Here is a 55,196-nt window from a genome sequence, read left to right as displayed (position 1 = left end):
GTTCTCGGCCACCCGGATCTGCTCGGCACGGCTGGCCGCGTGCGGCATGCCCGATCCGCCGTTGGAGCTCCAGGTGGACGGGTGGAACTGCAGGCCGCCGTAGTAGCCGTTGCCGGTGTTGATGCTCCAGTTACCGCCGGACTCGCAAGCAGCCACGGCGTCCCAGTTGACGCTGTCAGCGTTCGCGGTTCCGGTCGCCAGCACCATCGGCGCCACAGCGAACGCCCCGACGATTGCGGCCAGACCAAAGGTCTTACGGATGTTCTTCAACTTCGATCCTTTCGCCAATTCGCGCGCCACCAGCGCCCGTGCGGTCATGCGCGGACTTGTTGCCTGGACTCAGGCGGGTTTGGATGGGTCGAGCCTTCTCGGTCGGGCACGACAGGGTAGGCATGCGATCACCTCGCCGGATCTGAAGACCCGACGGCTACCGAAGGCGATCCGCCTCCCGTAGCCCCACACACGCAGATACGTGGTTTTGAATTATGTGTTTCGTAATGAACTGCCACGAACGGTACAAACCGATTAGCGCAATGTCATGTCAGTGAAGAACGTGTCGCGAACAGATCACGGAACAATCACGTCGACCATTTACGATGGTCCACGCAGGTCAGCTGCCGATTTCCGCAGTTCTGCAGATCGGGGCGCAGCCACCTCGGCGTGAGCCGAATCACACTCACATTGTGAACTGTGACACCCGAAATCGGGCATTGGCGCAGCACCCACCATCGATCTCCGGCAGTCGAGCAATGAAATCGCCGAGTGCGAAGCATCCGCCAATCTCGCAGCCGGGTCAGGTCGCCGCTGGTCAAAGCGTCTGCCATACAGTGATTTTGGGAGAGCCGAGAAGGAAGCCGGGACAGGGACGAGCGGGCTCCAGCCGGTAGGTTGATGCCCCGCCGAACGGGATGGTGTCCTCACCTTCGGCGACGAGCGTGAAGGCACCTTCACGCTCGTGCCGGGCCGGCAGGCGGCCAGCGAACAAACGTTGCCAGCCCGACGCAACCACTCGCGGAACCACCGGGAGCTGCCGGGACAGGCAGCCGAGACCCGAGTAGCAAAGCTGACATCGAATGCGATCACCTTGGCGCTTCTGCGTACCTGAAATCGTCGCAACTCGTTGCACCGCACCACATTTGACATGCTCGACCGCGTGCGGCGGGACGCGGCGCGACTATTCAGTCCCGCGTATCACGATTTGATCCGAGAGGAAACTCCGCGACGCTCATTGAATTGTCATGGTGTACTAATTCCGGGTCGCTCGCCATTTAATTTGCCAAACTAATCCCGGCGGGGCCTAAACCAATCTCGGCGGGGTCACGGACTCAAGATCGGCCACCGTGTTGACGTTCGCCAACGCGGCCTGCACGGGCATCACGATCCGCTGAGTGTCGACCGAATCCACCAGGGCGCGCATACTGCGCTCGCCGGCGTCCACGAGTCCGGCAACGGTGGTGAACAGCGCGGTGCGGTAGATGCCGGCCAGGTAGTGGTCACGGCCGTCCCACGGAATGACCACGTCGGCGCCCAACCGCTCAGCAGGTGAGGTCAGTGTCTCGATCAACTCGGTGGTCAGCTCCGGCATGTCCACAGCGCAGACGAACGCGTGCTCGATGCCGGCCTCTGCGGCAGCCCGCAATCCACGCCCGGTCGCGAGCAACGGGCCTATGCCACGGGCCTCGTCGCGAAGGATGACCGCGGGCAACTCTGGCAGCGACTGACCGGGTGCGGCGACGACGTAGACAGGATCACAGCGGGTGCCCACGACTGACACCACCCGCTCGGCCAGTGTGGCAGGGCCTGCGGGGCCGTCGACGACCAACGAGGCCTTGTCGCGGCCCATCCGTCGGGACGCCCCGCCCGCCAGCACCACGGCGGCCAACGGCAGGGACGACATCACACCGGTGACGTTAGCGCAATACGCCGACGGTCAGCCGGTCCGGCACTGTCAGCCAAACACAATCAGTCGACGGTCCAGGTGTCCTTGCCACGAAGCAGGGACTGCAGTGCCGCTGTGTCATGGGCTTGAGCTTCGCGCGCCATCACGAGCTGCTGACGAGCTGCATCGTCGTAGGTGGGCTTGCTGATCTGCCGGAAGATGCCCATCACCATGTGGTCGAGGTTCTGCTCGGACAACCGCGACAACGCAAACGCGTACGCAGGATCCTGCAAGCTCGCATCGTGGACCACGATTTCGTCGACCGACGCATCGGCGGTCTTGACGACCTCCAGCCCGTATCCGGCTTTGACCACGCAGTACTCGCCATCGGCGCCGAACGTGATCGGCTCGCCGTGGCTGAGATGGATCAACCGCTCCTCGGAACCTTCTTTTCGCAGCGCGTCGAAAGAGCCGTCGTTGAAGATCGGGCAGTCCTGCATGATCTCGACAAGTGCGGCACCGCGATGCTGAGCGGCAGCACGCAGCACCTCGCTCAGGCCCTTGCGATCGGAATCCAGGGCACGGCCGACGAACGTCGCCTCGGCACCCAGCGCCAGTGACACCGGGTTGAACGGGTAGTCCAGCGACCCCATCGGGGTCGACTTGGTGACCTTTCCGACTTCGGAAGTGGGCGAGTACTGGCCTTTGGTCAACCCGTAGATTCGGTTGTTGAACAGCAGAATCGTGAGGTTGATGTTGCGCCGCAGCGCGTGGATGAGGTGATTGCCGCCGATCGACAGCGCGTCACCGTCACCAGTGACCACCCACACCGAAAGGTCCTCACGAGCCAGCGCCAGCCCGGTCGCGATTGTCGGCGCACGGCCGTGAATCGAGTGAAAGCCGTAAGTCTGGAGGTAGTAGGGGAATCGACTCGAGCAGCCGATGCCACTGACGAACGCGATGTTCTCCCGACGCAGACCCAGTTCGGGCAAGAAATTGCGAATGGTGTTGAGAATGACGTAGTCACCGCAGCCGGGGCACCAGCGGACCTCCTGATCACTGGAAAAGTCCTTGGCCTTCTGCGGCTCATCGGTGGTCGGAACCAAACCGGTCTTGGTCAGCCCTAACGGATTCATCTCAGATCGCCGCCGATCAGCTGGGTTGATGCGCGATCCGCTGCGCTTCTCGCTGTCGTCATACGCTCGCTCCCACACCAGGTACGTCGGGGGCCGCCTCTATGGTGGCCGCCGCCAGTCGGGCGAACTCGGCCTTCTCGAATTCCTTCTCGCTCAGCGTTCCGTCGAGCGCGGAATCGATGATTGCCTCGACCTCGTCGGCCAGAAACGCCATACCCTCCACCTTGGTCACCGACTGAATGTCGACCAGGTACTTCCCGCGCAGCAACAGAGCCAGTTGGCCGAGGTTCATCTCCGGTAGCACCACCGTGGAGTATCCATTCAGCACCTCGCCCAGATTGGCCGGGAAGGGATTGAGGTTGCGCAGCTGGGCGTGGGCCACCTTGACGCCCCTGCGCCGGGCTCGCCGGCAGGCCTCGCCGATCGGGCCGTAGCTGCTGCCCCAACCGAGCATCAGTAGGTCGGCGTCGCCGCCGGGATTGTCCACCTCGAGGTCGGGAACCTTGATGCCGGCCACTTTCTCCTGGCGCAACCGAACCATCAAATCGTGGTTCTTCGGCTCGTAGGAGATGTTGCCCGAGCCGTTGGCAGCTTCGAGGCCACCGATCCGGTGCTCAAGCCCGGGTGTTCCCGGAATCGCGAACTGACGGGCCAGGGTATCGGGGTCACGCGCGTAGGGTGCGTACGGCTCACCAGATTTGGCGAACGTGTGCTCAATCGGCGCGTAGGTGGTGACGTCCGGGATCGCCCACGGCTCCGACCCGTTGGCGATCGCGCCGTCGGACAGAATGACCACCGGTGTGTGATAGGCGATCGCCATGCGTGCGGCCTCGACGGAGATGTCAAAGCAGTCCGACGGCGAACACGGCGCCAGCACCGCCACGGGTGACTCACCGTTACGCCCGTAGAGCACCTGAAGAAGGTCGGCCTGCTCGGTTTTGGTCGGCAGGCCGGTCGACGGCCCGCCACGCTGTACGTCGATGACGACCAGCGGCAGCTCAGTCATCACCGCCAGCCCCATGGCCTCGGACTTCAACGAGATGCCGGGCCCTGAGGTACTGGTGATGCCCAACGCTCCACCGTACGACGCACCGATCGCCGCGCCGATTCCGGCAATTTCGTCCTCCGCCTGGAAGGTCAGCACGTTGAAGTTCTTGTGTTTGGACAGCTCGTGCAAAATGTCCGACGCCGGGGTGATCGGGTAGGTGCCCAGCACGATCTGGAGGTTGCCGAGGTGCCCGGCCGTGACCAGGCCGTAGGCCAGTGCGGTGTTGCCGGAGATCTGCCGATATTCGCCGGTATCGAGCCTGGCCGGCGACACCTCGTAGGTGGTGCCGAAGGCTTCGGTGGTCTCGCCGTAGTTCCAGCCCGCTTTGAGGGCAAGCACGTTGGCCTCGGCGATGCCGGGCTTGCGAGAGAACTTCTCGCGGATGAACGACTCGCTGTGTTCGAGCTCGCGACCGTACATCCACGACAGCAGACCCAGGGCGAACATGTTCTTGGCGCGCTGGCCGTCCTTCTTCGACGAGCCGATGGGCTCGACCGCGCCGAGCGTGAGTGTGGTCATCGGAACCGGCTGCACGACGTAGTCCGACAGCTCGTCGCTCTCCAACGGATTGGCGCCATAACCGACCTTGGCCAGGTTCCGCTTGGTGAACTCGTCGGAATTGGCGATGATCAGGCCGCCCCGGGGCAGGTCGGAGACGTTGGCCTTCAGTGCGGCCGGGTTCATCACCACCAGTACGTCGGGCCGGTCCCCCGCGGTGAGAATGTCGTAGTCGGCGATCTGAATCTGGAACGACGACACGCCGGGCAGCGTGCCCTGCGGCGCGCGTATCTCGGCGGGGTAATTGGGTTGCGTCGCAAGGTCGTTGCCGAACAGCGCGGCTTCGGAAGTGAACCGGTCACCGGTGAGTTGCATACCGTCACCGGAGTCACCGGCGAATCGGATGACGACCTTCTCCAGCTTCTGCCGGGGTCGTCCGGCGAGGCTGCCGTTGTCTCCCACTCCGATGCCCTTCGTGTCCTGGTCACGCTGCCCCAGGCGATGCCGACCGCCTGGCGGCCGCCGCGGCGCGCGCCCGGCAGACGTTCTCCCAAAACTTGGCGTGACTGCCGGTATCGATTATTGCACTCCTCTTAGGAGCTACCGGCCCGGACAGGCGAGTGCGACGTTGGTGACCGCGAACCAAACGCCGAGTTCAGAGCCTCGCAACCTGCCGCGGTGAGACAATAATGTGGTATTCGTCACGTTGGGGGCCGATACGTTTTCTAAGAACCGACTACCGGTCAATAGCTGCCAGCTAGCGCTGTTGTCCCAACGCGCGCACTCCCGGCCGCGACCGCACTAATGGCGACCCTGGGACGGGCGCTGCGCGGCGCTCATGCCACCGCAGCCGCAACAACAGCAGGCCGCGGTGTGCACGCCATCCTGCCGACAGCGGGTCGCGCCAGACGGGCATGGCCGTCGACGTTTCGGGATCCCGGTCCATACCGAGAATTATCGCGCGGTTGATCAACGTCAGCCAGACAATGTCAGGTGCGTCACCATGTCGAAAACATCACAGCTCGGTGAACAACCCTCAGTTGACGCAAGGGATACCGCCGCTGTCGATGGGCGCTCCCTCATCCGGGCTGGGCCCGCTGCCGGACGGGTCGCTGTCGTTGACCGGGGCGGGTTCGTCGACGGCCGGGTTCGGCGGCGGGTCGAACGCGGCGGCCACTTCAGCCTTGATCGCCGCGGGATCAACGATGTTCACGTCCTGTCCGTTGATGGTCTGGTAGTCCACGACGGGTAGCGTGCGGAATTCGACGTCACCCCCAGCCAACGACGCCAACTTCTGGAACTGGCTCTCACCCCACCCCTTGGACAACACGAGGTTGCGGCGGGCGACGTCCATGACACGGGTGAACTCGCCCACGTCGGTCAGAGAGCCGGAGTCCTCCAATCGCCGCATCACCGACACCAGGAAGGCTTGCTGGCGGTGGGTGCGATCCAGGTCTCCGTTCTCCAGACCATGCCGTTGCCGGACGAACGCAAGGGCCTGTTCGGCGTTGAGTTCTTGATGGCCCGCGGGAAAGTCGGCGCCGGAGTACTCGTCGTAGACGGCGTGGTTGAGACAGACGTCCACACCGCCCAGGCTTTGGGTCAAGTCGTAGAAGCCGACCAGATTGATCTCGGCGAAGTAGTCGATCGGCACCCCGGTGAGATCGCGCACGGCACGGATGATCGCGGCCCGCCCGGCCTCGCGCCCTTGTGTCTCCAGCTGGCGTTGATCAGTCACACCCTGGGCGACCAACCGTTGCTCGGTGGCGGCTTTGGCGAGCCCGTAGGCCTCCTTGATCTTGATGTGGCTGTAGCCGGGTATACCGCTGACGGCCACGTAGTCGTCGCGCGGAATGGAGAAGGCAACGACCCTCCCGTCAGCGCTGACTCGAACCAAGATCAGCGTGTTGGCGTTGTAGCCGCCGGAGTCTGAATCGCCGGCATGGAGTTTGTCGAGAACTTCCGCCGGCAGCGGGTTTCCGTCCTGATCCCTTCGCGAGTCCAGCCCGATGAGCAGGATGTTCATTGCGCCGCCGGTCGATTTCGGATCGTTCGCGCTCAGTGCCGAGGAGATGGTCAGACCGCTCAGCACACCGTGAGTCACCAAGAACCCGACACCGGTCAGGACAACCGCGGCTGCGGCCGCCAATGCCAGCAACACCCGAAGAACCCAGTGCGCCGGCCGCGGACTTGCGCGTTGCGCACGGTGGCGGGGGGCCGGGCGTTCCGGCGGCGCCGATTCCATGCCCCCGAGTCTGCCCGCCGCCGCCGCTGAGCGGCACAAAACTGCGATGCGCGGCGGCGCGGTTGCCCAACTGGACCGCCCCCCTGCATCGTCGAACCCGTCGCGCGCCGTCGTCCACCTCGGCGCCTCCGATACCGGCGAGTCAGAGGATGTAGAGCATCTCCTGATAGGTCGGCAACGGCCACAGGTCGTCGGCCACAACCCCTTCCAGCGTGTCAGCGGCACTGCGCACAGCTTCCATCAACGGCAGCAAGCTCTGTGCGTGCGCGGCCTCCTCCGCAGCGCTGTCACCACCATGGGCCCCAAGAGCCTCCTTGAGTGCCGCCAGCCCGACGGTCAGTTCGGAGATCGGCGTGGAGACAGCCTCCAACATCATGGAGTCCGGCTCCATACCCGCCGCCTTGAGCGTGGCGACATTGGACGCAAGCTCAGTTTGGTAGCGCATCGCCGCAGGCAGGATCACCGTCGAACCGATTTCCAGCGTCAGCTTGGCCTCCACCCCGACGGTGAGGGCGTACGTCTCGTAACGGACCTCTGCACGACTTTGGAGCTCCCGCTCGGTGAACACGCCGTACTTTTCGAACACCGCGATAGCTTCCGGTGTCCCCAGCTGCGGAATGGCATCCAACGTGGTCTTGAGATTCGGCAGTCCGCGCTCGGCGGCCTCGATCTGCCAGTTCTCCGAGTAACCGTCACCGTTGAACACCACCGCGCCGTGCTCGGTGATGATCTCGGTGAGCAACTGCTGTACGGCCATGTCGAAGTCCTCGCCCTCGCCTACCGCCTTCTCCAGAGCCGAGGCCATGTAGTCCAGCGAGTCGGCCATGATCGTGTTGAGGACGATCATGGGCACGTTGATGGTCTGCCCGGAGCCCGGCGCGCGGAACTCGAAGCGGTTACCGGTGAAGGCGAACGGGCTGGTTCGGTTACGGTCGCCCGGATCGGTCGGCAAGATCGGCAACGTATCGACACCGATTATCATGCTGCCCTTGCCCTTTGAGGATGTCGCCGCCCCCTTGGCAATCTGCTCGAAAACGTCGGCGAGCTGGTCGCCGAGGAAGATCGAGATGATCGCGGGCGGGGCCTCGTTGGCGCCAAGGCGGTGATCGTTGGTGGCCGAGGCCACCGACACCCGCAGCAGGCCGGCGAACTTGTGCACCGCACGGATCACCGCGGCACAGAAAACCAGGAACTGCGCGTTCTCGTGCGGCGTGTCGCCGGGCACAAGCAGGCTGCCCAACCGCGCGTTGCCCATCGAGAAGTTGACGTGCTTGCCCGACCCATTGACGCGGGCGAAGGGCTTCTCGTGGAACAGGCACTCCATGCCGTGCTTCTTGGCGATGGTCTTGAACGTCGTCATCAGCAGCTGTTGATGGTCGGCGGCGATATTGGCGTGCTCAAACATCGGCGCGATCTCGAACTGCCCGGGCGCGACCTCGTTGTGGCGGGTCTTGGCCGGGATACCGAGCTTGAACAGCTCACGCTCGGTGTCCATCATGAAGCCCAGCACGCGCTCGGGGATGGCACCGAAGTAGTGGTCATCGAACTCCTGCCCCTTGGGCGGCTTGGTGCCGAAGAGGGTGCGGCCCGCGTTGATCAGGTCGGGACGGGCCAGGAAGAAGTGCCGGTCGACCAGGAAGTACTCCTGCTCAGGACCGCAGAACGACACGACGTGGTCGAAGTTCTCGTGGCCGAACAACTTCAGGATTCGCTCGGCCTGAGCCCCCATGGCCTGCTGGCTGCGCAGCAGGGGCGTCTTGTAGTCCAGCGCCTCACCGGTCATCGAGACGAACACCGTCGGGATGCACAGCGTGTTGCCGTTCGGGTTCTCCAGGATGTAGGCCGGGCTGGTGACGTCCCAAGCGGTGTAGCCGCGGGCCTCGAAGGTGCTGCGCAGACCGCCCGAGGGGAAGCTGGAGGCGTCGGGCTCACCCTGAATCAGGGTCTTGCCTGCAAATTCTGCCAGCGTCTGGCCATCACCGACGGGCTCGAGAAAGCTGTCGTGCTTCTCGGCTGTCAGCCCGGTCATCGGGTAGAAGACGTGCGCATAGTGGGTCGCACCTTTGGACAGCGCCCAGTCCTTCATGACCGAAGCGACCGAGTCGGCGACCGCGGGGTCCAGTTTGGCGCCCTTCTCGATCGTCCCGACGACGGACTTGAACGCCGACTTGGGCAACCTCAGCCGCATCTCGGCGAGGCCGAAGACGTTGGCGCCAAAGATCTCGCCGGGCGCCTCGGCGGGGTCGAAGCTGATCGCTGGAGGCACGTACGCCTCGACATTGTTGATCGCTTGCAGGCGTACCACATTTCCGCTCAATGGAGTTCCTATCACTGCTGGTGTCCGCAGCTTGCTCGGCGGACTCTTGACCGGCCAACAGTAGAAAGGTCGCGTTCCGGGACTGTTACGCCCGCGTCACCGGGACGATGCGGTTCCGCGGGGTCGTCGTCGGACCGCCGCAGCACCAGATTCTGTGCCACGTTCTCCGCAACGGAAAACTCGAGCCACTCCGGCGCGTCGTCTCGCGAGGTATTCGTGTGTGGGCCCTGACATCGCGACCCGCGGCCTACCCTGAGAACATGTCAGCGCGCAGCAGCCCCAACCGAGACATCGACGCGGACATCGATGAACACCAGTTGACCGTCACCGACCGCGAGTACGAGGCCGCCGGCGTCAAAGCGGTCATGGTGTCGCTGCAGCGCAGCTTCGAATCCATGGGTGCGCTGCGCACCATCGCGGCGCTGACCAAGCTCAACCAGCGGCACGGTTTCGACTGCCCGGGCTGCGCGTGGCCGGAGGAGCACGGCGGCCGCAAGGTGGCCGAGTTCTGTGAGAACGGTGCCAAAGCCGTCGCCGAGGAAGCCACCAAACGCGTGGTAACCCCCGAGTTCTTCGCGCGGCACACTATCGCCGAACTCCAAGCGCGGCCGGAATTCTGGCTCTCCCAGCAGGGTCGCCTCACCGAGCCGATGGTGCTGCGCCCCGGTGACGATCACTACCGGCCGATCGCGTGGGACGACGCCTTCGCGTTGATCGCCGATGAACTGCGCGCACTCGACAGCCCGAATCAGGCCGTGTTCTACACCTCGGGGCGCACCAGTAACGAAGCGGCCTTCCTCTATCAGCTACTTGTCCGCAGCTTCGGAACCAACAACCTGCCCGACTGTTCGAACATGTGCCATGAATCCTCTGGTACCGCACTGGTCGACGCGATCGGCATCGGCAAAGGTTCGGTCACCGTGGAGGATCTCATCCTGGCCGATCTGATCGTCGTCGCCGGACAGAATCCCGGCACCAACCATCCCCGGATGTTGTCCATCCTGGAGAAGGCAAAAGACAACGGCGCCAAGATCATCGCTGTCAACCCGCTTCCGGAGGCCGGGTTGATCCGCTTCAAGGATCCACAGAAATTGCACGGCGTGATCAGCGACGGAGTGCCGATCGCCGACGAATTCGTACAGATCCGTCTCGGCGGCGACATGGCGCTCTTCGCCGGCGTGGGCAAGTTGCTGCTGGACGCCCAGGACGAGGCCGGTCCACGCGCCCAGATCGTCGACGCCGACTTCGTCGCCACGCACACCACCGGGTTCGAGGACTATGCAGCCCAGACGCGCAGCGTCGACCTCGACACGGTGCTCGAGGCAACCGGCATCGACCGCAGGCAACTCGGTCGGGTAGCCGACTTGATGGCCACATCAGAGCGCATCATCGTGTGCTGGGCGATGGGGCTGACCCAGCAGAAGCACGCTGTGCCAAGCATCGCCGAGATCACCAACGTGTTGCTCATGCGCGGCATGATCGGCAAGTCGGGCGCCGGGCTGTGCCCGGTGCGCGGGCACTCCAACGTCCAGGGCGATCGCACCATGGGGATCTGGGAGCAGATGCCCGAACCCTTCCTGGCCGCACTGGACGACCGGTTCGGCATCGTCAGCCCCCGACAACACGGCTACGACACGGTCGCCGCAATCCGGGCGATGCGCGACGACAAGGTCAAGGTGTTCATGGCCATGGGCGGTAACTTCGCATCTGCATCCCCGGACACCGCCGTCACCGAAGCAGCGTTGCGTAATTGTTCACTGACGGTGCAGGTTTCGACCAAACTCAACCGAAGCCATCTAGTGCACGGCAGCACCGCGCTGATCCTGCCATCGCTGGGCCGCACCGACCGCGACATCCAGGCCGGCGGCAAGCAGCAGGTGTCGGTGGAGGATTCGATGTCGATGGTTCACCTGTCGCGCGGTAGTCTGCACCCGCCGAGCGACGAGGTGCGCAGCGAAGTCTCGATCATCTGCCAGCTGGCGGCCGTGCTATTCGGCCCGGACCACCAGGTGCCGTGGGAAACATTCAACGGTGACTACGACACCATCCGGGACGCGATCGCCGCGGTGGTTCCCGACTGCGCCGACTACAACGCCAAGGTGCGCGCTCCAGACGGCTTCCAGCTCCCTCATCCTCCGCGTGACTCGCGCGAATTCCCCACCGCGACCGGCAAAGCCAACTTCGCAGTGAATCCGCTCGAGTGGGTTCCGGTGCCGCCGGGGCGGCTGGTGCTGCAGACGCTTCGCAGCCACGACCAGTACAACACCACGATCTACGGGCTCGACGACCGCTACCGCGGAGTCCGGGGCGGGCGTCGGGTGGTGTTCGTCAATCCGGCAGACCTCGCGGCATTCGGCTTCTCCGATGGCGACCGGGTCGATCTGGTGTCAGAGTTCAGCGGTGCCGACGGCCGACTGCAGGAGCGGCGCGCCACGGACTTCGCGGTGGTGCCCTACTCGACACCGCCCGGGAACGCGGCCGCCTATTACCCGGAGACCAATCCCCTTGTCCCCCTGGATCATACTGCGGCCAGGTCCAACACCCCGGTGTCAAAGGCCATCGTCATCAGGCTGGAGCCGGCAGCCCGACGAGACGGTCGAATACAGGAAGCAAGTACCTGATGGGGAGGGTGACGTCACGCAGGAGGGTGCGGCATGTGACGGCCGGCGATGCGGTCGCCCGGCCCGAAACGCTGGCCGTGGAGGAACCGCTGGAGATTCGCGTCAACGGCACACCGCTCACCGTCACGATGCGCACCCCCGGCGCCGATGTCGAACTGGCGCAGGGGTTCCTGCTCACCGAAGGGATTATCTCCCGGCGTGACGACATCGTGTCGGTGCGATACTGCCGCGGCGCCACATTACCTACGACCGATTCGACAAACTCCGACCCTCCGGAGGACGGCCCGGGTCTTTCGCGTAACTCCTACAACGTTCTCGACGTGACGCTCAGCGCTGAAGTGCCGGTTCCAGACGTCGACCCCACCCGCAACTTCTATACGACATCGTCATGCGGGGTATGCGGGAAGGCTTCGTTGGAGGCTGTGCGGTTGATCAGCAAGCACTGCCCCGGTGATGATCCGTCGACGATCAACGCGGAGACATTGTCAGCACTACCTGTAAAACTGCGTGATGGGCAGAAGGTGTTCGCAGCTACGGGCGGACTGCACGGCGCCGCCCTGTTCGCATGCGACGGGACCGCACTGGTGGTACGCGAGGACATCGGCAGGCACAACGCCGTCGACAAGGTCGTCGGCTGGGCACTGGAACGGCGGCGGATGCCGTTGAGCGGCACGGTCCTGCTGGTCAGCGGACGCGCATCCTTCGAGCTCACCCAGAAAGCCGTGATGGCCGGCATCCCGGTGCTGGCCGCGGTGTCGGCGCCATCCTCCCTGGCCGTTGATCTGGCCAGCCAGTCCGGCCTCACGCTGGTGGCGTTCCTGCGCGGCGACTCGATGAACATCTACAACAGATCGGACCGGATCCAGCGCTGAACCGGCGTCCCGGGATGCCCATCACCGTTTTTGCGGCTGCGCGGGCTCGCACTGCCTAGGGTTGGCCCATGCCCGCCGAGCGCCCCGCCAGGTCGCCCATCGCCGGGATCCTGCAGATGCGCCCGGCGCCGCGCCGGTGGCCGCTGGCCTTGCGTGTTGCGGTCAGCACCGCGATACCGATCCTGATCGGCTGGGCCGCCGGAGACATCGGCGCCGGCCTCATCGCGAGCCTGGGCGCGTTCACCGCGGACTACGGCACCGACCGGCCCTATCTGAGTCGTGGCGCCCAGTCTGCGGTAGTGGCGGTGGCGCTTGCCGCTGCCGTGACGGTAGGCGCCTGGGCAGCCGGGACCACCTGGCTGGCGGTGCTCGCGGTGTCCGCGGTCGCCGTCGTCGCGGTCTGGCTGTGCTCGGCGCTGTCGGTCGGCCCTCCGGGCGCCTACATGTTCGTTCTGGTATGCGCTGCGGGCATCGGTTTCTCGGCCTCGCACCTGGCGCCGCTACAGATCGGGCTCCTGGTGCTCGCCGGCGGCGCCGTGGCGTGGGTCGCTCAGATGAGCGCCGCGTTGATCGCCCCACGCGGTCCGGAGACGGCCGCCGTCGCGGCCGCCGGCGAGGCCGTCGCCGGCTACCTCGAACTCGCCGGGATACGCGAGGCGGACGCTGCACGACACGGGGCGGCGGCGGCACTGTCCCGGGCATGGGTCGCGCTCGTCGACCAGCAGCCGCGCCGGGCCGGCCGCGGGGTGTTGCACCGGCTCAGAGAAGCCAACCACGCATTGCATGTGCTGTTCACCGACACGATGTTCGCGGTGGGCGCGGGTAGGCCGGTCCCCAGCGGGGCCGCGACCACCGCCCGTGCAGTCGGGGCCCTGACCGCAGACCCCGCCGTGGTCGCCGACCGCGACTCCGATCGCCCGCCGCTGCCCCCGCCGCCGGCCCGGGCGCTCCTGGCTCAGGCGGTCAGACCCGGCGCGCACACCCGGCAGGTGATGATGCGGGTAGCGGTGGCCGTGCCGCTGGCCGGCGCGTTCTCGGCGCTGTTGGGCTTCAGCCACGTGTACTGGGCGATGGCCGCCGCAGTCCTGATGCTGCACCAGGGAGCTCACCGACGCGCCACCTTCCAACGGGCAGCCGAACGCCTCGTCGGCACGTCGGTGGGGCTGGGATTGGCGGCGGTCATCCTCAGCGTGCACCCGCAAGGGCTGTGGCTGGTGCTCGTCGTTTCACTGCTGCAATTCGCTATCGAACTGACCATCGTCCGCAACTATGCACTGGCCACGGTGTTCATCACCGCCATCGCGTTGACCATCGCCACCGGCACGCACCGCGTGGACGTCCTTGCACTGCTGGTGGACCGCGGCGTGCAGACCGCGCTGGGGTGCGGTGTCGGCATCGCGGTCTACCTGTTCGCCGCGACCCGCCAGGAAGCCCGCCGATTAGACCACGCGGTCGCCGACACGTTGGACAACACGGTCACGGCGACCGCGTTCCTGGCGCGCGGGGACGCGACGTCGCTGGCCGCCCGCGGCGCCCGTCGGGAACTTCAGGAGAGCGTCTTCCGACTCAACGACGCCGAGGAAGCCGCCGGCAGCGGTTCGCGTCGGGACCGGGTGGTGGCCGCCCGCCTCACTCCGGTCGCCAGCGCTGCCGAACAACTCGGCTATGCGACCGTCACCGCGTGTTGGGCGGCCGAACGGGACCCCGCAAGCGTATTCAGATCCGCCGACGCCGACTCCTACCTGGCGTCGTTGACCGGGCTCGCGCAATCGCTGCGCACTGGAGCCGCGCCCAGGAGAATCGAACGCCTCGACGGACTGCCGGCTTTCGCCGCGCCCGAGGTGGCGGTGCTGACCGAGGCGCTGCGGGACCGCGCGCGCGGCAACCTCCCGCGGTGACAGCTGTGCCCGTTTCGGCGGCTACGCGCTCTTTTCGCGGCGCTCGCCGCGTGACGGCTTGCGCGGCAAGATCGTCGGCAGGACGTTGCCTTCCACGGTCTCCCTGGTGACGACAACCTTGGCGACATCGTCCCGGCCGGGGATGTCGTACATCACCGGCAGCAGAACTTCCTCCATGATTGCCCGCAGGCCACGTGCACCGGTGCCGCGGTGGATCGCCTGATCGGCAATGGCCTCCAGCGCTTCGCCGGCGAACTCCAGTTCGACACCGTCCATGTCAAACAGCCGGGTGTACTGCTTGACCAACGCGTTCTTCGGCTCCGACAGGATGGTGACCAGAGATGCCTTGTCCAGGTTGGTCACCGAGGCCACGACGGGGAGCCGTCCGATGAATTCGGGGATGAGCCCGAACTTGATCAGGTCTTCTGGCATGACCTCGGCGAAGTGGTCCTGGGTGTCGATGTCGGCCTTGGAATGGACCTCGGCACCGAAGCCCAAACCGCGTTTGCCGACCCGGTCGGAGACGATCTTCTCCAGACCTGCGAACGCACCCGCCACGATAAACAGCACGTTGGTGGTGTCGATCTGGATGAACTCCTGGTGGGGGTGCTTGCGGCCGCCCTGCGGGGGCACCGACGCCTGCGTGCCTTCGAGGATCTTGAGCAGCGCCTGCTGGACGCCCTCGCCGGAGACGTCGCGGGTGATCGAGGGGTTCTCGCTCTTGCGGGCGATCTTGTCGACCTCATCGATGTAGATGATGCCGGTTTCGGCGCGCTTCACGTCGTAGTCGGCGGCCTGGATCAGCTTGAGCAGAATGTTCTCGACGTCTTCACCGACATAGCCGGCCTCGGTCAGCGCGGTGGCGTCGGCGATGGCGAACGGGACGTTGAGCATCTTGGCCAGGGTCTGGGCAAGGTAGGTCTTGCCGCAGCCGGTAGGACCGAGCATCAGGATGTTGGACTTGGCCAACTCGACGGCCTCAGCACGCGAGTCGCGCATCTTCTCGCCGGCCTGAATGCGCTTGTAGTGGTTGTAGACGGCGACCGCCAGCGTCCGCTTGGCAGTATCTTGGCCGATCACGTAGCCCTCGAGAAAGTCCCGGATCTCGGAGGGCTTGGGCAGCTCGTCGAGCTTCACCTCGTCAGCGTCGGCGAGCTCTTCTTCGATGATCTCGTTGCACAGGTCGATGCACTCGTCGCAGATGTAGACACCTGGACCCGCAATGAGTTTCTTCACCTGTTTTTGACTCTTGCCGCAGAACGAGCACTTCAGCAGGTCACCGCCGTCTCCAATGCGTGCCATGGTGCTGGTGTCCTACTTCCTGTTGGCAGTCGATGGTCAATCGGTCCGGAGGGGCCATCGGGCACCCCGATGGGTAGTCGTCTCCGACGCTACCCGCTTGTTCCGGCTGGGTGCGACCGATAAAGCCGAATAGCGTCGGTGGTATTCACGTGTGGTCGGGCCAACATATCGCCTGATCCGTTCCCGATAGCTGCGGAACACGCCGCCGTGTCTCCGGCGTGTCGCCGCCGTGACCGCTCCGAGCCGTCCCAACCAACGTACCCGCGTCGCGCAGTAGACGCTCGGCCGCAGGTCCACCCATTACAGTGACCCGTCCGGCCTCATCGGGTCCGGCCCTATCGGCGTCGCGGGCCCGGCCCCACCGGACCTGGACCACCCGGGCCCGGACCCACCGAACCTGGACCCACCGGACCCGGACCCACCGGACCCGGACCCACCGGACCCGGACCCACCGGACCCGGGCCCACCGGACCAAGAGGACCGAGGAACGGGTTGGGGCTCAGGTAGACGCCCACGTCGTAGTACAGACACTGGTTTGCGTAGATATCCCAATACATCCCTGCGGGGCATGCCACCTCGTCGGCGTGACTCACCGCCGGTGATGGCATCGCCGCCAGCAGCGGGACTGTCGCTGAAACAGAAAACGCGACGATTGCCGCGCTACGGCTCATCCCCACCCACATCGCCGTCCCCCTGTCATCGTGTCCGCCTCGGCATTGACGCGAACGCCACGGCTGAGGTTCACAGCCTGCCACGCGCAAGGGTCCTGACACCGTCGTTCGGCCCCGCGTGACGGCATTCAAGCCTGCCGCCGAGTCCGCTGTCGGTAGTCTCCGGCCATGACCGCACTCGCCGACGCGTTCGCTCTGGCCTCACAGGAGAGCGGTCTGGCCGTCGTGTCGACCCTGCGCGCGGACCAAACCATCCAATCGTCGTTGATCAATGCCGGGCTGCTACCCCACCCCGCGACGGCGCAACCAGCACTGGGTTTCGTCACCTACGGCAAAGTCAAACTTGCCAACCTTCGGGCGCGGCCCCAAGTCGCGGTGACCTTCCGGCGGGGGTGGCAGTGGGCCACCGTCGAGGGATACACCGAACTTGCCGGCCCGGACGATCCACAACCCTGGCTCGGGTCCGAAGCGCTGCCCAGGTTGCTGCGGGACATTTTCACCGCCGCCGGCGGGACCCACGACGACTGGGACGAGTACGACCGGACGATGCACGATCAGCGCCGAACCGCGGTACTCATCAACCCCACAAGGATCTACACCAACGGCGGCTGACGAGCTCTGACCGCCCTAGATTGACAGGCTCTGAGCGCGGTCGATCAGCCGGTCTGCGCCGATACCTTGCGGTACTCCAACACCGTGTCGATGATTCCGTAATCCTTGGCCTGCTCAGCGGTCAGGATCTTGTCCCGATCGGTGTCGGTGCGGATGACCTCGGGATCCTTGCCGGTATGCCGACCGAGCGTGACCTCCATCAGGGTGCGCATCCGCTCGATCTCCGCGGCCTGAATTTCCAGATCGGAGAACTGGCCCTGGATGACGCCGCCCAATGAGGGCTGATGGATCAGGATGCGGGCGTTGGGCAGCGCCAGCCGCTTGCCGGGTGTGCCCGCGGCGAGCAGGACCGCGGCAGCAGAGGCGGCCTGGCCAAGACACACGGTCTGGATGTCGGCGCGCACGTACTGCATGGTGTCGTAGATCGCCATCAGCGAGGTGAACGAGCCACCGGGCGAGTTGATGTACATCGTGATGTCACGGTCGGGGTCCATCGACTCCAGCACCAGAAGCTGGGCCATGATGTCGTTCGCCGACGCGTCATCGACCTGCACGCCGAGGAAGATGATGCGTTCCTCGAACAGCTTGTTGTACGGGTTGGACTCCTTGACGCCGAAGCTCGAATGCTCGATGAACGACGGGAGGATGTAGCGGGCCTGAGGTTGCAGTCGGGCGTCGGTGGCTGGGATCTGCTCGGTCATGACACAACTCCGTTGACGTTTGTGCTGGTGATGATGTGGTCAACGAAGCCGTACTCGAGGGCTTCCTGAGCCGTGAACCAGCGGTCGCGGTCGGAGTCGGCCTCGATTCGCTCCATCGTCTGACCCGTGAACTCGGCGTTGAGGCGGAACATCTCTTTCTTGATCACCGCGAACTGCTCAGCCTGGATCGCGATGTCGGTAGCACCGCCGGTGATACCGCCGAGTGGTTGGTGCATCAGGATGCGGGCGTGCGGTAGCGCGTAACGCTTGCCCTTGGTGCCCGCTGCCAACAGGAATTCGCCCATCGAGGCGGCCATGCCCATCGCGTAGGTCGCCACATCGCACGGAGCGAGCACCATGGTGTCGTAGATCGCCATCCCGGCGCTGATCGAGCCGCCGGGCGAGTTGATATAGAGGTGGATGTCCGTCGTCGGATCTTCGGCCGACAACAAGAGGATTTGGGCGCACAGCCGGTTGGCGATGTCGTCGTCAACCTGGGAACCCAGGAAGATGATCCGCTCGGACAGCAACCGCTCATATACCGAGTCGACAAGGTTGAGGCCCGGTGAGGCGCCACGCATGTCAGTCACGACTGGATACCTGCTTTCTTTACATACTCTCGATGCGCTGACCGTCTTAGGTAATGACACTAACCAACCGGCGCCGTCGGGGAGTCCCCAGACGTGGCCCGTTCGCTCAGAGCGTCACTTGATATCGCCGGCCCCGGCTGCCGCGGTGGCGTCGTCAAGATCGTCGACATCGGTCTCTCCACCGCTCTCATCAGCACCCTCGGCCGGCTCAGCACCCTCGGCCGGCTCTGCCGAGGGACCGAAGAACTCGGTGGTGTCGATTTCCGCGCCATCGGTATCAGTGACGGTGGCGCCATGCACGACTGCGGCCACGGTCAGGCCACGACGGACGTCGGCGAACATCGCCGGCAACTGGTTGTTCTGCTGCAGCATCTGCAGCAGCTGCTGGGGCTCCAGGCCGTACTGACGAGACATCAGCACCAGTCGCTCGGACAGATCGTTCTGGCCGACCTGGATGTCGAGCTTGTCGGCGATCGCGTCCATCAGGAGCTGCGTCTTGACGGCCTTCTCTGCATTGGCGCGGTTGTCGGCGTCGAATTCCTCGCGGCTGCTGCCCTGCTCGGTGAGCGTTTCTTCGAACTTCGCCTCGTCGTGCTCGAAACCGTGGATGGCGTTGTGCAGCGCGTCGTCGACCTGGGCCTGCACCACCTTATCGGGCAACGGGACCTCGACCTGCTCGAGCAACTCCTCGATCGCCTTGTCGCGCACCTGCTCGGCCTGCTGGACCCGCTTCAACCGGGCGACCTGCTCGCTGAGACTGCTGCGCAGTTCCTCGACGGTGTCGAATTCACTTGCCAGCTGAGCGAATTCGTCGTCCACCTCGGGCAGCTCCCGGGCCTTGATCGACTTGACGGTGACGCTCACCTGCGCCTCCTGGCCGGAGTACTCACCGGCTACCAGGTTGGAGGTGAAGACCCGGGTCTCCTCGGCTTTGAGACCGATGATCGCCTCATCGAGTCCCTCGATCAGCTGACCCGAGCCGATTTCGTGGGACAGGCCTTCGGTGGCGGCCTCGGGGACGTCCTCCCCGTCGACGGTCGCCGACAGGTCGATAGACACGAAATCGCCGTCCTCGGCCGCGCGCTCGACACCGGTCAGGGTGCCGAACCGCTTCTGCAGACCCTCGAGCTCGGTATCGACCTCGTCATCGCTGATGCTGATCGGGTCGACGCTGATCTTCAGCGCCGCGAGGTCGGGCAGGTCGATCTCGGGGCGGATGTCGACCTCGGCGGTGAACACCAACTCCTCGTTGTCCTCGAGCTTGGTGATCTCGATCTCGGGCTCGCCGATGGGCTGCAGAGACGACGACGTGACCGCCTCGCTGTAGCGCCCGGGCAACGCGTCGTTGACGACCTGCTGGAGTACCGAGCCGCGACCGACACGGGCCTCCAGCAGCTTGCGCGGAGCCTTGCCGGGACGGAAGCCCGGCAGCCGGATCTGCTTGGCCAGCTGCTTGAACGCGCGGTCGATATCGGGTTCGAGTTCGGCGAAAGGCACCTCTACGTTGATGCGAACCCGGGTTGGGCTCAACTTCTCGACGGTGCTCTTCACGTTCGTACTCCTCGATTGCAGTTGGGGTGGGTATCGCTGTTGGTGGGCCAGTGGTCGGGGTGACAGGATTTGAACCTGCGGCCTTCCGCTCCCAAAGCGGATGCGCTACCAAGCTGCGCTACACCCCGGTCGTCGCCGTGTCACGCAAGCTCGCAGCGCCGGACCACCGGCGATACTACGGCTTGACCGCCACCGGCTTGACCACCGCCTGACCCCATCGGACTTCAGGGGGGCTCAACTGGATTTGGGTCAGGCGCGGCCGGTAGAGTCTGCTCAGCTCATGCAGCGCATGCGGGCGTAGCTCAATGGTAGAGCCCTAGTCTTCCAAACTAGCTACGCGGGTTCGATTCCCGTCGCCCGCTCCACCATTCGCCCGTTCTACCGTCGCCTGGCTCCACCATCGCCCGTTCCGCGATCGCCCGCTGCGCTGAGCCAGACGGGTTTTCGGAACGGGAAACGGTTCCCTTCATGAGAGTAAGCAAAGTCCGCAATGAATCAGGGCCGGGAAAATCGCCTCGTGAATTTGTCGGTCAATACGATTTCTCATCCATGGCCATAAAGACAAACATGCAGATCACAAGCACGGCCATAAGTATGGTCACAGTCATCTATTTCTCCAGTGCTATGCACCCAAATTCTTAGCGGGCGAATTCAAAGCTAATTTGGGCCGGTGTTCCGGTCAATTACAGACCGGCGTCACTTCCGCGCCAACAAGGTCACCAGAGCGCTGATGCCGTCAGACCGCGGCGGGCGGCCGCCGACGATCTGTCCGGTCGTGCCGTGGGGCGCTGCTCCTTGACCCGAAGCCCTCGGTTGCCGTCGGTACGCTGAGAGCCATGGAAGGCGCACTGCTCATCCTCATCCTGTTGGTCGTCGCGGCCATCGGCTTCGCCGTGTACGCGTCAGCGAAGGCGTCGGGCCGGCGAAGCGCAGCCTCGCTGGCCGACGCCAAGGCCGACGCCCGCCGCATCATCGAACGCCTCGGCGGCCAGGTGTTCGCCCTTTCGGGAACCGACGACGCCTCGAATCAGGCACTCGCCGACGCATCCGAGCGCTACACCGCGGCGTCTTCGCAAATCGACCAGGCCACCACCGCGCGGCAGGCCGGACTGGCCAAAGAGAGCGCGTTGGAAGGGCTTTACTACGTCCGGGCGGCACGAACGGTGATGGGGATGGACCCGGGGCCGGAGCTGGAATCGCTATCCGGGCAGCGCACCGCGGGCACGGTCACCGAGGACCGCAAGATCGCCTTCGAAGGCCGCGAGATCGAGGCCTCCCCAATGCCGTCAGAACGCACCCCGAACTACTACCCGGGTGGCCGCGTCGCCGGCCGGCCCGTGCCCGCCGGCTGGTACTCCGAGCCGTGGTGGAAGCCCGCATTGGTCGCGGGTGCCTGGGGCGTGGGTTCGGCGCTGCTGTTCAGCACGATGTTCTCCGGCATGGCGGGGGTGGGCTACGGCGCGCAGGGCTTTGAGAGCGGCTACGGCGACGGCTACGCCGACGGCATGGCGGCCGGTCAAGGCGGCGGCTTCGACGGCAGTGGAGAAGCCGGCGGATGGGACGGCGGCGGCGATTTCGGCGGCGGCGATTTCGGCGGCGACTTCGGCGGGTTCGACTTCTAACGCCGCCGTCGGGTCAAAGGCGGCTCTGCAGGCGCGCCGACACCCCCGCCTCCTGCAGATCGAGTCGCTCGAGCATCATCCGCACCGCGTCGTCGTCAAGACGTCCGGCGTCACGTTCATATATGAGCGCCGCCCGCTGCGCGGACAACACGTCGCGGTACAGCCGGGTGAATGTCACCGCGCGCAATGTGTGGGCCCCGCGATCGGGTAGCTCGTCTACGTCCTGGTACTGCCGCACAATCGTGTGCCGGATCTCGGCGAGCGCCTTGAGGTCCAGGCCGGCAGGGGGGTCGGCCTGGAACTCGGCGAGCACCTCGTCAGCGGCTTCGTGCGCCACCTGTTTGGCCTTGTGGGTCTCCACATGAACCAACGCGCGCTCACGCTCGGATGACAGATCCAGGCGCCGAATCAACAGCGGCAGGGTCGTGCCTTGCAACAACAGGGTGCCGAGGGTGACCACGAACGCGATCGCCTGAATCGTGGCGCGCTCCGGGAACGGTTCCCCAGCAGCCGTCGTCGCCGGAATGGCGGCGGCGGCGGCCAACGTCACCACACCGCGCATCCCCGTCCAGGAGACCACGACGTTCTCCTGCCAGCTCATCGTGCGGCGCGGTGAGGTTTGCCACTTGCGCCCTGTCCCCGGCTGCCGCCGAACGCCTGGCGCTCCCGATGCCTCGCTATCCGGGGCCGGGATGCTCAACCTCTTCTCAGCCGGGCGCGACAGCGATTCACCGCCGAACATCGTGAAGACCGACACCGTCCGGACCACAAACACGATCAACAGCACCACCGCCGAAGACACCGCGACCTGGGTCAGTGAACCGTGCGCATCGTTGAGATCCTCCAGTACGGACGTCAGGTTCAAGCCGATGTAGGCGAAGACGAACGCCTCCAGCAGCACGTCCACTGAGCTCCATACGTACCGCTCCTGGAGCCGGGTCTGATAGCCGGCCTCCAACGTCCCGCTGCCCACCACGAAACCGGCCGCCACCACCGCCAGCACGCCAGAGGCGTGGATCTGATCAGCCAGCAGGAACGCCCCGAAGGGCACCATCAACCCCTGCACCGTCTCCAGGGCAGGGTTGTCCAGCTTTCTGCGGATCCACAGCGTCAAATAACCCAGGGCGGTACCCACCAGCGGACCGAGCACAGCACTGTAGCCGAACAGCAGGAAAGGATCCTCGATGAACGGGTGCTTTCCGGTGACATGCGCCACCGCCACGGTGAACAGTGTCAGGGCTGCGGCATCGTTGATCAGGCTCTCGCCGGTCAGGATCGACATGACCCGCTTGGGCAGGCCGAGCTTGCGACCCACCGCCACGGCCGTGACGGCGTCGGGTGGCGCGACGATCGCGCCGAGGACCAATGCGGTGCCGAAGGTGAGGGGCATGACCAACAGAAACGAGGACGCCGTCGCGACGGTGAACGCGGTGACCACGACAAGTCCGAGGCCTAGACCCAGGATCGGTTTGATGTTGCGCAGAAACGTCGGAAACGAGAAGTTCAGTGCGGCCGAGTACAGCAGCGGCGGCAGCACCACCGACAGCAGGATATGCGAGTCCAACTCCGGCGCCTTGAAACCGGGGACAAACGACACGGCGATGCCGACGACGACGATGGTCAGCGCCGGCACAAGTCCGCGCCGATGCGCGATCGCGGTGACGATGATGGCGCCGACGACTACCAGGATCAGTTCCACGCAGCAGATTGTCCACGGCCCGGCTGTGGTAATCCCGTGAGGACTGGGCTCACGCCGCCCTTCAGGTCGAACCGCGCCGTCCCCAGCACCGGCTCACCGGGTCAGCTCTGACACGTGGGGCACCAGAAAAGGTTGCGTCCTTCCAGCACTGAGCTGCGGATTTCGGATCTGCACACCCGGCACGGATCGCCCGCGCGCCGGTACACGTAGGTGCGCGGTCGGTGTGACCGGTATGACGGCGCGCCGTGGTCGTGCTCGGGCCGCACGACCACGATCTTGCCTGTCCGCACGCCGACCTTCATGAGTGCGACGAGGTCGACCCACATTGCATCGAATCCCTCGGCGGTGATCGCCGTGCCGGCACGAAGCGGGTCGATGCGGTGGCGAAAGAGCAGTTCGCTGCGGTACACGTTTCCCACACCGGCGATGACGCCCTGATCCATGAGCAGCGCCCCGATGGTCCTTCGGGACTTCGCGATTCGGCGCCACGCCAGTGACGGGTCGGCATCAGCGCGCAGCGGATCGGGGCCCAGCTTGGCGACCACGTCGGCGATCTCCGGTGTCTCGATCACCTCGCAGACGGTCGGACCGCGCAGGTCGGTGCCGTGGTCGGTGCCGAGCATCCGCATCCGCACCTGCCCGACGGGAAGCGGCTGTTCCCCGTCCTCGGGCAGGGACCACTCGGTGAACGTTCCGTACAGACCCAGATGCACGTGCACCGCGCGGCCGCCGTCGTAGTGGTGAAACAGGTGCTTGCCCCAGGCGGTGGCCTTCTTCAGAGTGCGGCCGCTCACGGTGGCGGCACCATCGGAGAATCTGCCCTGCGGGCTCGAGACGATCACCGGCGCCCGGCCGAAGCGACGCTGGTGCTGCCGGGCCAATCGGTGCAGAGTATGGCCCTCAGGCATCGAGTCGAACGGCCTAGGCGCGGGGTACCGGCGGCGCGACGTGGGTGCGCTCGTACTCGGCCAGGATGTCGACGCGGCGTTGATGCCGCGGAGCTTCTGACCACGGGGTAGCCAGGAACGCGTCGACGATGGCCAGCGCGTCGGCGGTGGTGTGCATGCGGCCGCCGATCCCGATCAGTTGCGCGTTGTTGTGCTGGCGGGCCAGCGAGGCTGTCTCCGTGCTCCAGCCCAACGCGCAACGGGCCCCTGGAACCTTGTTGGCCGCGATCTGCTCGCCGTTGCCAGAGCCGCCGAGCACGATGCCCAGGCTCCCCGGGTCAGCGACCGTCTTTTCCGCGGCCGCGATGCAGAACGCCGGATAGTCGTCTTCGGCGTCGTAGTTGAAGGCACCACAGTCGACCGGATCGTGCCCAGTCGCCTTCAGATGCTCGATGATGGCCTGCTTGAGCTCGTATCCGGCGTGGTCGGCCCCGAGGTAGACGCGCATTCGGACACACTACCGTCGCCCAGCATTGGCGAACGCGCGCGTTTGCTCGGTGACACGCCGCGACATCTGGCATTTATGTCACGTTCACCGAGCGTTCGTTGCACTGATGCAGATCCCGATGTGCCCGAAGTGACATATGGTTTTTCAGTGAAAGGTTTGGTGATGGCATATGGCAGATTCGTCGCGCGCGTACAACAGCGTCTGGCAGCTCAGGGCCGACGCCTGGTGTCGTCTTGAAGACGCTGCGGATCAGCTGACCCGCGCAGCGGCTGCCGGGAAACCCACAGCCGCGCAACTTGCCATCTGCGAGGAATTACTGGCCAGGCTGACGCCGTTCGAGCCTTTATGGGCGTATCCGGGAGCACCGCGGTTCGCAAAGCTCGATCGACTGTTCGCCACCGCCCGCTACGACAAATTTGCCCACGCGGTGGCCCAAATCAACCGCGCGCTGTCCACCGAGGTATATCGCCGCGGCGGTATCGATATTGCGGACCTCGACAACCACGATGTTCTTGCCCAGGATCAGCCCCAGTTGGAAGTTCAACCGGTGGCGTACACCCACGAGCGGCCGTACTTCGAGGTTCTGGCTGTCGAAGCCCTGAACGACGAGCAGAAACGCACAGTGCGGGCAGCAGTGCAGCGCTGGCGCCGACCCGATGACGAATTCACATACGACCTGGTTTTGGTGTCCAGCGTGGCCGAGGCGCTTGTCGCTGCCCGGCTCAACGTGAACTTGCAGGCAGTCGTCATAGGGCGACGGTTTACCGCCAAATCCGCCCGCGACTTGTCGGCGCTCGCCGATTTCGTCGACACGGGCGTATCGGAAAGACTCGAGGACGGCGCGGCACCTGGCGAGTGGGCCGAAGTCCTCGCGGCGGCTCTGACCGACCTCAGGCCCGAGCTGGACCTCTACCTGATGACCGAGTTAGAGGTTGAGAAAACAGCCGGCCGGACAGACACGAACTTCCGGCGCGTTTTCCACGCCAGGGAAGGCTTCCTCGAACTGCACCTCAGCATCCTGTACGGAGTCGCAGCCCGATATCAGTCCCCGTTCTTCAGCGCGCTCAAGCAATACAGTCATCGCCCGACCGGAGTTTTTCACGCGCTGCCCATCTCGCAGGGCAAGTCCATTGTGAACTCGCATTGGATCCAAGACATGGTCGGTTTCTATGGACTGGACGTCTTCATGGCGGAAACGTCGGCCACCACCGGTGGACTGGATTCTCTGCTGGAGCCGACCGGACCATTGCGGGAGGCCCAAGATCTGGCCGCCAAGACATTCGGCTCCAAACAGACCTTTTTCGTCACCAACGGCACGTCGACGGCCAACAAGATCGTCACGCAGGCACTGGTTGCGCCCGGCGAAATCGTGCTGTTGGACCGCAACTGTCACCAGTCGCATCACTACGGAATGATGATGGCCGGCGCCAATGTGATCTACCTGGAGGCATACCCGCTCACCGAATACACCTTGTATGGTGCGGTTCCGCTGCGCGAGATCAAGTCAAAACTGTTGGCGCTCAAACGTGCCGGAAAACTCGACCGCGTCAAAATGATGTCGCTGACCAACTGCACCTTCGACGGCATCGTCTACGACGTCGAACGAGTCATGCAGGAGTGTCTGGCGATCAAACCCGACCTGGTATTTCTCTGGGACGAGGCCTGGTTTGCGTTCGCGCGTTTCCACCCGGTGTACCGGACCCGCACAGCGATGGCGGCAGCACGCGCGCTGCGAAAACAATTGGCCGACAAGGACTATGCCAAGGCCTATGAAGAGCAATTGGCACAAGATACCGAACACCCGCCGAGCGACGAAGACCTGCTGAATCGCCGGCTCCTGCCCGACCCGGCCAAGGCGCGTGTTCGCGTTTACGCAACCCAGTCGACGCACAAGACGCTGACATCGCTGCGGCAGGGTTCGATGATCCACGTCTTCGACCAGGATTTCGAACAGAAAGCCGCCGAGCCGTTCCACGAGGCCTACATGGCCCATACGTCAACCTCTCCGAATTACCAGATCCTGGCCTCGATGGACCTCGGGCGCCGTCAGGCCGCACTCGAAGGTTATGAGCTGGTTTCTCGCCAGATAGAGAACGCCATGCAGCTGCGCGACGCGATCGACAACCATCCACTGCTCAGCAAGTACGCGACCTGCCTGCGCACCTCCGACCTGATTCCCGAGGAATACCGGGCTGCTCACCTGGCCCAGCCCCTGCGCTCGGGCCTGCGCAACATGATCACGGCTTGGGAAACAGACGAGTTCGTCCTCGACCCATCGCGAGTCACCCTGTTCATCGGCAAAACCGGCTACGACGGAGACGCGTTCAAGCGCGACGAGTTGATGGACCGCTACGGCGTCCAGATCAACAAGACCTCGCGCAACACTGTGCTGTTCATGACCAATATCGGCACCACCCGCAGCTCGGTGGCATTTCTGGTGGAAGTCCTGGTCAAGATCGGCAGTGAAGTCGATGAGCGACTATCGGAGATGGGTTTGGTCGAGCGCGGCAGGTTCGAGAAGAAGGTGCACAAGCTCACCGGCGGCTCCGCGCCGCTACCCAACTTCAGTGGTTTCCACCCCGCGTTTCGCGGCCAGCCGGGACCGGATGCCACACCCGAAGGAGATGTTCGTGGCGCCTTCTACCTGTCCTACGAGGATGCCAACTGCGAATACCTCTCCGGCGAGGAGATCGACGAGAAACTGGATGCGGGCATCGACGTCGTGTCAGCGACCTTCGTCACGCCCTACCCACCCGGCTTTCCGGTGCTGGTTCCGGGACAACTGTTCAGCCGGGAGATCCTGACCTTCCTGCGCGACCTGGACACCCCCGAGATTCACGGCTATCAGCCTGACTTGGGCTACCGGGTCTACACCGACAAAGCGATCGAGATGTGCGCCGAGGCCCGCCAGACCACTTAGCGATCAATTGAGGATTCTCACTCAGCCCCAGCCTCATTCACCGATATCTTCGGCCCACAGGTCGGGGTTGGCCAGGATGAACTCACCCATCATCGACACGCATCGCTGGTCGTCGATAACTGTGACCGACACCCCGTTCTCGGCCAGCCAGTCCTGCCCGCCGTGGAAAGTCCTGCTCTCCCCGATCACCACGGCGCCGATGTTGAATTGCCGCACCAGCCCGCTGCAATACCAGCACGGCGAGAGCGTGGTCACCATGATCGTCGAGCGGTAGCCGCGCTGACGGCCGGCGCTGCGGAACGCGTCGGTCTCGGCGTGAACGGAAGGGTCACCGAGTTGCACGCGCCGGTTACGCCCACTGCCCAGCAGCGAGCCCTCCGTCGTGAACAGCGCGGCGCCGATCGGGACTCCGCCCTCCGACAACCCAGTTCGCGCCTCCTCGACGGCCACATCGAGCATGTCCAGCAGGGATTTCCCCATCACGGCATCAGTCGAAGCTGGGCGGCTCGGTTCGGGTGCGCTTCAGCTCCCAGAAGTGCGGATAGGACGCAAAGGTGACCGATGCGTCCCACAATTTCCCCGCTTCCTCGCCGCGCGGGATGCGAGATAGCACCGGCCCGAAGAATGCCACTCCGTTGACGTGGATCGTGGGGGTGCCGACGTCCTCACCGACTGCGTCCATGCCGACGTGATGGCTGGCGCGCAACGCTTCGTCGTGGACCTCCGAAGTCGCCGCTTCGGCCAAGTCCGCAGGCAGTCCGACCTCATCGAGTGACTCCTTGATCACTTGGCTGAAATCACTGTCGAAGTCTCGGTAGCCCCGGTTGTGGATCCTGGTGCCCATCGCCGCGTACAACGGCCCCAGGACCTCGGGGCCCTTGAGTTGCTCGGCGGCGATAGCCACCCGCACCGGGCCCCACGCCTTGGTCATCAGCTCCTGATAGCCCTCAGGCAGTTCTCTGCCCTCGTTGAGGACAGCGAGGCTCATCACATGGAAGGTGACCTCGATGTCGCGAACCTTTTCCACTTCCAGAATCCAGCGCGAGGTGATCCAGCACCACGGGCACAGCGGGTCGAACCAGAAATCGGCGCGGGACTTCTCAGACATGGATCTTCTCCTCAACACTTTTTAAAACAATCGCACAGTCGACAGACGTTCGTTGTGCAGACGCCCGGTGTGCCCCCATCAGTTGTGCCCACGCCCGTTGGACACAACCACCGGCGCCCATGGTGTCTTCCCATTGTGAGGCTAATGTTGACCGGCGTGGCCCTTCCTAATCTGACCCGCGACCAAGCCGCCGAGCGCGCCGCCCTGGTCACCGTCGACAGCTATCACGTCGCCCTGGACCTGACCGACGGCAACGGCAAGCCGGGTGAGAACACATTCCACTCCCTGACGACCGTCGAATTCGACGCACTCGCCGGGGCCGACACCTACATCGACCTCGCAGCCGATACCGTCCGCAGCGCCACCCTCAACGGCGTCGGCATCGACGTGTCGGGCTACGACGAGTCCACCGGCATCCCCTTGACGGGCCTTGCAGCACGCAACAGGCTGGTCGTCGACGCACACTGCCGCTATTCGAACACCGGTGAAGGGCTGCACCGTTTCGTCGACCCGGTCGACGACGAGGTGTACCTCTACTCGCAGTTCGAAACCGCCGACGCCAAGCGGATGTTCGCCTGCTTCGATCAGCCCGACCTCAAGGCCGCATTCGATATCACCGTCACCGCGCCCGCACACTGGCAGGTGATTTCCAACGGCGCCACCGTCAGTACCGAACAGATCGGTGAGACCAGCCGGCACACATTCAAGGCCACGCCCCGGATGAGCACCTACTTGGTGGCGCTGATCGCCGGCCCCTACGCGCGCTGGGATGACCTGTACTCCGACGATCACGGCGACATTCCGTTGGGCATCTTCTGCCGTAAGTCGTTGGCCGAGTACATGGACGAAGAGCGGCTGTTCACCGAGACGAAGCAAGGATTTGCGTTCTACCACAACAACTTCGGCACGCCGTATGCCTTCGGTAAGTACGATCAGCTGTTCGTGCCGGAATTCAACGCGGGCGCGATGGAGAACGCCGGAGCGGTGACTTTCCTGGAGGATTACGTCTTCCGGTCGAAAGTTACCCGGGCGTCCTATGAGCGACGCGCCGAGACCGTGCTGCACGAGATGGCACACATGTGGTTCGGCGACCTGGTCACCATGCGGTGGTGGGACGACCTGTGGCTCAACGAGTCCTTCGCGACGTTCGCCTCGGTGCTGTGCCAGGCCGAGGCCACCGAGTACACGCAGGCATGGACGACGTTCGCCAACGTCGAGAAGTCGTGGGCGTACCGGCAGGATCAGCTGCCCTCGACCCATCCGGTGGCCGCCGACATCCCGGACCTGCACGCCGTCGAGGTGAACTTTGACGGCATCACCTACGCCAAGGGCGCCAGCGTGCTCAAACAGTTGGTGGCCTACGTGGGCGTCGAAGCATTTCTTGCCGGGCTGCGAGCCTACTTCGCCGACCACGCTTTCGGTAATGCGACGTTCGCCGACTTGCTTGGCGCACTGGAGAAGTCGTCTGGTCGCGACCTGTCTGGGTGGGGCCGCCAGTGGCTCAGGACCACCGGCCTGAACACCTTGCGGCCGGATTTCGACGTCGACGCCGACGGCAAGTTCACCCGTTTCGCGATCGATCAGGGGGGCGCCAAGCCGGGCGCGGGTGAGACCCGGGTGCATCGGCTCGCGGTCGGTATCTACGACGACGAAGACGGAGACGGCCCCGGCAAGTTGGTTCGGGTGCACCGCCAGGAGCTTGACGTGGACGGTCCGACCACTGACTTGCCCGCGATGCGGGGGATGTCGCGGGGAAAGCTGATCCTTGTCAACGACGACGACCTGACCTATTGCTCATTGCGCCTAGACCCCGAGTCGCTGCAGACGGTGCTGACCCGCATTGCCGACATCGCCGACCCCCTGCCCCGCACACTCGCATGGTCGGCAGCGTGGGAGATGACCCGCGACGGCGAGTTGCGCGCCCGCGATTTCGTCGCGCTGGTGATGAGTGGCCTGCACGCCGAGTCTGAGGTGGGCGTGGCACAGCGCCTCGTCTTGCAGGCGCAGACCGCGCTGGGCTCCTATGCCGAACCCGCGTGGGCGGCCGAAAACGGCTGGCCGGCCTTCGGGGATGCGCTGCTGGACCTGGCACGGGAGTCTGCCCCGGGTTCCGACCATCAACTGGCTTTCGTCAATGCGCTGTGCACATCAGTGCTGTCACCCAACCATGTCGCGGTGCTGTCCACACTCCTGGACAGCGAACCGGCAGCGGTGAATATGCCAGGTCTGGCGATCGACACCGATCTGCGATGGCGCATCGTCACCGCGCTGGCCGCCAGCGGAAATCTTGATGCCGACGCTGTGGAGACACCTTTCATCGATGCGGAGGCGGACAACGACCGCACCGCCGCGGGGCGGCGTCAGGCGGCGGCCGCGGCGGCCGCCAGGCCGCAGACGTCGGTCAAGGAGTCAGCATGGCAACAAGTCATCGAGGACGACACGCTGGCGAACATCACCGCGCGATCGATCATCGGCGGGTTTGTGCGGCCCGGTCAGGGGGAGTTGCTAGCCCCGTTCCGGGACCGGTACTTCAGTGCGATCCCCGGTGTGTGGGAACGACGATCGAGTGAGGTCGCGCAGACCGTGGTCGTTGGGCTGTACCCGTCGTGGGACATCAGCCAGAGCGCTCTGGACGCCGCCGACGAGTTTCTCGCCGATCCCGAACTACCACCGGCGTTGCACAGGCTGGTGCTGGAGGGACGCGCGGGAGTCGAACGTTCCCTGCGGGCGCGACAGTTCGACGCCGGTTAGAGACCAGCGCTCAGCGAGGTGAGATGCCGGCCGAGAGCACCCGCACACCGCTGATCAACCCGTCGATCAGGTTGCCCTCTTTGAAGGAAGCGGCGGCAGCCGACACTCCGAGAGGGGCCGATTCCTCGACGCCCCGGCCCTTGACCTCGGAACCGTAGACCACCTCGATGGCCTTCTGGTCAGGTGACACAGCCAGCAACACCGCGTTGTCGGGAGTCGGAACCTGCGCCAGGATCTCGCGCGCGGTGGCCGCGGTATCGGAACCAAGGTCGCCGACGTACACCGCGAAGCGAGCGTGGGCGGCACGCGAACCGAACTTCAGCGCGTTGTCGAGAACCACCAGGTCAATGTTCGGGAACGGGTACTGCACCGACAAGACGCCCGGCTCGGTGACATTTGAGACCCGCCCGCTGGAGGTGACTACCCAGCCACGGGGCAGCTCCGCCAGAGCACCGGATCCGGCCGTCGCGATATCACCACTTGCCACTTGCGCCACCTCCCACAGTCAGGTGCGAACCGTGACCGCCGTGGCCGTGGTCGGTGGGTTCCGCAGAAGCCCAGAGAATCGGTTCGTGCGTCCACTTTTTCGACATGTCATACGTTGCGGGGTGCGGCCCCTTCTTGGCGAAGATGAACAGGGACAAAATCAGCGTCAGCGCCAGCGGAACCACCAGGAAGCTGGCGTGGATCAGTGCGGTCGAGGTCACCAGGAAACCGTAACCCACGACCCGGTCAGGCCGCGCCCTCACCCAGATATCGGGCCCAAGCCGGGTCGAGTTCTTTGATGCTGGACAGCAGCCGCCAATGCTGACCTTTGGGCGGCAGCGGAGTCGTATGCAGCTTCCAACCCAGTTCGGTCAACAACCGGTCGGCCTTGCGGTGGTTGCATCCCGAGCATGCGGCGACGCAGTTCTCCCACGAGTGGGCACCGCCACGGCTACGGGGAACAACGTGGTCGACGGTGTCTGCCTTGGCTCCGCAGTAGGCGCACCGGAACCTGTCGCGATGCATTAGAGCCGCCCTGGTCATCGGGATGCGCGCACGATAGGGAACCCGTACGTAGGTCCGCAGCCGGATGACCGACGGGACAACGATGCTCCGGCTCGCAGAATGGACCACCGGCCCCATCGGGTCATCGTGAACCACATCGGCCTTGCCGCACATCAGCATGATCACAGCGCGGCGCATCGGCAGCGCCGTGAGGGGTTCGTATGTCGAATTGAGCAGCAGAACCCGCCTGCGACTCCAGAGTGACGGCTCCCGCGTCGGCGCTGAAATCGTGTCGACGCCCTGAACAACGCTGTGCAACGCGCGCGGAGGGGTACTTGCTGTCGACCGGGATGAGCCTGCTGCGGACCGGTGGTGCCGGTGGCCGCGACTGTTCCTGCGCTGCGCCATACGTCCTCCGTCCGACAGTCCACCATGGATCATCGCCGATCGCACGGCATTTCTGGTCGTGTTCGCTGGTCGGTTCGATGAACTTCACCTAAGGGTCAGCATGGGCCGGCCGGCCCATGTCGCGGCCCACTTGTGCGAGTGGCGACGCCCATGACCCACAATGGGAGCCGATGCGCGGGGGCAATATTTCAGACGGCAACGGGTCAGACGACAAGCAGATGTCGTTCTATTCGGCAGTGGGTGGACACGCAACGTTCCGCACCATCGTGGCGCGGTTCTACGCACTGGTGCGCGAGGACGAGATCCTGCGTCCGCTCTATCCCGAGGATGACTTCGAGGCCGCCGAAGATCGGCTGCGAATGTTCCTCGAGCAGTATTGGGGTGGTCCACGCACCTACTCCGACCAACGCGGACACCCGCGGCTGCGGATGCGTCACGCACCGTTTCGAATCGGTTTCCTCGAACGAGACGCGTGGCTGCGGTGCATGCACATCGCAGTGGCTGAGATCGACGCCGAGACGCTCGACGATGCCCACAGACAGGAACTGATCGCCTATCTGGAGATGGCGGCCGATTCAATGGTCAACGCGCCGTTCTGAGGCGGCCCGCCGCGCTCTGTGCCTACCCGCGCTCTGTGCCTACCCGCAGCGTTGTGTGAGCTTCGGGCCCGTCCTGTCGGTCACGGGCACCGTCCTGTCGGTCAGCAGACGCAAACTCGCATCAATCGGGCCGCATGGACGCGACTTAGTGTCTGTTCGCGGGCACTCGCGGGCACTCGGGGGCACTTCAGCGCAGCACTACCGCCGGGTCTCCGCGACGCTGGCTGACGGCGCCGAAGCGGGCGTCGATGCGCAGCCAGGCCGGCGTCACCCGCACCCGCACCACTTCCTCGGCGCTGACCGACTGCGCTGCGAAGTCGGCTTTCGCCTGCGATTGCGGCAGGAAACCCATCGCGGTCAAGGCAAAGACACACCGCATCGGAATGCCGACGCTGTGCCCGCCCTCGTTGACCGCGACCACCTCCTGATCCAGCAGCGACGCGGGCGGTCCATGGGCGCTGGAATGATCTTTGGCCAGGCTCAGTCCGCTGGCAGCGAGATCCAGCAACACGCGCGCAGGCACGTCGTCGAGGTGCATGAAGCCGGTATCCGGCGGCAAGACGCCCCGCCAGGCCGATTCCATCCCGAAGCCGGGGTTGACGTACCCGTCGCTGTCCATGCCCTTCAGCCCGGACAGCAGAACATCGGCGCCCGCGCAGAGATCTGTCGGCCGGACGCGGCCTCTGACGACCTTACTGACCAATACATCGAAACCTGTTGCTACCCAAGCGACGATCATGCCACCCGGACGTTCCCGCAGCCGCACGACGGCTGCCTCGTCCAACCGGCGGGCCCGCTCGGTGAACACCGATAGGTCTTCGCGCTGGGCATCGCCGTCGAGCCACACACCGCGGTCGGGCCAACCACCACGCTCGGTGCTGGTCATCATCGTGTCCAGTGTTGCAGGTAGTCTCGCTGCCCGGCCGAAAGCCGTTGCAGCCGCTGTTCCTCGATATGGACGGCCGCCAACTGCGTGTCGGCGATGACGGCGGGCTTGGAGTCGGGCGGCGCACCGACCGATCGCACCTCGTAGCCCACCGTGAAGTCCACCGCCCTGACTCGCTTGGACCACATGGTGACTTGCAACGGCGAATCGACCAGTCTCAGTTGGCTCTTGTAGACGATATTCACCTCGGCGATCAACAATCCGATCGTCGTTATTTCATCACCGAAAGGCTCACGGAGAAAGGGAATCCGGGCTTCTTCGAGGATCGTCACCATCGTCGCATGGTTGACGTGCTGGTACATGTCGATATCCGACCAACGCACATGTACTGGCGCCGTATATCCGTGCCGGCTGGTCACGCTGCGCTCTCGATCACCCAGTTGTTCCGGTTCCACTCGTCCTCGTCATGCTGCGAATCTGGCGGGCGGCGACCGACAGCGTCGCCAGATCATGCCCGCCGCTCTCGTAGAGCGCGGTGAGTGTGCGGCGGGCCCTGCCGACGCGGGAGCTGTTCGTCAGCTCCCATTCGGCGAGCTTCTCCTGGCCGCTCTCGTCGGGCTCGCCCACCGCCAGCACGTCGAAGCACAGGGCCCGCAGCGAGCCGTAGATGTCGTCGCGAATCGCTAAGCGGGCCAGGGAGTGCCAGTGGTTATCGCGCGGCAGTCGGGACACCGCGGTGAGCAAACCGTCGGTGCCGAGATGGTCCATCAGCGAAAAATAGGTGTCAGCGACCTCGACTGGATCACGGTCGGCGATATCGGCAATGTCGATCACGTCGAGCAGGCTGAATTGGTACAGGCCGGTCGCGACCATGTAGGCCAGATCCTGGGACACGCCCCGCGAGGTGAACTCCGCTGCCTCGTTCGCAACAATCGCTTCGTCGTCGCCACGCAACAACTCCGACATCCGCGGGGTGAGCGCCGCAACTTTCTCAGCGAATCGGTTGATCTCGGCACCCACGGCCAGCGGTTGTGGCCGGAAGTTCAGCAGCCACCGGGTCGCACGATCGATGAGCCTCCTCAGGTCGAGGGTCATCCGGTCAGTCACCGCCACCGATACCCCGGCCGCCCCGGCAGCACGAATCTCGTGCCACACCCGTCCGAATCCGAAGATCGCATCCGCGGCGGCGAAGCTGCGTACCGCGTCGATCGGTGCAACCCCGACGTCTTCGGTGACCCGATAGGCATAGGAGATCCCTGCGGTGTCGACCAGATCGTTGACCAACATGGTGGCCACGATCTCGCGACGCAGCTGGTGCGACCGGATTTCGCTGCCGAACTGCTCGCGCAGCGTGGCCGGAAAGTAGGAGGGCAGCCGGGCGGCGAACACCTCCTGGTCGGGCAGTTCGCCGGCCAGGAGGTCGGCCTTGAGTGCCAGCTTGACGTGGGCCATCAGGGTAGCCAGTTCGGGCGATGTCAGGCCGATACCGGCTTCGCTGCGACGGAGAATCTCCTTCTCCGACGGCAACGCCTCCAGCTCGCGGTTGAGCCCACGTTTCTCGACGAAGTCCTTGATCATCCGGGCATGCACCGACAGCACGCTGGCGGCGTTGGCGCGGCTGGTGCCCATCAGGTCGTTCTGACTCTCGTTGTCAGCGAGCACCAGCCGGCCTACCTCGTCGGTCATCGACAGCAGCAGTGCGGAGCGCTCGCTGGGATCCACTTTGCCCGCCGTGACCAGGGAGTCGATCAGGATCTTGATGTTGACTTCGTGATCGGAGCAGTCCACGCCGGCAGAGTTGTCCATTGCGTCTGTGTTGACACGCCCGCCGACCAGATCGAACTCGATGCGTCCCAGCGAGGTCACGCCCAGGTTGCCCCCCTCGCCGATCACCTTGGCACGCAGCTGGTTTCCGTTAACCCGGATCGCGTCGTTGGCCCGGTCCCCGACAGCGGCGTCCGACTCGGACTCCGCCTTGACATAGGTACCGATGCCACCGTTGAAGAGCAGGTCGGCCGGCGCCTTGAGGATCGCGTTCATCAGCGCCGGCGGGGTCAGGCTCGAGACTTCGTTGTCGATGCCCAGCGCGGCGCGGGCCTCCGAACTGATCTGGATCGACTTCTGGTCGCGCCGGTACACCCCACCACCCGGGCTGATCAGCGAGCTGTCGTAATCCTCCCAACTGGAACGAGGCAGATCGAACAACCGCTTGCGCTCCTGCCACGACGTCGCGGCATCGGGGTTCGGATCGATAAAGATGTGCCGGTGGTCGAAGGCCGCGAGCAGACGGATGTGCTTCGACAGCAACATTCCGTTGCCGAACACGTCGCCGCTCATGTCGCCGACGCCGACGACGGTGAACTCCTCGGACTGGGTGTCCACACCCATCTCCTGGAAGTGCCGCTTCACCGACTCCCATGCACCTTTGGCAGTGATGCCCATCGCCTTGTGGTCGTACCCGACAGACCCACCCGAGGCGAACGCATCGCCCAGCCAGAAGCCATAGGACTTGGCGACTTCGTTGGCGATATCGGAGAACGTCGCGGTCCCTTTGTCGGCCGCCACCACGAGATAGGCATCGTCGCCGTCGCGCCGGATCACCTCGGCGGGCGTGACGACGACGCCGCTTGTTTTGTCCACGTTGTCGGTGATGTCGAGCAACCCGGCGATGAACAGCCGGTAGCAGGCCACGCCCTCTTCCCGCGTCGCGTCGCGGTCGACTGCAGGGTCGCCGGTCGGCTCCGGCGGCCTCTTGACCACGAATCCACCCTTGGCGCCCACTGGCACGATGACGGCATTCTTGACCGCCTGGGCCTTCACCAGGCCCAAGACTTCAGTCCGGAAGTCTTCGCGCCGATCCGACCAGCGCAGTCCACCACGGGCGACGAAACCGAATCGCAGGTGCACACCCTCGACTCGCGGGGAGTAGACGAAGATCTCGAACCTGGGCCGCGGCAGCGGCAGATCGTCGATCAGTCCGGGATTGAGCTTGAAGGACAACACGTTCTGCGCGCGAGCCGAGTCGGGGCGGACGACGAAGTAGTTGGTGCGCAGCGTGGCCTGAATCATCGACGCGAACGCCCGCAGGACGCGGTCGGTGTCGAGGCTGACCAATGCGTCGATGTCGGCGGAGACTGCAGCCGCCGCGGCCTGCGCATCCCGGTTCGCAGCGCCCTCAACCTGTTCGGCGGGGCCGAACAACGCTTCGAACAGTTCGATCAACGAGCGGGTGGTGCCCGGGTTGTCGTTGAGCACGTCGCCGATGTGGGATTGGCTGTAGGGAAATCCGGCCTGCCGTAGGTATTTGGCGTAGGCGCGTATGACAGCAACCTGCTGCCAGGTCAGCCCGGCCCGTAACACCAGTTCGTTGAAGCGGTCGACCTCGGCGTGACCGTGCCAGATCGCGGCAACCGTGTCGGCGAAGCGTTGGGCGGTTTCCTCGCGGTGGGGACCCGCTGCCGCTTCGGGGATGCCGCCGTGTCGCGAGATGTTGAACTGGTAGATCCACACCGGCAGCCCGTCCGGGCGGGTCACCGTAAACGGTCGCTCCTCGAGCACCACAACGCCCATGGACTGCAGCATCGGGAGCAGCTGACTCAGCGAGGCCGACCTCCCGCCCAGATACCAGACCAGGGTGGAAATGCCCGCCTCGGCGGTGTCCGCGTCGTCGTCCAGAACCAACTTGACCGAATCGTCCTGCAACTCTTCGATGATCGCGATGTCCTCGAGAGCGTCCGCCGGCGTGATCGCCTGCTTGTACATCTCGGGGAAGGCTTTCGCATAGTGCTCAGCGGTGCTCTGCTCGATCGAACCGGCCTTGACCGCGCCGAGCAGTCGGTCCGCCCAGGTGCGGGCGGCCTCGGTCAGGAGATCCTGAATGCGCGACTCGTTGGCTTCCGACACATCGATGTCCTCCGGCCGGGAGTCATCCGGCAGCAGGACAGTGAAATACACAGCCGCCCATGGCGATTCGCTGACCCGGGCAGCGTAGTCGATGCTGACACCGCCGAGCTCGCGGACCAGGATGTCCTGCATCCCCAACCGTACGACGGTGGTGTAACGGTCGCGCGGCAGGTACACCAGGCACGACACGAAGTGCGCGAGGCGGTCGGCCCGCATGAACAACAAGGTCCGGCGGCGAGACCCCAACTCGACGACCGCCATTGCCATGTCCAGCAGGTCTCGTGCGCTCAGCGCGAACAGCTCGGGCCGCGAGATGGTCTGGATGATGTCGAGCAGCAGCTGTCCGGGATGGCTCGGATCACGGTCGGCCATCGCCAGCGCGTCGTTGACCCGGCGAGAGACCAACGGGATCTCCAGAACGTTGGCGTTCATCGCCGCGACGGTGAACAGCCCGACGAACCGGTGCTCGAACACCGAGGAATCGTCCTGGTCGGCCGATTCCTCACGGACCACCACGATCTGCGGGTAGGCGCCGTACCGCAGAAAACTGGGGATCGTGGCCTGCGCCATGGCTAGCAGCTCATCCTTGTGCGTCAGCTGGGGCAGCACATCGTCGCGCAGTTGCAACACCCCGAGCCGACTGGAGGCTTCGACAGTGGCTTCACCGTCGTGCACGGTGCAACGCTGGTAGCCCAGCACGACGAAATGCCCGTCGGTCAGCCACCGCAACAACGCCGCGACGTCCATGCGGTCCGTGCCCGGGAAGCGCTGCTCAGCGTCCTGCCCGGTTTCGCCGTCGAGCTCGTCGGCCAGTCCCCGCAGCCTGTCAGCCATGGCGGCCGAATCGAGTGCCACCCTGCGGGCGTCGGCCAGCACCCGGGGCAACAGCTCCTGGGCTTGTGCGAGCGCATGCTGATCGACCGACTTCGACAGCTGAATATGCACCCAGGTCTCGTCAATACCGTCGCCGAAGCTTGCATCCGACGCCGGCGCGATCTCGAGTAGCTCACCGTCGGCACCGCGCCGCACTCGCAGCGCCGGGTTCATGATCGCTGTGTAGGCGACCCCGACGCGGTGCAGCAGCACCGTGACCGAATCCATCAGCATCGTGGCGTTGTCGGTGATGACCTGCAGCGCCGGACCGAAACCACCGGGTTCGTCCGCATCGTAGAGAGCGACGGCGGTGGTCCCGGGAGATCGCTGACGACCCAACCGGCATTGCGCCCCCACCAGCGCGGGGAGGGCCAGATCGCCATCGGCCGAGCTCGGTATCGGGCCGGTCACTGCAGCCTCCGGACCGGGAGCGCCGCCATGCGGTCCCCGGTAGGTCGCCAAATAGGCTGGAATAAGCCGGTCGATGACCTCCGTAGTCACATCACGCTCAGATCGGCCCTCGACGGCACCCGGATCCAACGACATTCGCCGCTCCTGACTTACCCATGCGAACCGGCCCCCGTTGGCTGTCACCGACGCCGCGAAGAGGCGCCGATGTCGTGGCCCGCACGACGAGACTATCCTCGTGTGAGCTTTCGGTGGGTCACCCTGTGCGGACGGGCCGCTTCCACACCGAGCCGCTCCACTTTGTTCTCTTCGTAGCCACCGAAGTTGCCCTCGAACCAGAACCACTTGGCATCGTTGTCATCCTCGCCCTCCCACGCCAAGATGTGCGTGCAGGTCCGATCGAGGAACCACCGATCGTGGGAGATCACCACGGCACAGCCGGGGAAGTGCTCTAGGGCGTTCTCCAAGGAGCTCAGCGTTTCGACGTCGAGGTCGTTGGTCGGCTCATCGAGCAGGATCAGGTTGCCGCCCTCCTTGAGCGTCAGCGCGAGATTCAGCCGGTTACGCTCTCCGCCGGACAGCACGCCAGCTGGTTTTTGCTGGTCGGGACCCTTGAACCCGAACGCCGACACATAGGCCCGAGACGGAACTTCGTTCTGCCCAACCTCGATATAGTCCAGCCCGTCGGAGACCACCTGCCAGACCGACTTCTTGGGGTCGATCCCGGCCCGGCTCTGATCGACGTAGCTCAATCTGACTGTCTCGCCGACCCTGACGGCGCCACTGTCCGGCTGCTCGAGACCCACGATCGTCTTGAACAATGTGGTCTTGCCGACGCCGTTGGGTCCGATGACCCCGACGATGCCATTGCGCGGCAGCGTGAACGACAGGTCCTTGATCAGCTGCCTACCCTCGAAACCCTTGTCGAGGTGCTCGACCTCGACGACAACGTTGCCCAACCGTGGTCCGGTCGGGATCTGGATCTCCTCGAAGTCGAGCTTGCGGGTCTTCTCGGCCTCGGCCGCCATCTCCTCGTATCGACCGAGACGCGCCTTGTTCTTCGCCTGCCGGGCCTTGGCGCCCGACCGGACCCAGGCGAGTTCCTCCTGCAGTCGCTTTTGCAGCTTGGCGTCCTTGCGGCCCTGGACGGCCACGCGCTCGGCCTTCTTCTCCAGATAGGTCGAGTAGTTGCCCTCATAGGGGTAGGCGCGACCGCGGTCGAGCTCCAGAATCCACTCGGCGACATTGTCGAGGAAATACCGGTCGTGTGTGACCGCCAGGATGGCGCCCTTGTACTCGGCGAGATGCTGCTCAAGCCACAGCACGCTCTCGGCGTCGAGGTGGTTCGTCGGCTCGTCGAGCAACAACAGATCGGGCTTGGACAGCAGCAACTTGCACAGCGCCACGCGGCGCCGCTCACCACCGGAAAGCTGGGTCACCGGATCTTCGGGAGGCGGGCAGCGCAGCGCATCCATGGCCTGCTCGAGTTGCGAGTCGATGTCCCACGCATCGGCGGCGTCCAACTCTTCCTGAAGCCTGCCCATCTCCTCCATCAGCTCGTCGGTGTAGTCGGTGGCCATCAGCTCGGCGACCTCGTTGTACCGGTTGAGCTTGCCCTTGATCGCCACGCCACCCTCGACGTTCTCGCGAACCGTCTTGGTCTCGTCGAGGTGAGGCTCCTGTTCCAGGATGCCCACGCTCGCGCCGGGTGCCAGGAACGCGTCACCGTTGTTGGGCTGGTCCAATCCGGCCATGATCCGCAAGACGCTCGACTTACCGGCCCCGTTGGGGCCGACGACGCCGATCTTCGCGCCCGGAAGGAAGTTCAGGGTGACGTCGTCAAGGATGACCTTGTCGCCGTGCGCCTTGCGGACCTTCCGCATCGTGTAGATGAATTCGGCCATTGCCGTAGTGTCGCCTCTCTCGATCTTCGCGATCTCTTGCCGATCCTGCGATGGTCGGGGCCCATACTAGGCGTGGCCGTGCCCGCGGTGTCTGCCGCTAGGCGGTCAGTGGCAGGCCCGGATCCTCGAACCCGGACTCGCCGTCAGCGCCGTCGCCGTCGCCCTGGCCGTCGCGCACTCCCCCGACCTCGCCCTCGCCGTCGCCGTGGCCGTCGCCTGCTCCCCCGACCTCGCCCTCGCCGGCGCCCCGGAGCTCTGGTCTACCGTCGCCCCCGAGTTCTGTTTCACCGTCGCCCCCGAGTTCTGCTCGACCGTCCGCCTGGCCGTCGCCCCGGCCGTCGCCGCCAGCCCCGGCACCGGCGGTGTCGGGATGTCTGCGCTTGTCGATGCGGACAATGCACCGGGCCAGATCCGGCCCCACAGAGGCAGCCCTTATCTCGAGCGACGAGCGTCGATTGCCGTCGCGGTCCTGGTATTCACTCGTGTAAATGTTGCCAACGACAATCACCGCGTCGCCCTTCCCGAGCCCTGCCCCTACGCCCGTGACAAGGCGCCCCCAACAGTTCACCGTGGCGTACAGCGAGTTGCCCGGTTCCCAATTCCCCTCGGAGGTGCGCCGGCGCGAGTTGCTGGCCACCCGGAATTTGAAGAGCTCCTGCTCCCCGACCCAACGGCGCTCGGGATTGGTGACGATGGTGCCGACGACAGTGATGGGTGTCTCGAACATGGATGGTTCCTTCCTCATTTTTCGGCCGCAGACCAGGCAGTGCGCCTGATCCGTCGGTGACACAGCCATTAACTGCCGTCTCGCCGACATCTGGCACCGAGGAGTCCCCCGAAACGACGCGCGCTGTGGATGAGTTGCGCATTGGGGATAACCGCCGCGCTAGCCGCTTTCGGACGATTCTCGCCGGGCCAGTTCGGCCAGCATCCTGTTGTACGCCGCCAAATCCGCGTCGTCGTCGCGGTCGGCGGCTCGGTCCAGTCGCTTGGCGGTGCGCTGGTCGGCGCGACGCCACTGGATGAATAGCGCGATCAGCACCACGACGAGGGGGACTTCACCTGCAGCCCAGGCAATCCCGCCTCCGAGGCGTTGATCGCCGATCAGGTCGGTGTGCCACGGCAGTTGCAGCGACCGATAGAACCGCTCGCCCATCACCGTCGGAGTTCCCATCAGCACCACGCCGAAGAACGCATGCAGCGGGACCGAAGCGAACACCACCGCCAGCTTGCCGACGGGCGGTATCGGTCGTGGCGTCGGATCCACTCCGATGACCACCCAATAGAACAGGTAGCCGCTGAGAAGAAAATGCACGTTCATCGCGACGTGGGCGCCGTGGCTGCCCACGGTGGCATCGAAGAGCCCGCCGAAGTACAAGCCGTAGAAGCCGACGACGAACAGCGCGGTCGCCACGAACGGGTTGGTCAGCACCCGAGACACCCGCGAATGCAGGGCGGCCAGCAACCACTCGCGAGGCCCCGGCGGCTCGCCGCGCCCGGCCGCGGGCAGCGCCCGCAGTGCCAGCGTGACCGGTCCGCCCAGCACCAGCAGGATCGGCACCAACATCGACAGCATCATGTGGGCGATCATGTGCATGCTGAACATCGCGGGCATGTAGCGGCCGATCCCCGACGACGTCGTCACCAGCAGCAGCAGGCATCCGAGAAGCCATGCCGCGACCCTGCCGGCGGGCCAGGCGTCACCCCGGCGCTTCAGCCGGTACACGGCAGCGAGATAGACCGCGGCGAGCACGATGGCCGCAGTGCCGAACAGCAGATCGAAGCGCCAGTCGAACAGCACCCTGCCCACGGTGGGGGGACCGGCCAGGTCGTACCCGATCTCGACCGCGGGTATGGACAGGTTGAGGTTTTGCGGAGGAGGGGGCGGAGTGCGGCCCAGCGCCACCGCCACCCCGAACGTCAAGCCGAAGATGGCCGCCTCGACAAGCGCCAGGCGGATCAACGGGCCGCGGGCCGCAGCGTCCTGCTGCAGTGCGGCCACTCCGCTCCGGCGCTGTCGCCACCCTAGGTAGCCGAGCGCGCAGAGCGCCGCCACCTTCGCCACGATCAACCAGCCATAGTCACTGCGCACAAGGTCTTCCGGCCGAATACGCACGAACGCGTTGATCACCCCGCTGAGCGCCATCGCCACGAAGCACCACAGGGCGACTGCCGAGAATCGCCGTGCCGCCAGACCGGCGTGTTCACCGCCGCGGAGCGCGTGGGCCAGCAGCGCCAGCAGACCACCTGCCCACAGAGCGCCGGCGATGAGATGCACGAGCAGACTGTTCGTGGCGACGTCGTGCGCCCCTCCGGAGGACGCGTGTCCGGTCAGCGCAAGCGGAAGCAGCGTCACCAGCGATCCGATGAACAGTGGTGGCGTCCACGACCACCGCAACACCGCCGCGCTCACGACGGCCACGACGAACGCGAACACCGCGGTCCAGCGCCATGCGCTCGCCACATCGATGAGCCCGGCCACCGACCAGATGTCGGCTGGACTCAGCCGCCCCGACAGCGGCTGGCCACTGACGTCGGACACCGTGAGCGCCACCATCAACACCGCGCAGATCGTCCATATCCCGGAAGCCACCGTGCCGGTGCGCAACGCACGATAGCCCGCGGCGTCGAGCACCCCATTGCGCTGCGGTGGCACCATGAACGCGGCGAAGAGAAATGAGCCGGTGGCCGTTACCGCGGCGATCTCCCCTGCCGCCTTCACAAACGGCAGCCCGTAATTGGTCACCGGACCCGGATCAGGCAGACCCGTGGCGGTTAGCGCATCCGCTAACGCAAGTGCGGCAAGCGCTGCTGCGGTGACCCCGGCCAGCAGTGCCACCCCGTACAGCACCGACCACACCGGCACAACGCGCTCCCCGGTGGGTGCGAGGCGACCGGTCGACGTCATCCGCCTAGGGTATGACCCTGCCGGATCGCGCCGACTACACAGGGCCGCTGCGTAACCTCTGGCGGCTCCGCTCGCGGGCGAAGAACTGCTCGCGCGAGTACTCTTCGGCCCTTTCCATGTCGGCGAGGATCCCCCGCAACTCATCGCGGAAGGCGACCCTCCGGTCGGCCAGGTCCTCGGCCGGCCCGAGCAGGTTCTGGTCGACGGCGACTTGCCGAGCCGTAGTGAACAGCAACGTCGAAGCGGACTCAGTGCTGCGGACTACGCCCTGGGCCACGTACTGCTGCCCCAATCCCAGTGCCTTAGCCGTCAGGTCCCTCTCGGAGATGTCGGCCGACGCATCGATCAAGACGTCGGCGACAATCCGGTAAGCCTCGAAGAACGGGCGCAGCAGCGGCGCCGCGATCGCGGGACGTTTGGCCCGCAACACCGCCGCAATCCGGTCACCACCGGCCTCCACGTCATCCTCCCAATTCTCGTGCCAGGACATCTCCTCAACGACGTGTTCCCGAAAGCTCGCGGAGTCGGCGAAGTAGAAATCGAACTTCAGCAAATCGCGAAGTCGCATCACCTGCGACCAAAAGGCCTCCAAGCGACCCGATTCCGCCCGTGCGGCATGGGCGAGTGCGAGTTCCATCAGCGACGTCTCCAGGAAAGCGTCGATCAGGGAGTTCCGGTAGAACGCGGCCTCGTACTCGTCCTGGGGCGCGATGTACCAAACAGGCTCCCGGCCGCCGTCGATTCGGGTCACCGGGTGTCCGTTGGACAGCGCGTCGACAGCGGCGCGGACCCCGTCGGGGGTGCGCAGCCGCAGCGCGCTGTTGGTCATCGGAGTCTGCTTGCGCTCGAGATAGTCCAGCGAGTCCTGCAAGGTGTGGTGCAGCTGGTCGAGGGTCAGCGCGACGCCACGGGTGCTGAGCAGCAATGCCGACACCAGCGCGGTGGCGTTCACCGGGGTGACCTGGAGGATCCGCCAGGCAACCTCGAACGCCATCTTCTGCAGGGCAAGGCGTTTGGCGTCTTCGTCGTCGACCATCGGGCCGTGCGGCTCACCCAGATATTCACGCATCGAGACCGCCTCGGGGAAGCGCACGTAGATCTTGCCGTAATTGCGCTCGCCCTGAGCCTTGATGAAGTTGTACATCCAGGACAACCCCTCGGGGGTCTTCTCCCCGCCCCGGGCGTAGGCCGCGTACTCAGCGGTTTCGTGCAGTTGGTCGAAGCTGATCGAGACCGGCTGAAGCAGGATGTCGTCGCTGCGGCCGTCCAGATAGGCGTCGGCGACGTAGGCCAGCAGACCTAGCTTGGGGGGCAGCATCTTTCCGGTTCGCGACCGGGTGCCTTCGATGGACCAGCTGAGGTTGAACCGCTTCTCCACGATGTAGCCGACGAACTGGCGCAGCACATACTTGTAGAGCGGATCATCAAGCTTACGACGGATGAAGATGACGCCTGAACGGCGCATCAGCGGGCCCATCGCACCGAAGGAAAGGTTGATGCCCGCGAAGGTGTGCACCGGCGGCAACCGGTTCTCCTGCATCGCCACGGGGACGATCACGCCATCGAGATAGGACCGGTGCGAGAACAGCAGCACCGCAGGGTGAGCTTCGAGCGCATGCCGCATCGATTCGACCTCAAGGCGGTCGTAGTCGATATTCGGATCGAATCCTCGGCTGAAGATCGCCCGGCCCACCGACGGAATCAGATCGACGGAGAAGCGACTCCAGCCGGTGCCGAGTTCGTCGAGCATGACGCCGGCCTTGTCGACGGTCGCTCCGGGAATTTTCTCCAACCCTTCGCGGAACCGTGCGGAGGCCAGCATCTCGGGTTTGACCAGGCGGGGTGACTTGTACTCGGGCCCGAGCAAGCGAAGTTCGACACGCTCGATAGCCAGTATTGCCCGGCGAATAACGAATCGTGCGAAATCCCTAGGGTTTTCGGCGACAGTGGTGTCGCTCCACTGCTCGCGCAATTCGGACACCTTGGCAGGTTCGCCGGCAACCACCCGGGCACGCGATGGATTGCGCTTGAGGATGCGGCGCTGCAGAATCTTTGGCGGGCAATAGGTGTCGCGACCCGATAGCAACGAAACCACTTTGGACCGCGTGGGCAAACCGCCGGGCACCCAGAACACCCGAACCGGGACCACCGAGCGATCCTCGTCGGCTTCGAGCAGATCAACGAGTCCGGACAGAACACTTTCCGGCGGATCATCGTCGGCGGGCAGCTTGAGCACTTCGATGTTCGCGCCGGGGTGCTCGCGACGCTGAAGGTGTAGCCAGTCGTTGAACAGTTCCCCCTCGGCCGGCGAGGACACCGAAGCCAGGATGAGGGTGTCGCCGGTGGCACTGAAGGCCGCCATGTCGTCAATCCGTGCCTTCATGGCCGCCCTTTCGAGCCGGTGCGCTTGGTAGGCGTTCTCGTGGTCGGCGCCTTCTTGGCCGCCGCGTTCGTGGCGTCGGCCTTCTTGGCGGGCGCCTTCTTGGCGGGCGCCTTCTTGGCGGGCGCCTTCTTGGCCGACGCGCTCGCGGCGGTGGCCTTCTTGGCCGCTGCCTTCTTGGCCGACGCGTTCGCGGCGGCGGCCTTCTTGGCCCGCGCCTTGGCGCGCTTGTAGAGATCAGGCGTGGGCAGCTCATCGCGCGGCCAGTCCCTGAGCGTCTCGAGATAGAGCTCACGGACCTCGGCGATACGCTCCGTCAAATTGTCGTGAGTCCAGTCTTCGACCGAAATCGGCGGATAGACAACGACATCGACGGTGCCGGCGTTGAACGTGCTTGAGTCGCGCGCCGCGATCACTTCGGCGTTGCGGATCACGATCGGCACGATCGGAATGCCGGCCGACATGGCGATCCGGAACGGACCTTTCTTGAACGGGCCGACCTCAGTGGTGTCCAGTCGGGTGCCCTCGGGTGCGATGAGGATAGACAGGCCCTTGCCTGCGAGCTCTTCGACCTTCTTCAGGCTTTCGACCGCCTTGGCCGGGTCGTCACGTTCGATGAAGACAGCATCCATGATCTTGCCCATGGTGCCGACGATGGGATCGCTCTCCAATTCCTTCTTGCCCACCGAGGTGAAGTTGTCGCTGATCAGCCTTCCGGCGATCATCGGGTCCGCCTGGTTGCGGTGGTTGAAGATGAACACCGCGGGCCGCTGCGCGGTCAGGTTTTCCTTGCCGAGAACATGCAGGTTGATACCGATGGTGTTCAGGAGCGTCCGCCCGAACATCGAGGTGAAGAAGTTGACCCCGGTGCGTTTGTTTCGGGTCAACAGACCGACACCCACGGCTCCGGCGGCGATCGGCATCATCGTCGCGATTCCCGCTGCGGTGCGCAGCTGCGAGAGCGGGCTACTGCCGCTGCGGCTGCTGAACCGCAGCACCGGCCAACCACGCTTGGCTGCGACCGCGGCCATCTTGCCCGCCGGGTTCGTCGGGCGCGGGTTCCCGACCAGGTACATCAGCGCGACGTCCTCGTCTCCGTCGGCGTAGAAGTAGCTCTTCGATAGGTCGACCTCGTTCGCACCGGCGAACCCTTGAACTGCCCTGGCCTTGCCCGGCCCCCAGATGATCGGCCGCTGGACCTCGCCGGTGATCAGCCCGTCGTCGTCGGTCTCGAATTTGTTGCTCAGGACGTTCCGGATACCCAGGAACCGTGCCACCGGCTCAACCTGCACCGTCAGTGCGGATGAACTGAGTACGACCGTGTGGCCGCGGGCCATGTGCGCCCGGACGAGCTCACGCATTTCCGGATAGATCCGACTGACGATCTTCTGCACGAAGAGTCGCTCTGCTAATTCGTCGATGTCGGCGAGCGAGTTGCCGCGCAGCATGCGGGCACCCTTGCCGATGAGATCCTCGAACTCGGAGCGGCCCAACTGGTGGTTGAGACCTGCCTGCACCATGCCGATGAACTCGCCGACGGACATCTGCCCGCGCCGTATTCGGTCCTGTGTCATCACCACCCCGGTGAAGCCCGCGACGAGCGTGCCGTCGAGGTCGAAGAACGCGCCGACCTTGGGGCCGCGTGGGCTGGCTTCGACTTCCGCGACCGAACCGGGCAGACGCATGTGACCGGTCCCCGATGTCCCCGATGTCCCCGATGTCCCCGATGTCATTGCTTGACACTTTCGTTAGGTGAGAAGGGCCGGGAATCCCCCGCCGTTGTCGGTGGCGGGGCTTTGAACGTCGCCGGGGAAGCGCGGCCCTCACCGCCGAGAGCCAGCACTTCGTCGAAGCCGCTCAGCAGGCAGCTCGCGAGCAGGTCCGGGTCGGTGATCGAGGCCCTGTCATAGCGGACGCTGATGGTGCAGTAACCGGACCGGGATATCAGCACGGCCATCATCGCCACGCCGGGCAATGGCCCGAGACCGTACTGCCGCAGCACCTTCGCGCCGGCGATGTAGGTGTCTCCGGCATAGACGGGCACATTGCTGGCCTGCACATCGGAGTTCACGATGGACCCCGCCATGGACTCCAGCACCGTATCCGGCAGCAGGCTGACTAAGGGCGCGATCGCTCCGACCATGTCGAGGGCCCGCTCGTCTCGCTTGCGGGTCATCTGGGTTCTGATGTTCTTGATGCGAACTTCCGGATCCGACAGGCTGATCGGTGCCGCGAGGTTGACGCCGGCGAACCTGTTGCCCCCGGCTGGATCTGCATCGGAACGCAAGTTCACCGGGACGGCCATCGGCAGGGTCTCGACGGGAATGCCCTTCGCCTGATGATAGAGGCGCAGCGCGCCGCACAACCCGGCAAGATAGGCGTCGTTGATCGAACCGCCGGCAGCCTTGGCCGCATGGTGCAGATCCCCGAACTTGATGTCGATGGCTTCGCTGCGCGAGGACAGACTGCGGCGCCGCAACAACGGCGACGGGTCGGCGACCGGTCCGATCACCCGGGCGCCCGACATCGCGTAGTCCACGACACTGCCCAGCCGTGACACCGGGTCCCGCACCGCGTGTCCCACCGCCTGCGCAGTACCGAACAGGACATCGCGCATGCCGCCCGCGACGGTGCCTGGCAGCCGATTGATACCGCGACGCATCAGATCGTTGGGCGACAGATCGGACGGGATGGGAAGTGGTGCGGTGTCCTGCGCAGGCGGGTCACGCTCAAGATCGTAGAGGTTGGCGAACATCTCGACGCCGCCGACACCGTCGGTCACCGCATGGCTGAGGTGCACCATCAGTGCCGCGCGGCCGTTGCCCACCCCCTCGATGAGCGTGGCCGTCCACAGCGGACGGGAGATGTCCAGAGGCGACTGCGCGGCAACTTCGGCGAGATCCATCACCTGGCGCAGGGTTCCCGGCTCTGGGGCGCGAACCCGGCGAAGATGGAAGTCGAGGTTGAAGTCGGGATCCACGACCCAGCGCGGAGCAGTAGTGGGCAGTGTCGGCGTCACCACCTTCTGCCGGAGCCGCAGCACCTTGCGCGAGGCGTTCTCGAAGCGGCCGCGGAGAAGCTCCCAGTCCGGTGTGGTGTCGAGAAGTTCCAGCGTCATGATGCCCGAGCGGGTGCGCGGATTGGCTTCGCCGCGGTGCAGGAGCTGGTCGAGCGCACTGAGTTCTTCCGGCAGTCCGGCCGCGTCCAGTTCCGGCAGGTTGCTCATGGCTCCACGCTAGTCGGCCACCCTGAGAGCCGGAGTGGCTTTTATTCTCGCCGCACGTGCGGCGGTCCCCATTCCGGAGTCCGGCAGGACACCCCCGGGTTCGGACCTGCTGAATGCCGGACAGATCTCCGCACTGATGGACACCGCGTCTGGACGCCGCGTCGAATACGCCGTCGTCGGTCGGCGTCGCGTGGGTTCGGTTGCGGTCCGCCGACATCGACGGAAACTTGACGGCGGCGGCCGCTGTTCATGCCGATCGGTTCTTCACCTGAAGCCGATGTAACTCTCCAGCTGCGTGAGCAACGAGATCGAACGGCGCGTGCTCCGTTGCCGGGAACAGCACCGTCTAGGGTGGGTGCGCGCGGCCCCCGTAGCTCAGCGGATAGAGCAGCCGCCTTCTAAGCGGTTGGTCGCAGGTTCGATCCCTGCCGGGGGCGCAACAGGGGCGCAACGACACCTCAGCCCTCACCGGGGGCCGCGACGAAGCCCTGCGAGTCGTCAGGTCGCGATGCTGAAGACCCACACTGCCAGCGTGGTGGTGGCCACGCTGATGAGCAGGATCGCCAACAGATTCAGCCAGATCCCGCCCTTGACCATGCTGCCGATGTTGACGTAGCCGGTGCCGAAGACGATGGCGTTGGGCGGGGTCGCCGCCGGAAGCATGAACGCCGAGGTCGCCGCCAGGGCGACCGGAATCGTCAGCAGTAACGGATCCTGGCCGATGCCCACCGCAACCCCGCCGATCACCGGCAGGAACGTTGCGGCGGTGGCGGTGTTGCTCGTCAGCTCGGTCAGGAAGATCACCGCCGTCGTGATCACCCCCACCAGCAGCAGAATCGAGAGCCCCTTCAGGCTCTCTGCCTGCGTGCCGATCCACTCGGTGAGTCCCGACGAACCGAATTGCGACGACAGTGCCAGTCCGCCCCCGAAAAGCAACAGCACACCCCATGGAAGCTGGACCGCAGTGTCCCAGTCGAGCAACCGCACGCCCCGTTTCGACCCCGCCGGCAGGATGAAGAGCAGTAACCCGGCGCCGATCGCGATGCCGGCGTCAGAGATGGGAGGCTGCTCCCAGAGGAGCGGGAACGATATCCAGCTGATCGCGGCCAGGGCGAAGATCACCATCACGCGCCGCTCGCCGGTGGAGGTGCCGCCAAGTTTGCCCAGCTCGGTGTCGAACAACTTCTTACCGCCAGGGATCTCGTCGATCTCGGGCTTGAATATCACCTTGGCCAACAGCAGCCAGGTGAGCACCAGCAGGACGCTGGCGAGCGGAAGACCCAGCAGCATCCACTGGCCGAAGCCGATACTGATGTTCTGCTCATCCTGCAGGTAGCCCACGAGCAAGGCGTTCGGCGGAGTGCCGATGATGGTCGCCAGAGAGCCGACCGAGGCGGCGTACGCAATGCCCAACATCAGCGCCGTGCCGAAGTTGGACCGCTTCACCTGCTCCTTAACATCGCTCTCGGGGTCCTCGCCGCCCTCCCCTGAGACGTTGCCTGAGACGGTGCCGGCCAGCATCAGTACCGATACGCCGATCGGCACCATCATCACTGCGGTCGCCGTGTTGGAGACCCACATACTCAAGAACGCGGTGGCGAGCATGAAGCCGGCGATCACCCGCGTCGCACTGGTACCCATCGCCCGCACCGTGAGTAGCGCGATGCGGCGGTGCAGATTCCACCGCTGCATCGCCAGGGCGATGAGGAATCCGCCCATGAACAGAAAGATGATGCTGCTGCCGTAGTAGCCGCCGACGTCGCTGACGCTCACATCGTCCACGAGCGTCGGAAAGACGACGAGGGGCAGCAAAGCAGTGGCCGGAATCGGGATCGCCTCGGTCATCCACCACACGCCCATCAGGACCGCGATGGCGGCGGTGAGCTTGGCCGGGTGCGCCAGGTCACCGGGCAGGAGCAGGTAGACCAGCACCGCCAGCAGCAGACCGGCACCAAACCCGATCCAGCGTCTGCGGAAGGTTGACTTGCTCTCGGCCGGTGCGCGCTCACCAGCCGACTGTTCGTCGAACTCGTTGTCTCCGTGCAGTTCGCGTTCGTTGCTTTCGCAATCTTGGCGGGCACCCTGGTCGCTGGACATCGCTCACTCCCGAGAGCGTCGCGGCCCGTCGCTCTCCGAAAGGCCTGGTGTCGTGGTGAACATCACCATAGGTGTGCGCATACCGCGCGGCGGAGGAACGCCGGACGCGCGGGAATCGAGTACCAGCGTGCCGGATCCATAACCACCCCGCCCCGCTAACACGCCATTACGCCTTGCGAACTAGGCGAATCCCCAGAACTTCGATCACCAACACGACTATTCTTGGCCTTGCATGGAGGGGGCCTTGCAATGGCAGCTAATGAGCATGTGGGGCGGGCCGCCGGTCTCGCCGTTTCGCTCGGCATCGGGATTGCGGTAGCGGTCGGGGGTATCGGGGAAGCCGCCGCCGACCCTGCAGATTCATCGTCGTCTGCAGGCAGCGCCGATTCGGACAGCAACAACACATCGAACCGTTCCAGCAGTGGGACGGAAAGCAGCTCAGACGGGGCCCGATCCTCCACCGACGACTCCTCGAGTGGACCGTCGGCGCAGAGCGCGGGCAACCACAGCCTGCGTACGTCGGGCTCACAAAGCAGATTCACGTCCGAGTCGAGTCCGCGCGCCGAGTCGGCCGCCGCAACCGAATACGGCGACGAATCTAGATACGGTGACGAACCTGATTACGGCGACGAATCCGGATACGGTGACGAACCTGAGGCCCTCGCAGAAACTGACGAGCCGACTGAGGACGCAGTAGAGCGCCTTGGCTCAGGCCGCGCCTCCCAGTCCGAAACCGCCGAAATACCAGACTATTCCGATGTTCCACTGCCAGACGACGAGCAGTTCCAGGACGCAATCTCGCCGACTGCCCAAGAGGTGCCCGCACCCGATCGGCAGTTGCCGCTGGATACGCAGGCGTTATCGTCCGTTCTCGGAGCAGCGCGCCGCGCCTCGGATCAGCCCCAAGAGTTCGAAGCGCCCGCCGCACAATCGACCGGCACCACCGATATGGTTGCCACTGAACCTATTTCGGCGGGAGTCGACCAAGTCGCGACAGCGGCCACTGTCCAGTCCGGCCAGACGCCAGGCAGGGCCGCATCCATCAGCTCGGTCAACTCCGCGCCCACCGCAACGGCGACGGTAGCCGCACCCGATGGGGTCACCGGCGTCACCCGGGTGTCCGTTGTTGCCAGCGACATGGACAACGACGCACTGACCTACACTGCGAGCCGACCGACGTGGGGCTGGGTGAGCAACCTCGGCGACGGAAATTTCACCTACTCAACAAACGAGTTCGTCCGCTTGCTGGCCCGATTCCTCCCGTTCATCAATTCGGATCGCTTCTCGGTCAAGGTCAGCGACGGCCAGGGCGGCACCACCTCGGTTCAGGTGAACACCACCGTGGTCCCGCTCAATTCCGCGCCGGTGGTGCGCTCGCGCAACGTCGGCGCACCCAACGCCGCGAGCGGGGTCGTAACCGGTGCGGTCAAGGCCGCCGACCCCAATTGGGACTCGCTGTCCTATATCGAATCTACGACGGTGACCGATAAGGGCACGGTGTCGGTCAAACGCGGTGGCGGTTTCACCTACACGCCCAACGCTGCCGCACGCCACGCGGCCGCGGCCACCTCCGCCACCGCCGCGGACAAGACCGACTCCTTCAAGGTCCAGGTCGTCGACAAGTACGGCGCGCTCACCGAGATTCCGGTGAACGTGGCGATCGGTCCGGTCAACGCCGCGCCGACGGGGAGCTCAACTGTCGGTAGTCCGGATGCGCTCACCGGGATCACGATGGGAACGGTGATCGGTCAAGACGCCGACTCTGACCCGCTGAACTACAGCGGCTCGACCACGACGCTCAAGGGCACCTTCACGGTGAACGCCGACGGCAGCTTCACCTACACCCCCACTGCCCACGCGCGGTACAACGCCTGGCATCCCTACGCCACCGCCTCCGATTCAGTGGACGCAGTGAGTGTCACCGTCGACGACGGCCACGGCGGCAGCATCGCGGTGCCTGTCCGTGTCGAGATCAGCCCTAGCGACCAAGCTCCACCTCCACTACCGGATTCCACCTTCTGCGGTTGCACCCTGATGCCGGCCGACACCATCTTCCACGCCGATGTTCGAGGCCTTCCGCTGCTGCCCGAGTCCGACAAGTTCATCGAACTGCTCGGCGGGGGCGCCGGCGGCACACTGAAGTCCGGTATGGGCGCCAAAGAATGGATGGGCAGCACCGGCGGCGGCTTGCCGGTGAACGTCGTCGAGGCGTCGCACCCAAAGGAAACGGTGATCTTCAACCGGGGCTATTCCACCAGCGGACCGGGCATCGATGACCGCCCCTACGCGATCCCCGACCGCCCGCTCGTCGAAGGCATGCCCTCAGTCCCGGCCTGGGACCGTCACCTGTTCGTGTTCCAGAAAGGCACGTGCATCTCCCAGGAGCTCATCAACGTCGCCAATGGTGTCGAACTTCCCGACGCCGGTCTTCTCGATGCGCTCGGAAACGCGGCATACCGAGCCATCTGGGGTGACCAATGGATTGCCGGAGCCGGCGCACAGTACGACATGAGCTCGCACCTGTACCCAGAGATCGGCTGGGCCAACGCGTCCCGGCTGCCGTTCATGCCGATGCTGCTGCGCCCCGATGATCTGGAACGCGGTGAGATCGACCACATGCTGGGCTTGGTCATCGCCGCCGACCGCGGCGCCGGCTTCACCTGGCCGGCACGCGCAGGCGACGGCACCAGCCCCGACGGGGTCCCGATGGGAACGGTGTTCCGACTGAACAGCGACTTCGACATCACCCCCTATTCGCGCGGCACCCAAATCGTCCTGCGGGGCCTGCAGGTTCACGGCGCCGTCATCTACGACTCTGGCCCGGCAGGACCCGGCGCTTCACTGGGCACAATGAGCACCGGCTGGGTCGGGACCGAGCACCTCGTTGCGGCGCAGGAACTGAACACCATCCCGATTGAGGCCTTCGAAGTTGTCGATGTCTCGTCCATCGCCGTTGACCCCTCCATCGGGTGGCAGATCAGCTGACATCGAGGCACCCGCGACTGGGTGAGTCGGCCGTCGATTACGCCGTCACCGTGATCGACAGGTGACCCCTAAAGTCTTTCTCCTGCTGGAGCGTGCGGCTCATGATTCCTTTCCTTGTTTCGCCGACGCCGCCGGACATGTTTCGCCGACGCCGCCGGACATGTTTCGCCGACGCCGCCGGACATGTTTCGCC

General features: G+C 65.0%; 36 protein-coding genes, 3 tRNA genes and 3 pseudogenes. 11 read left to right on the top strand and 31 right to left on the bottom strand.

Annotated elements, in window-relative coordinates:
- From ACPGXI_RS09345 to ACPGXI_RS09320, 6 genes and pseudogenes are all read right to left on the bottom strand, one after another.
- A pseudogene (locus tag ACPGXI_RS09345) lies at nucleotides 1-180 on the bottom strand (transglycosylase family protein); the annotation flags it as partial.
- A 1,117-nt stretch (nucleotides 181-1,297) separates the two neighbouring features.
- Complete coding sequence (gene mobA, locus ACPGXI_RS09340; protein ID WP_526652095.1) at nucleotides 1,298-1,897, bottom strand: molybdenum cofactor guanylyltransferase; 600 nt, start codon at nucleotides 1,895-1,897, stop codon at nucleotides 1,298-1,300.
- Between the two features lie 65 nt (nucleotides 1,898-1,962).
- A complete protein-coding gene (locus tag ACPGXI_RS09335) occupies nucleotides 1,963-3,015 on the bottom strand; it encodes a thiamine pyrophosphate-dependent enzyme (protein WP_526652081.1) in 1,053 nt (350 codons plus the stop codon).
- Between the two features lie 58 nt (nucleotides 3,016-3,073).
- The gene (locus tag ACPGXI_RS09330) at nucleotides 3,074-5,059 is read right to left on the bottom strand and encodes a 2-oxoacid:acceptor oxidoreductase subunit alpha (RefSeq protein WP_526652093.1); all 1,986 of its coding nucleotides are present in this window, start codon (nucleotides 5,057-5,059) and stop codon (nucleotides 3,074-3,076) included.
- Between the two features lie 613 nt (nucleotides 5,060-5,672).
- Nucleotides 5,673-6,806: pseudogene (locus ACPGXI_RS09325) on the bottom strand (LCP family protein); the annotation flags it as partial.
- A gap of 142 nt (nucleotides 6,807-6,948) precedes the next feature.
- Nucleotides 6,949-9,123, bottom strand: coding sequence for a glutamine synthetase III family protein (locus ACPGXI_RS09320; RefSeq protein ID WP_526652079.1), 2,175 nt, complete (start codon nucleotides 9,121-9,123; stop codon nucleotides 6,949-6,951).
- Between the two features lie 260 nt (nucleotides 9,124-9,383).
- Between ACPGXI_RS09320 and ACPGXI_RS09315 the strand changes: the two genes are divergently transcribed.
- The 3 genes from ACPGXI_RS09315 to ACPGXI_RS09305 all read left to right on the top strand — a co-directional run bounded on the left by ACPGXI_RS09315 (nucleotide 9,384) and on the right by ACPGXI_RS09305 (nucleotide 14,514).
- A complete protein-coding gene (locus ACPGXI_RS09315; RefSeq protein ID WP_526652077.1) occupies nucleotides 9,384-11,744 on the top strand; it encodes an FdhF/YdeP family oxidoreductase in 2,361 nt (786 codons plus the stop codon).
- Entirely contained in the window at nucleotides 11,744-12,616 is an 873-nt protein-coding gene (gene fdhD / locus ACPGXI_RS09310) for a formate dehydrogenase accessory sulfurtransferase FdhD (protein WP_526652075.1), read from the top strand. Before ACPGXI_RS09315 ends, fdhD begins: the two co-directional genes overlap by 1 nt.
- Nucleotides 12,617-12,684: 68 nt before the next feature.
- The gene (locus ACPGXI_RS09305; protein WP_526652073.1) at nucleotides 12,685-14,514 is read left to right on the top strand and encodes an FUSC family protein; all 1,830 of its coding nucleotides are present in this window, start codon (nucleotides 12,685-12,687) and stop codon (nucleotides 14,512-14,514) included.
- 21 nt (nucleotides 14,515-14,535) lie between these two features.
- Here ACPGXI_RS09305 and clpX read toward each other — a convergent pair whose 3' ends face one another.
- The gene (clpX, locus tag ACPGXI_RS09300) at nucleotides 14,536-15,816 is read right to left on the bottom strand and encodes an ATP-dependent Clp protease ATP-binding subunit ClpX (RefSeq protein ID WP_526652071.1); all 1,281 of its coding nucleotides are present in this window, start codon (nucleotides 15,814-15,816) and stop codon (nucleotides 14,536-14,538) included.
- A 335-nt stretch (nucleotides 15,817-16,151) separates the two neighbouring features.
- Nucleotides 16,152-16,487 (bottom strand): hypothetical protein, encoded by a 336-nt coding sequence (locus ACPGXI_RS09295; RefSeq protein WP_526652070.1) that lies wholly within the window; start codon nucleotides 16,485-16,487, stop codon nucleotides 16,152-16,154.
- Between the two features lie 168 nt (nucleotides 16,488-16,655).
- Between ACPGXI_RS09295 and ACPGXI_RS09290 the strand changes: the two genes are divergently transcribed.
- Nucleotides 16,656-17,099 (top strand): TIGR03618 family F420-dependent PPOX class oxidoreductase, encoded by a 444-nt coding sequence (locus ACPGXI_RS09290; protein WP_526652068.1) that lies wholly within the window; start codon nucleotides 16,656-16,658, stop codon nucleotides 17,097-17,099.
- A 44-nt stretch (nucleotides 17,100-17,143) separates the two neighbouring features.
- Here ACPGXI_RS09290 and ACPGXI_RS09285 read toward each other — a convergent pair whose 3' ends face one another.
- From ACPGXI_RS09285 to ACPGXI_RS09270, 4 genes are all read right to left on the bottom strand, one after another.
- Complete coding sequence (locus ACPGXI_RS09285; protein ID WP_526652066.1) at nucleotides 17,144-17,800, bottom strand: ClpP family protease; 657 nt, start codon at nucleotides 17,798-17,800, stop codon at nucleotides 17,144-17,146.
- Complete coding sequence (locus tag ACPGXI_RS09280; RefSeq protein ID WP_526652091.1) at nucleotides 17,797-18,381, bottom strand: ClpP family protease; 585 nt, start codon at nucleotides 18,379-18,381, stop codon at nucleotides 17,797-17,799. The genes ACPGXI_RS09285 and ACPGXI_RS09280 overlap by 4 nt, the downstream gene beginning before the upstream one ends.
- 123 nt (nucleotides 18,382-18,504) lie before the next feature.
- The gene (gene tig, locus ACPGXI_RS09275) at nucleotides 18,505-19,941 is read right to left on the bottom strand and encodes a trigger factor (RefSeq protein ID WP_526652064.1); all 1,437 of its coding nucleotides are present in this window, start codon (nucleotides 19,939-19,941) and stop codon (nucleotides 18,505-18,507) included.
- Nucleotides 19,942-19,992: 51 nt separating this feature from the next.
- Nucleotides 19,993-20,069, bottom strand: a tRNA-Pro gene (locus tag ACPGXI_RS09270).
- A 163-nt stretch (nucleotides 20,070-20,232) separates the two neighbouring features.
- Between ACPGXI_RS09270 and ACPGXI_RS09265 the strand changes: the two genes are divergently transcribed.
- Nucleotides 20,233-20,306, top strand: a tRNA-Gly gene (locus tag ACPGXI_RS09265).
- Nucleotides 20,307-20,777: 471 nt separating this feature from the next.
- On the top strand, nucleotides 20,778-21,563 hold the full coding sequence (locus ACPGXI_RS09260) for a DUF1542 domain-containing protein (protein ID WP_526652062.1): 786 nt from the start codon (nucleotides 20,778-20,780) through the stop codon (nucleotides 21,561-21,563).
- A 13-nt stretch (nucleotides 21,564-21,576) separates the two neighbouring features.
- Here ACPGXI_RS09260 and ACPGXI_RS09255 read toward each other — a convergent pair whose 3' ends face one another.
- The 3 genes from ACPGXI_RS09255 to ACPGXI_RS09245 all read right to left on the bottom strand — a co-directional run bounded on the left by ACPGXI_RS09255 (nucleotide 21,577) and on the right by ACPGXI_RS09245 (nucleotide 24,657).
- On the bottom strand, nucleotides 21,577-23,262 hold the full coding sequence (locus tag ACPGXI_RS09255) for a cation:proton antiporter (protein ID WP_526652060.1): 1,686 nt from the start codon (nucleotides 23,260-23,262) through the stop codon (nucleotides 21,577-21,579).
- A 101-nt stretch (nucleotides 23,263-23,363) separates the two neighbouring features.
- Nucleotides 23,364-24,170, bottom strand: a complete 807-nt coding sequence (locus ACPGXI_RS09250; RefSeq protein ID WP_526652058.1) for an Fpg/Nei family DNA glycosylase — start codon at nucleotides 24,168-24,170, stop codon at nucleotides 23,364-23,366.
- 13 nt (nucleotides 24,171-24,183) lie between these two features.
- The gene (locus tag ACPGXI_RS09245; protein ID WP_526652056.1) at nucleotides 24,184-24,657 is read right to left on the bottom strand and encodes a ribose-5-phosphate isomerase; all 474 of its coding nucleotides are present in this window, start codon (nucleotides 24,655-24,657) and stop codon (nucleotides 24,184-24,186) included.
- Between the two features lie 169 nt (nucleotides 24,658-24,826).
- On the opposite strand from ACPGXI_RS09245, the gene ACPGXI_RS09240 reads away from it, so the two are divergent.
- Nucleotides 24,827-27,577 carry a PLP-dependent aminotransferase family protein gene (locus ACPGXI_RS09240; protein ID WP_526652054.1) on the top strand — a complete coding sequence of 917 codons (2,751 nt, stop codon included), beginning with the start codon at nucleotides 24,827-24,829 and terminating at the stop codon, nucleotides 27,575-27,577.
- A gap of 33 nt (nucleotides 27,578-27,610) precedes the next feature.
- On the opposite strand, the gene ACPGXI_RS09235 is transcribed toward ACPGXI_RS09240, so the two are convergent.
- Nucleotides 27,611-28,057: a nucleoside deaminase gene (locus ACPGXI_RS09235; RefSeq protein WP_526652089.1), complete on the bottom strand. Its 447-nt coding sequence runs from the start codon at nucleotides 28,055-28,057 to the stop codon at nucleotides 27,611-27,613.
- Between the two features lie 7 nt (nucleotides 28,058-28,064).
- Entirely contained in the window at nucleotides 28,065-28,685 is a 621-nt protein-coding gene (locus tag ACPGXI_RS09230; protein WP_526652052.1) for a mycothiol-dependent nitroreductase Rv2466c family protein, read from the bottom strand.
- Between the two features lie 156 nt (nucleotides 28,686-28,841).
- Between ACPGXI_RS09230 and pepN the strand changes: the two genes are divergently transcribed.
- Entirely contained in the window at nucleotides 28,842-31,436 is a 2,595-nt protein-coding gene (gene pepN / locus ACPGXI_RS09225) for an aminopeptidase N (protein ID WP_526652050.1), read from the top strand.
- A 10-nt stretch (nucleotides 31,437-31,446) separates the two neighbouring features.
- On the opposite strand, the gene ACPGXI_RS09220 is transcribed toward pepN, so the two are convergent.
- The 3 genes from ACPGXI_RS09220 to ACPGXI_RS09210 are packed head-to-tail and all read right to left on the bottom strand — an operon-like array spanning nucleotide 31,447 to nucleotide 32,834.
- Nucleotides 31,447-31,923 carry a DUF5130 family protein gene (locus ACPGXI_RS09220; protein WP_526652048.1) on the bottom strand — a complete coding sequence of 159 codons (477 nt, stop codon included), beginning with the start codon at nucleotides 31,921-31,923 and terminating at the stop codon, nucleotides 31,447-31,449.
- On the bottom strand, nucleotides 31,910-32,143 hold the full coding sequence (ctaJ, locus tag ACPGXI_RS09215) for an aa3-type cytochrome oxidase subunit CtaJ (protein ID WP_526652046.1): 234 nt from the start codon (nucleotides 32,141-32,143) through the stop codon (nucleotides 31,910-31,912). The genes ACPGXI_RS09220 and ctaJ overlap by 14 nt, the downstream gene beginning before the upstream one ends.
- Nucleotides 32,144-32,168: 25 nt before the next feature.
- Nucleotides 32,169-32,834, bottom strand: a complete 666-nt coding sequence (locus ACPGXI_RS09210) for an HNH endonuclease signature motif containing protein (protein ID WP_526652044.1) — start codon at nucleotides 32,832-32,834, stop codon at nucleotides 32,169-32,171.
- A gap of 218 nt (nucleotides 32,835-33,052) precedes the next feature.
- On the opposite strand from ACPGXI_RS09210, the gene ACPGXI_RS09205 reads away from it, so the two are divergent.
- Complete coding sequence (locus ACPGXI_RS09205; RefSeq protein ID WP_526652087.1) at nucleotides 33,053-33,433, top strand: globin; 381 nt, start codon at nucleotides 33,053-33,055, stop codon at nucleotides 33,431-33,433.
- Nucleotides 33,434-33,620: 187 nt separating this feature from the next.
- On the opposite strand, the gene ACPGXI_RS09200 is transcribed toward ACPGXI_RS09205, so the two are convergent.
- The 10 genes and pseudogenes from ACPGXI_RS09200 to ACPGXI_RS09155 all read right to left on the bottom strand — a co-directional run bounded on the left by ACPGXI_RS09200 (nucleotide 33,621) and on the right by ACPGXI_RS09155 (nucleotide 50,264).
- The gene (locus ACPGXI_RS09200; RefSeq protein ID WP_526652085.1) at nucleotides 33,621-34,319 is read right to left on the bottom strand and encodes a DUF8185 domain-containing protein; all 699 of its coding nucleotides are present in this window, start codon (nucleotides 34,317-34,319) and stop codon (nucleotides 33,621-33,623) included.
- Nucleotides 34,319-34,738 (bottom strand): acyl-CoA thioesterase, encoded by a 420-nt coding sequence (locus ACPGXI_RS09195; RefSeq protein ID WP_526652083.1) that lies wholly within the window; start codon nucleotides 34,736-34,738, stop codon nucleotides 34,319-34,321. The genes ACPGXI_RS09200 and ACPGXI_RS09195 overlap by 1 nt, the downstream gene beginning before the upstream one ends.
- Nucleotides 34,739-34,751: 13 nt before the next feature.
- The gene (locus ACPGXI_RS09190) at nucleotides 34,752-39,641 is read right to left on the bottom strand and encodes an NAD-glutamate dehydrogenase (protein WP_526652042.1); all 4,890 of its coding nucleotides are present in this window, start codon (nucleotides 39,639-39,641) and stop codon (nucleotides 34,752-34,754) included.
- Nucleotides 39,642-39,733: 92 nt separating this feature from the next.
- Nucleotides 39,734-41,407: an energy-dependent translational throttle protein EttA gene (gene ettA, locus ACPGXI_RS09185; RefSeq protein WP_526652040.1), complete on the bottom strand. Its 1,674-nt coding sequence runs from the start codon at nucleotides 41,405-41,407 to the stop codon at nucleotides 39,734-39,736.
- A gap of 256 nt (nucleotides 41,408-41,663) precedes the next feature.
- Nucleotides 41,664-42,134: pseudogene (locus ACPGXI_RS09180) on the bottom strand (single-stranded DNA-binding protein); the annotation flags it as partial.
- A 159-nt stretch (nucleotides 42,135-42,293) separates the two neighbouring features.
- The gene (locus ACPGXI_RS09175; protein WP_526652038.1) at nucleotides 42,294-44,315 is read right to left on the bottom strand and encodes a bifunctional copper resistance protein CopD/cytochrome c oxidase assembly protein; all 2,022 of its coding nucleotides are present in this window, start codon (nucleotides 44,313-44,315) and stop codon (nucleotides 42,294-42,296) included.
- 34 nt (nucleotides 44,316-44,349) lie between these two features.
- Entirely contained in the window at nucleotides 44,350-46,698 is a 2,349-nt protein-coding gene (locus tag ACPGXI_RS09170; RefSeq protein ID WP_526652036.1) for a glycerol-3-phosphate 1-O-acyltransferase, read from the bottom strand.
- On the bottom strand, nucleotides 46,695-48,428 hold the full coding sequence (locus tag ACPGXI_RS09165; RefSeq protein ID WP_526652034.1) for an HAD-IB family hydrolase: 1,734 nt from the start codon (nucleotides 48,426-48,428) through the stop codon (nucleotides 46,695-46,697). The genes ACPGXI_RS09170 and ACPGXI_RS09165 overlap by 4 nt, the downstream gene beginning before the upstream one ends.
- Nucleotides 48,425-49,921 (bottom strand): wax ester/triacylglycerol synthase family O-acyltransferase, encoded by a 1,497-nt coding sequence (locus ACPGXI_RS09160; protein WP_526652032.1) that lies wholly within the window; start codon nucleotides 49,919-49,921, stop codon nucleotides 48,425-48,427. The genes ACPGXI_RS09165 and ACPGXI_RS09160 overlap by 4 nt, the downstream gene beginning before the upstream one ends.
- Before the next feature lie 247 nt (nucleotides 49,922-50,168).
- A complete protein-coding gene (locus tag ACPGXI_RS09155) occupies nucleotides 50,169-50,264 on the bottom strand; it encodes a group I intron-associated PD-(D/E)XK endonuclease (RefSeq protein ID WP_526652030.1) in 96 nt (31 codons plus the stop codon).
- Nucleotides 50,265-50,285: 21 nt separating this feature from the next.
- Between ACPGXI_RS09155 and ACPGXI_RS09150 the strand changes: the two genes are divergently transcribed.
- Nucleotides 50,286-50,358, top strand: a tRNA-Arg gene (locus ACPGXI_RS09150).
- A gap of 61 nt (nucleotides 50,359-50,419) precedes the next feature.
- Here ACPGXI_RS09150 and ACPGXI_RS09145 read toward each other — a convergent pair.
- The gene (locus tag ACPGXI_RS09145; RefSeq protein ID WP_526652028.1) at nucleotides 50,420-52,018 is read right to left on the bottom strand and encodes an SLC13 family permease; all 1,599 of its coding nucleotides are present in this window, start codon (nucleotides 52,016-52,018) and stop codon (nucleotides 50,420-50,422) included.
- 249 nt (nucleotides 52,019-52,267) lie between these two features.
- Here ACPGXI_RS09145 and ACPGXI_RS09140 point away from each other — a divergent pair, with 249 nt between their 5' ends.
- The gene (locus ACPGXI_RS09140) at nucleotides 52,268-55,003 is read left to right on the top strand and encodes a cadherin-like domain-containing protein (RefSeq protein ID WP_526652026.1); all 2,736 of its coding nucleotides are present in this window, start codon (nucleotides 52,268-52,270) and stop codon (nucleotides 55,001-55,003) included.
- Nucleotides 55,004-55,196 lie beyond the last annotated feature (193 nt).

The sequence above is a fragment of the Mycobacterium sp. genome, assembly GCF_049608025.1.
GTDB lineage: Bacteria > Actinomycetota > Actinomycetes > Mycobacteriales > Mycobacteriaceae > Mycobacterium.
This window is presented reverse-complemented; position numbering and strand designations above follow the sequence as displayed.

What these genes read in the sequence shown, in the direction of transcription:
- ACPGXI_RS09245 (WP_526652056.1), bottom strand. Translation starts at nt 24,657, where the DNA reads ATGCGCGTCTACCTCGGGGCCGACCACGCCGGATACGAGCTCAAGCAG.
- ACPGXI_RS09200 (WP_526652085.1), bottom strand. Translation starts at nt 34,319, where the DNA reads ATGACCAGCACCGAGCGTGGTGGTTGGCCCGACCGCGGTGTGTGGCTC.
- ACPGXI_RS09260 (WP_526652062.1), top strand. Translation starts at nt 20,778, where the DNA reads ATGGAAGGCGCACTGCTCATCCTCATCCTGTTGGTCGTCGCGGCCATC.
- ACPGXI_RS09175 (WP_526652038.1), bottom strand. Translation starts at nt 44,315, where the DNA reads ATGACGTCGACCGGTCGCCTCGCACCCACCGGGGAGCGCGTTGTGCCG.
- ACPGXI_RS09140 (WP_526652026.1), top strand. Translation starts at nt 52,268, where the DNA reads ATGGCAGCTAATGAGCATGTGGGGCGGGCCGCCGGTCTCGCCGTTTCG.
- ACPGXI_RS09250 (WP_526652058.1), bottom strand. Translation starts at nt 24,170, where the DNA reads ATGCCTGAGGGCCATACTCTGCACCGATTGGCCCGGCAGCACCAGCGT.
- ACPGXI_RS09145 (WP_526652028.1), bottom strand. Translation starts at nt 52,018, where the DNA reads ATGTCCAGCGACCAGGGTGCCCGCCAAGATTGCGAAAGCAACGAACGC.
- mobA (WP_526652095.1), bottom strand. Translation starts at nt 1,897, where the DNA reads ATGTCGTCCCTGCCGTTGGCCGCCGTGGTGCTGGCGGGCGGGGCGTCC.
- ACPGXI_RS09240 (WP_526652054.1), top strand. Translation starts at nt 24,827, where the DNA reads ATGGCAGATTCGTCGCGCGCGTACAACAGCGTCTGGCAGCTCAGGGCC.
- ACPGXI_RS09205 (WP_526652087.1), top strand. Translation starts at nt 33,053, where the DNA reads ATGTCGTTCTATTCGGCAGTGGGTGGACACGCAACGTTCCGCACCATC.
- ACPGXI_RS09160 (WP_526652032.1), bottom strand. Translation starts at nt 49,921, where the DNA reads ATGAGCAACCTGCCGGAACTGGACGCGGCCGGACTGCCGGAAGAACTC.
- ACPGXI_RS09235 (WP_526652089.1), bottom strand. Translation starts at nt 28,057, where the DNA reads ATGGGGAAATCCCTGCTGGACATGCTCGATGTGGCCGTCGAGGAGGCG.
- ACPGXI_RS09190 (WP_526652042.1), bottom strand. Translation starts at nt 39,641, where the DNA reads ATGTCGTTGGATCCGGGTGCCGTCGAGGGCCGATCTGAGCGTGATGTG.
- ACPGXI_RS09305 (WP_526652073.1), top strand. Translation starts at nt 12,685, where the DNA reads ATGCCCGCCGAGCGCCCCGCCAGGTCGCCCATCGCCGGGATCCTGCAG.
- ACPGXI_RS09315 (WP_526652077.1), top strand. Translation starts at nt 9,384, where the DNA reads ATGTCAGCGCGCAGCAGCCCCAACCGAGACATCGACGCGGACATCGAT.
- ACPGXI_RS09170 (WP_526652036.1), bottom strand. Translation starts at nt 46,698, where the DNA reads ATGAAGGCACGGATTGACGACATGGCGGCCTTCAGTGCCACCGGCGAC.
- fdhD (WP_526652075.1), top strand. Translation starts at nt 11,744, where the DNA reads ATGGGGAGGGTGACGTCACGCAGGAGGGTGCGGCATGTGACGGCCGGC.
- ettA (WP_526652040.1), bottom strand. Translation starts at nt 41,407, where the DNA reads ATGGCCGAATTCATCTACACGATGCGGAAGGTCCGCAAGGCGCACGGC.
- ACPGXI_RS09280 (WP_526652091.1), bottom strand. Translation starts at nt 18,381, where the DNA reads ATGCGTGGCGCCTCACCGGGCCTCAACCTTGTCGACTCGGTATATGAG.
- clpX (WP_526652071.1), bottom strand. Translation starts at nt 15,816, where the DNA reads ATGGCACGCATTGGAGACGGCGGTGACCTGCTGAAGTGCTCGTTCTGC.
- ACPGXI_RS09295 (WP_526652070.1), bottom strand. Translation starts at nt 16,487, where the DNA reads ATGAGCCGTAGCGCGGCAATCGTCGCGTTTTCTGTTTCAGCGACAGTC.
- ACPGXI_RS09230 (WP_526652052.1), bottom strand. Translation starts at nt 28,685, where the DNA reads ATGTCTGAGAAGTCCCGCGCCGATTTCTGGTTCGACCCGCTGTGCCCG.
- ACPGXI_RS09335 (WP_526652081.1), bottom strand. Translation starts at nt 3,015, where the DNA reads ATGAATCCGTTAGGGCTGACCAAGACCGGTTTGGTTCCGACCACCGAT.
- ACPGXI_RS09165 (WP_526652034.1), bottom strand. Translation starts at nt 48,428, where the DNA reads ATGACATCGGGGACATCGGGGACATCGGGGACATCGGGGACCGGTCAC.
- ACPGXI_RS09285 (WP_526652066.1), bottom strand. Translation starts at nt 17,800, where the DNA reads ATGACCGAGCAGATCCCAGCCACCGACGCCCGACTGCAACCTCAGGCC.
- ACPGXI_RS09290 (WP_526652068.1), top strand. Translation starts at nt 16,656, where the DNA reads ATGACCGCACTCGCCGACGCGTTCGCTCTGGCCTCACAGGAGAGCGGT.
- ACPGXI_RS09210 (WP_526652044.1), bottom strand. Translation starts at nt 32,834, where the DNA reads ATGGCGCAGCGCAGGAACAGTCGCGGCCACCGGCACCACCGGTCCGCA.